The 56,728-nt window shown below is 71.2% G+C and carries 46 protein-coding genes and 1 pseudogene; 22 read left to right on the forward strand and 25 right to left on the reverse strand.

What is annotated here, in order from left to right; translation table 11 throughout:
- The 3 genes from ACFVYF_RS06095 to ACFVYF_RS06105 all read left to right on the forward strand — a co-directional run.
- Nucleotides 1-121 (forward strand): DUF397 domain-containing protein (locus ACFVYF_RS06095; protein ID WP_389452109.1); only part of this gene is annotated, 121 nt, incomplete at its 5' end.
- Nucleotides 122-1,279: 1,158 nt separating this feature from the next.
- A complete protein-coding gene (locus ACFVYF_RS06100; protein WP_389452112.1) occupies nucleotides 1,280-4,531 on the forward strand; it encodes an RHS repeat-associated core domain-containing protein in 3,252 nt (1,083 codons plus the stop codon).
- A gap of 1,156 nt (nucleotides 4,532-5,687) precedes the next feature.
- Nucleotides 5,688-5,819, forward strand: coding sequence for a hypothetical protein (locus ACFVYF_RS06105; protein WP_389451446.1), 132 nt, complete (start codon nucleotides 5,688-5,690; stop codon nucleotides 5,817-5,819).
- Between the two features lie 335 nt (nucleotides 5,820-6,154).
- Here the strand turns inward: ACFVYF_RS06105 and ACFVYF_RS06110 are convergent, their stop codons facing one another.
- A complete protein-coding gene (locus ACFVYF_RS06110) occupies nucleotides 6,155-7,048 on the reverse strand; it encodes a D-alanyl-D-alanine carboxypeptidase family protein (protein ID WP_389451449.1) in 894 nt (297 codons plus the stop codon).
- Between the two features lie 355 nt (nucleotides 7,049-7,403).
- Here ACFVYF_RS06110 and ACFVYF_RS06115 point away from each other — a divergent pair, with 355 nt between their 5' ends.
- Both ACFVYF_RS06115 and ACFVYF_RS06120 read left to right on the forward strand, forming a co-directional pair.
- Nucleotides 7,404-8,051, forward strand: coding sequence for a GntR family transcriptional regulator (locus ACFVYF_RS06115; protein WP_389452115.1), 648 nt, complete (start codon nucleotides 7,404-7,406; stop codon nucleotides 8,049-8,051).
- On the forward strand, nucleotides 8,048-9,343 hold the full coding sequence (locus ACFVYF_RS06120; RefSeq protein ID WP_389451452.1) for a nitrate/nitrite transporter: 1,296 nt from the start codon (nucleotides 8,048-8,050) through the stop codon (nucleotides 9,341-9,343). The genes ACFVYF_RS06115 and ACFVYF_RS06120 overlap by 4 nt, the downstream gene beginning before the upstream one ends.
- Before the next feature lie 191 nt (nucleotides 9,344-9,534).
- On the opposite strand, the gene ACFVYF_RS06125 is transcribed toward ACFVYF_RS06120, so the two are convergent.
- On the reverse strand, nucleotides 9,535-10,359 hold the full coding sequence (locus ACFVYF_RS06125) for a maleylpyruvate isomerase family mycothiol-dependent enzyme (protein ID WP_389451454.1): 825 nt from the start codon (nucleotides 10,357-10,359) through the stop codon (nucleotides 9,535-9,537).
- Between the two features lie 144 nt (nucleotides 10,360-10,503).
- Here ACFVYF_RS06125 and ACFVYF_RS06130 point away from each other — a divergent pair, with 144 nt between their 5' ends.
- Nucleotides 10,504-11,298, forward strand: coding sequence for a carbon-nitrogen family hydrolase (locus tag ACFVYF_RS06130; protein WP_389451457.1), 795 nt, complete (start codon nucleotides 10,504-10,506; stop codon nucleotides 11,296-11,298).
- 102 nt (nucleotides 11,299-11,400) lie between these two features.
- Here ACFVYF_RS06130 and ACFVYF_RS06135 read toward each other — a convergent pair whose 3' ends face one another.
- Both ACFVYF_RS06135 and ACFVYF_RS06140 read right to left on the reverse strand, forming a co-directional pair.
- Entirely contained in the window at nucleotides 11,401-11,895 is a 495-nt protein-coding gene (locus tag ACFVYF_RS06135; protein ID WP_389451460.1) for an LURP-one-related/scramblase family protein, read from the reverse strand.
- A complete protein-coding gene (locus ACFVYF_RS06140; protein ID WP_389451463.1) occupies nucleotides 11,892-12,851 on the reverse strand; it encodes a helix-turn-helix domain-containing protein in 960 nt (319 codons plus the stop codon). The genes ACFVYF_RS06135 and ACFVYF_RS06140 overlap by 4 nt, the downstream gene beginning before the upstream one ends.
- Nucleotides 12,852-13,064: 213 nt before the next feature.
- On the opposite strand from ACFVYF_RS06140, the gene ACFVYF_RS06145 reads away from it, so the two are divergent.
- Nucleotides 13,065-13,466: a cupin domain-containing protein gene (locus ACFVYF_RS06145; protein WP_389451466.1), complete on the forward strand. Its 402-nt coding sequence runs from the start codon at nucleotides 13,065-13,067 to the stop codon at nucleotides 13,464-13,466.
- A 159-nt stretch (nucleotides 13,467-13,625) separates the two neighbouring features.
- On the opposite strand, the gene ACFVYF_RS06150 is transcribed toward ACFVYF_RS06145, so the two are convergent.
- Nucleotides 13,626-13,889 (reverse strand): hypothetical protein, encoded by a 264-nt coding sequence (locus tag ACFVYF_RS06150; RefSeq protein ID WP_389451469.1) that lies wholly within the window; start codon nucleotides 13,887-13,889, stop codon nucleotides 13,626-13,628.
- A 150-nt stretch (nucleotides 13,890-14,039) separates the two neighbouring features.
- On the opposite strand from ACFVYF_RS06150, the gene ACFVYF_RS06155 reads away from it, so the two are divergent.
- Entirely contained in the window at nucleotides 14,040-15,911 is a 1,872-nt protein-coding gene (locus tag ACFVYF_RS06155; protein WP_389451472.1) for a thioredoxin-like domain-containing protein, read from the forward strand.
- 241 nt (nucleotides 15,912-16,152) lie between these two features.
- Here the strand turns inward: ACFVYF_RS06155 and ACFVYF_RS06160 are convergent, their stop codons facing one another.
- The 3 genes from ACFVYF_RS06160 to ACFVYF_RS06170 all read right to left on the reverse strand — a co-directional run bounded on the left by ACFVYF_RS06160 (nucleotide 16,153) and on the right by ACFVYF_RS06170 (nucleotide 19,980).
- Nucleotides 16,153-16,389, reverse strand: coding sequence for a DUF6458 family protein (locus ACFVYF_RS06160; protein ID WP_383286060.1), 237 nt, complete (start codon nucleotides 16,387-16,389; stop codon nucleotides 16,153-16,155).
- 78 nt (nucleotides 16,390-16,467) lie between these two features.
- Entirely contained in the window at nucleotides 16,468-17,760 is a 1,293-nt protein-coding gene (locus ACFVYF_RS06165) for a M18 family aminopeptidase (RefSeq protein ID WP_389451475.1), read from the reverse strand.
- 393 nt (nucleotides 17,761-18,153) lie between these two features.
- Nucleotides 18,154-19,980 (reverse strand): acyl-CoA dehydrogenase, encoded by a 1,827-nt coding sequence (locus ACFVYF_RS06170; RefSeq protein ID WP_389451478.1) that lies wholly within the window; start codon nucleotides 19,978-19,980, stop codon nucleotides 18,154-18,156.
- 143 nt (nucleotides 19,981-20,123) lie between these two features.
- Here ACFVYF_RS06170 and ACFVYF_RS06175 point away from each other — a divergent pair, with 143 nt between their 5' ends.
- Both ACFVYF_RS06175 and ACFVYF_RS06180 read left to right on the forward strand, forming a co-directional pair.
- Nucleotides 20,124-20,588, forward strand: a complete 465-nt coding sequence (locus ACFVYF_RS06175) for an SseB family protein (RefSeq protein WP_389451481.1) — start codon at nucleotides 20,124-20,126, stop codon at nucleotides 20,586-20,588.
- 130 nt (nucleotides 20,589-20,718) lie between these two features.
- A complete protein-coding gene (locus ACFVYF_RS06180; RefSeq protein WP_389451484.1) occupies nucleotides 20,719-21,690 on the forward strand; it encodes a pirin family protein in 972 nt (323 codons plus the stop codon).
- 91 nt (nucleotides 21,691-21,781) lie between these two features.
- Here ACFVYF_RS06180 and ACFVYF_RS06185 read toward each other — a convergent pair whose 3' ends face one another.
- A complete protein-coding gene (locus ACFVYF_RS06185; RefSeq protein WP_389451487.1) occupies nucleotides 21,782-23,518 on the reverse strand; it encodes a multicopper oxidase family protein in 1,737 nt (578 codons plus the stop codon).
- A gap of 491 nt (nucleotides 23,519-24,009) precedes the next feature.
- Here ACFVYF_RS06185 and ACFVYF_RS06190 point away from each other — a divergent pair, with 491 nt between their 5' ends.
- A complete protein-coding gene (locus ACFVYF_RS06190) occupies nucleotides 24,010-25,104 on the forward strand; it encodes an AI-2E family transporter (protein WP_389451490.1) in 1,095 nt (364 codons plus the stop codon).
- Here the strand turns inward: ACFVYF_RS06190 and ACFVYF_RS06195 are convergent.
- Nucleotides 25,026-27,236, reverse strand: coding sequence for a SpoIIE family protein phosphatase (locus tag ACFVYF_RS06195; protein WP_389451493.1), 2,211 nt, complete (start codon nucleotides 27,234-27,236; stop codon nucleotides 25,026-25,028). The two genes, ACFVYF_RS06190 and ACFVYF_RS06195, sit on opposite strands and share 79 nt — an antisense overlap.
- Before the next feature lie 152 nt (nucleotides 27,237-27,388).
- Between ACFVYF_RS06195 and aspS the strand changes: the two genes are divergently transcribed.
- Nucleotides 27,389-29,152, forward strand: coding sequence for an aspartate--tRNA ligase (aspS, locus tag ACFVYF_RS06200; protein ID WP_389451496.1), 1,764 nt, complete (start codon nucleotides 27,389-27,391; stop codon nucleotides 29,150-29,152).
- Nucleotides 29,153-29,411: 259 nt separating this feature from the next.
- Here aspS and ACFVYF_RS06205 read toward each other — a convergent pair whose 3' ends face one another.
- A complete protein-coding gene (locus tag ACFVYF_RS06205; protein WP_389451499.1) occupies nucleotides 29,412-29,888 on the reverse strand; it encodes a hypothetical protein in 477 nt (158 codons plus the stop codon).
- Between the two features lie 166 nt (nucleotides 29,889-30,054).
- Between ACFVYF_RS06205 and ACFVYF_RS06210 the strand changes: the two genes are divergently transcribed.
- The gene (locus tag ACFVYF_RS06210) at nucleotides 30,055-30,420 is read left to right on the forward strand and encodes a hypothetical protein (RefSeq protein ID WP_389451502.1); all 366 of its coding nucleotides are present in this window, start codon (nucleotides 30,055-30,057) and stop codon (nucleotides 30,418-30,420) included.
- A gap of 47 nt (nucleotides 30,421-30,467) precedes the next feature.
- Here the strand turns inward: ACFVYF_RS06210 and metG (ACFVYF_RS06215) are convergent, their stop codons facing one another.
- Nucleotides 30,468-32,192 carry a methionine--tRNA ligase gene (metG, locus tag ACFVYF_RS06215; protein ID WP_389451505.1) on the reverse strand — a complete coding sequence of 575 codons (1,725 nt, stop codon included), beginning with the start codon at nucleotides 32,190-32,192 and terminating at the stop codon, nucleotides 30,468-30,470.
- 116 nt (nucleotides 32,193-32,308) lie between these two features.
- On the opposite strand from metG (ACFVYF_RS06215), the gene ACFVYF_RS06220 reads away from it, so the two are divergent.
- Complete coding sequence (locus ACFVYF_RS06220; RefSeq protein ID WP_389451508.1) at nucleotides 32,309-32,728, forward strand: PIN domain nuclease; 420 nt, start codon at nucleotides 32,309-32,311, stop codon at nucleotides 32,726-32,728.
- Between the two features lie 68 nt (nucleotides 32,729-32,796).
- On the opposite strand, the gene metG (ACFVYF_RS06225) is transcribed toward ACFVYF_RS06220, so the two are convergent.
- The 3 genes from metG (ACFVYF_RS06225) to ACFVYF_RS06235 form a co-directional block, all read right to left on the reverse strand.
- On the reverse strand, nucleotides 32,797-34,404 hold the full coding sequence (metG, locus tag ACFVYF_RS06225) for a methionine--tRNA ligase (RefSeq protein ID WP_389451511.1): 1,608 nt from the start codon (nucleotides 34,402-34,404) through the stop codon (nucleotides 32,797-32,799).
- A 116-nt stretch (nucleotides 34,405-34,520) separates the two neighbouring features.
- Nucleotides 34,521-36,377 (reverse strand): VWA domain-containing protein, encoded by a 1,857-nt coding sequence (locus tag ACFVYF_RS06230; protein ID WP_389451514.1) that lies wholly within the window; start codon nucleotides 36,375-36,377, stop codon nucleotides 34,521-34,523.
- Between the two features lie 166 nt (nucleotides 36,378-36,543).
- Nucleotides 36,544-37,488, reverse strand: a complete 945-nt coding sequence (locus tag ACFVYF_RS06235) for a LysR family transcriptional regulator (RefSeq protein WP_389451517.1) — start codon at nucleotides 37,486-37,488, stop codon at nucleotides 36,544-36,546.
- Nucleotides 37,489-37,674: 186 nt separating this feature from the next.
- Between ACFVYF_RS06235 and snpA the strand changes: the two genes are divergently transcribed.
- Nucleotides 37,675-38,340 (forward strand): snapalysin, encoded by a 666-nt coding sequence (gene snpA, locus ACFVYF_RS06240; protein WP_389451520.1) that lies wholly within the window; start codon nucleotides 37,675-37,677, stop codon nucleotides 38,338-38,340.
- Nucleotides 38,341-38,479: 139 nt separating this feature from the next.
- Here snpA and ACFVYF_RS06245 read toward each other — a convergent pair whose 3' ends face one another.
- From ACFVYF_RS06245 to ACFVYF_RS06260, 4 genes are all read right to left on the reverse strand, one after another.
- The gene (locus ACFVYF_RS06245; RefSeq protein WP_389451523.1) at nucleotides 38,480-40,411 is read right to left on the reverse strand and encodes an FUSC family protein; all 1,932 of its coding nucleotides are present in this window, start codon (nucleotides 40,409-40,411) and stop codon (nucleotides 38,480-38,482) included.
- Between the two features lie 38 nt (nucleotides 40,412-40,449).
- Nucleotides 40,450-41,457: an endonuclease/exonuclease/phosphatase family protein gene (locus ACFVYF_RS06250; protein ID WP_389451526.1), complete on the reverse strand. Its 1,008-nt coding sequence runs from the start codon at nucleotides 41,455-41,457 to the stop codon at nucleotides 40,450-40,452.
- A 101-nt stretch (nucleotides 41,458-41,558) separates the two neighbouring features.
- The gene (locus tag ACFVYF_RS06255; RefSeq protein ID WP_389451529.1) at nucleotides 41,559-41,993 is read right to left on the reverse strand and encodes a hypothetical protein; all 435 of its coding nucleotides are present in this window, start codon (nucleotides 41,991-41,993) and stop codon (nucleotides 41,559-41,561) included.
- 215 nt (nucleotides 41,994-42,208) lie between these two features.
- A complete protein-coding gene (locus tag ACFVYF_RS06260; protein ID WP_389451532.1) occupies nucleotides 42,209-42,988 on the reverse strand; it encodes an alpha/beta fold hydrolase in 780 nt (259 codons plus the stop codon).
- Between the two features lie 91 nt (nucleotides 42,989-43,079).
- On the opposite strand from ACFVYF_RS06260, the gene ACFVYF_RS06265 reads away from it, so the two are divergent.
- A complete protein-coding gene (locus ACFVYF_RS06265) occupies nucleotides 43,080-44,453 on the forward strand; it encodes a PLP-dependent aminotransferase family protein (protein WP_389451535.1) in 1,374 nt (457 codons plus the stop codon).
- Here the strand turns inward: ACFVYF_RS06265 and ACFVYF_RS06270 are convergent.
- Nucleotides 44,368-45,267, reverse strand: a complete 900-nt coding sequence (locus ACFVYF_RS06270; protein WP_389451538.1) for a hypothetical protein — start codon at nucleotides 45,265-45,267, stop codon at nucleotides 44,368-44,370. The two genes, ACFVYF_RS06265 and ACFVYF_RS06270, sit on opposite strands and share 86 nt — an antisense overlap.
- Nucleotides 45,268-45,475: 208 nt before the next feature.
- Between ACFVYF_RS06270 and ACFVYF_RS06275 the strand changes: the two genes are divergently transcribed.
- Nucleotides 45,476-46,054 carry an SH3 domain-containing protein gene (locus ACFVYF_RS06275; RefSeq protein WP_389451541.1) on the forward strand — a complete coding sequence of 193 codons (579 nt, stop codon included), beginning with the start codon at nucleotides 45,476-45,478 and terminating at the stop codon, nucleotides 46,052-46,054.
- 117 nt (nucleotides 46,055-46,171) lie between these two features.
- Here the strand turns inward: ACFVYF_RS06275 and ACFVYF_RS06280 are convergent, their stop codons facing one another.
- Entirely contained in the window at nucleotides 46,172-46,633 is a 462-nt protein-coding gene (locus ACFVYF_RS06280) for a hypothetical protein (protein ID WP_389451544.1), read from the reverse strand.
- 105 nt (nucleotides 46,634-46,738) lie between these two features.
- Here ACFVYF_RS06280 and ACFVYF_RS06285 point away from each other — a divergent pair, with 105 nt between their 5' ends.
- On the forward strand, nucleotides 46,739-47,374 hold the full coding sequence (locus ACFVYF_RS06285; RefSeq protein WP_389451547.1) for an NAD(P)-dependent oxidoreductase: 636 nt from the start codon (nucleotides 46,739-46,741) through the stop codon (nucleotides 47,372-47,374).
- Nucleotides 47,375-47,526: 152 nt separating this feature from the next.
- On the forward strand, nucleotides 47,527-48,696 hold the full coding sequence (locus ACFVYF_RS06290) for a PP2C family protein-serine/threonine phosphatase (protein WP_389452118.1): 1,170 nt from the start codon (nucleotides 47,527-47,529) through the stop codon (nucleotides 48,694-48,696).
- Here ACFVYF_RS06290 and ACFVYF_RS06295 read toward each other — a convergent pair.
- Nucleotides 48,668-50,170 carry a hypothetical protein gene (locus tag ACFVYF_RS06295; RefSeq protein ID WP_389451550.1) on the reverse strand — a complete coding sequence of 501 codons (1,503 nt, stop codon included), beginning with the start codon at nucleotides 50,168-50,170 and terminating at the stop codon, nucleotides 48,668-48,670. The genes ACFVYF_RS06290 and ACFVYF_RS06295 overlap by 29 nt on opposite strands.
- A 113-nt stretch (nucleotides 50,171-50,283) precedes the next feature.
- Between ACFVYF_RS06295 and ACFVYF_RS06300 the strand changes: the two genes are divergently transcribed.
- Nucleotides 50,284-51,576 (forward strand): molybdopterin-dependent oxidoreductase, encoded by a 1,293-nt coding sequence (locus tag ACFVYF_RS06300; protein ID WP_389451553.1) that lies wholly within the window; start codon nucleotides 50,284-50,286, stop codon nucleotides 51,574-51,576.
- Nucleotides 51,577-51,895: 319 nt separating this feature from the next.
- Here ACFVYF_RS06300 and ACFVYF_RS06305 read toward each other — a convergent pair whose 3' ends face one another.
- Genes ACFVYF_RS06305 through ACFVYF_RS06315 form a run of 3 tightly spaced genes read right to left on the reverse strand, consistent with a single transcriptional unit; the run spans nucleotide 51,896 to nucleotide 54,041 of the window.
- Nucleotides 51,896-52,672: a class I SAM-dependent methyltransferase gene (locus ACFVYF_RS06305; RefSeq protein WP_389451556.1), complete on the reverse strand. Its 777-nt coding sequence runs from the start codon at nucleotides 52,670-52,672 to the stop codon at nucleotides 51,896-51,898.
- Nucleotides 52,669-53,301, reverse strand: coding sequence for a DUF2064 domain-containing protein (locus tag ACFVYF_RS06310; protein WP_389451559.1), 633 nt, complete (start codon nucleotides 53,299-53,301; stop codon nucleotides 52,669-52,671). Before ACFVYF_RS06310 ends, ACFVYF_RS06305 begins: the two co-directional genes overlap by 4 nt.
- Nucleotides 53,298-54,041, reverse strand: a complete 744-nt coding sequence (locus ACFVYF_RS06315) for a glycosyltransferase family 2 protein (RefSeq protein WP_389451562.1) — start codon at nucleotides 54,039-54,041, stop codon at nucleotides 53,298-53,300. Before ACFVYF_RS06315 ends, ACFVYF_RS06310 begins: the two co-directional genes overlap by 4 nt.
- A 309-nt stretch (nucleotides 54,042-54,350) precedes the next feature.
- Between ACFVYF_RS06315 and ACFVYF_RS06320 the strand changes: the two are divergent.
- Nucleotides 54,351-55,076, forward strand: a pseudogene (locus ACFVYF_RS06320) (response regulator transcription factor); the annotation flags it as partial.
- A gap of 426 nt (nucleotides 55,077-55,502) precedes the next feature.
- Nucleotides 55,503-56,648 (forward strand): sensor histidine kinase, encoded by a 1,146-nt coding sequence (locus tag ACFVYF_RS06325; RefSeq protein WP_389451565.1) that lies wholly within the window; start codon nucleotides 55,503-55,505, stop codon nucleotides 56,646-56,648.
- Nucleotides 56,649-56,728: the final 80 nt, after the last annotated feature.

Raw genomic sequence — 56,728 nt, forward strand, 5'->3', positions numbered from 1 at the left:
TGTCGCCGTCCGGGACTCCAAGAACGTGGACGGGCCGATACTCCGGCTCGCCCCCTCGGCCTGGGCGGCGTTCGCGCTGCACGCGGGGCAGGGAGCAGGCCCCGCGCCGCACCGCCCGTAGCCGGCTCGTCACCCTGCGAGCCTGTGCGGGGGATCAGTACGGCGATCAGCAGTCCTCGTAACTGCTCAGGACGGGGTGCCTACGGTGTCGGCGGTCGGCCTCCGCCTCAACTCGGCCACGGCTTTGTCGGCAGGCCAGGCGGGCGCTTCTGTCCTGCCGGTGGCGGGACCGACGCCAGCCTCGCGCTTTCGCGTGAGGTCTGTCCAGGTCTTGATCAATAGATGAAGAGTGCCGCTGCCCTGAAACGATGGGACTTGCCGAGGGCCCTGTCAGCTGCAAGGAAAGAAGCACTCTCCAGGTGACGAAGCGTAATGGGTCGTATCCGCGTGTTCGTGTCGAGGCTCGGACCGGGCCCGCCTGTGGCTGGAGGTCAAGCACGTCGGCCACACCCGGCGGATGGACGTCATCAGGGCGCCGAAGGTCGACGACTTGACGGGCAGCGCCTGCGCCGTACGAAGGGCGTCTACGAAGGGCCCGGCCGCCAGGTTGGAGCATGCGGGAACGAGGACGGTTCCCACAACCCAGGGCAATCATCTCGGGGTTCGGCCCTGGCCGTGTGCCGTCTCTTGCTGCCAGTTGCCACCGTGCGGCCAAGCGTTCCTTCGTCAGGGCTGAATGACTTCGGCGGCTGCGTAGTTGTCGGCGTCGCAGATCTGGCACAGCTCCAATGTGATCGAACAACCCGCCCGGATCCTTCACCACCGCCAGTCCACCCGCGCGCCCGGGACGGACGCAACGGCGGGCTGACGCTCGGCGTGAGCGCGCTTTGCGCTCCCATGGCCGGGCGGTTAGAGCGCCTGACCGAGTGACGGGCGACAGGTTTCGGACGCTTTCACCACTCGCGGAGAGGTGCGTACCTGACCAACGAGCTTTTATGAGTGCAAGTTTATGGGCTTTCGCGGATCTTGTACGGGGGAAGAGGTGGGGCTGATTCCGCGCCGCATGGAGCAGGAGAGTGTGGGTACGGCACGAACCTTCATACGGTTCCTGTGACAGGTTGTGCGCCTCTGGTGACTATCGGGGTTGCCGGGGTTCAACTTTCCGTGGGGGGAAGTCGTGCACTTACGTGCCGTCGGCGCGCTGGTTCGGCGTGCCAGTAGGGGAACAACTCGTGTATCCGTGGCGGCTGTTGTGGTGTCCGGTGCGCTCGCGCTGTCGATGCTGCCGGCCGCCGGCGCGTCGGCGGACGACCCGAAGCCGGTCTCCGTCTGGGGCAAGGACGCACCACGTTTCACCATGCCGACGGTGAAGGTCGGCTCCAACAAGCCGGTACCGAACGAGGCGTCGCGGACGCCATCGGACAAGGTGCTCATGCCGTGGCGTCAGGAGCAAAAGCTCCGGGTCGACGGCACGTCCTCGGCCAAGGCCAGTTCAGCTCCCGCGGGGGAGGACGCGTCGGTCGTCAGTCTGATACCGGAAGGCCAGGGTGATGTCCCCTGGCACCGCATCAGCGACTTCGCGATCACCGATGCGCTGACCGCCCGGATCGACTACTCGACCGGCAACCTCATGCTGGCGGCGACCGACTTCGACATCGCGGGTGTCGGTCAGAGGCTGACGCTGGCACGTACGTACAACTCGCTGGACGCCCCGTACGGGAAGGTGTCCCAGCGGTGGTGGCAGCAGTACGAGCGCTACCTGTCCATCTCCAGCACGGAGGTGGTGTTCTACGACGCCAGCGGTGCGACGCTGCGGTTCAAGAAGAACAGCGACGGCACGTACGCCACCCCGAAGGGGTACTCGCAGGAGCTGAAGAAGAACAGCGACGACACCTACACCCTCTCCAACTGGAAGTCCCACTCCAAGGACAGTTATGACGCAGGCGGGACGCTGACCAAGGTCACTGACCGCAACAAGGGCTCGATCACGGTCACCCAGCACACCGGCGGCGGCTTCAAGCTGACCGAGGCGCGCTCGGGCCGCTGGATCGATCTCACCCAGGTCGACCCCAACCTGTGGCAGGCGAAGGACAATACCGGCCGCACTGCCACCTACGCCGTGGACGACACCGGCAACCTGGCGACCACCACGGACACCGACGGCAAAACCGTCGTCTTCGGCTACGACGACTGGGGCCGCATCGACAAGATCACCACGGCTGAGGGCCGGGTGACGGCCTTCACCTACGATGACGCCAACCGTGTCACCTCCATGCTGCGTGCGACGGACTTCAACGGTTCGGGTCACACCGGCCCGACCTGGACGTACGCGTACAGTGCAGAGTCGGCGACCGCCGCCGGCACCACCACGGTGACCGACCCCGAGTCGCACGCGACGAAGTACGACCATGACGGTGACGGCCAGGTCACCGAGGTGATTGACGCGCTCACCCACAAGCGGTCCACGAAGTTCGACGCGAACCACAACATCGACTCCGCCACGGATGCGATGGGTTCGGGTACCGCGTCGGGCAACGTCACCGAGTACGGCTTCAACACGCGCAACAACCTGGAGACCGTCACCCTGCCCACCGGCGGAGCGACGGTCAACCACTGGCAGACCATCGCCGGCGCCGGTGACGTGCCGTCCGACTCCACCAACCCTGACGGTGAGAAGACGGAGTTCAAGTACGACACGGCCGGCAACACGATGTCGGTGGCGCAGTCCGGGACCGGTGGCGGCAGCGTCTCCTACACCTACAACCCCTCTTCCCCCACCTGCGGCGGCTTCGAGGGCCAGCGCTGCACCGAGAAGACGAAGATGACCTCGTCCAAGACGGTGGTGACCGACTTCCACTACGACGCCAAGGGCAACCTCGACACCGTCACCCCGCCCTCGCCCCTAGCCAAGACCACCTACACCTACGACGCGCTGGGCCGAACGAAGACGGTGACCGACGCCCGCAGTGTCACGGTCACGTACACCTACGACAACCGGGACCGCATCAAGGTCGTCGACAGCACCAACAAGGCCAGAGTCGAGTACTGGTACGACGGCGACGGCAACCTCACCCAGCGCACCGACGGCGCGGGCACGGTGAAATACAAGTTCGACCCGCTGCAGCGTGAGACGATCCGCACCCTGCAGGACGGTTCGCAGACCCTGCTCGCGTACACGCCCGCGGGCAACGTCGACTACTACAAGGACCCCGCCGGCACGACCGACTACACGTGGAACGAGGTCAACAAGCTCAAGGAGCTGAAGGACCCCCAGGGCCGCCTCACCACGTACGGCTACAACAACAACGACTTCCGCACCACCACCACCTATCCCGGTGGCACGGTGCAGACGGTCAACCCGGACAAGTCCAGCCGCCCCGAGACCATCAAGGCCACCTCTCCCCAGGGAACCCTGGTCAATCTCTCCTACACCTACGGCTACGGAGCCAACGCCACCACCGACGGCAGCAAGATCCGCACCAGCACCGACGCCGTGTCGGGCCTGAAGCGGACATACACCTACGACGGGGCGGGCCGCTTCGCCTACGCCAAGGAGGAGAAGAACGGCAGCATCGCCGACTCCTGGCAGTACTGCTACGACCTGGCCGGCAACCTCACCAGCCAGGGCACCGACCCGGGCTGCCCGCGCGGCACCACCTACACCTACAACGACGCCCAGCAGCTGACGAACAAGTCGTCCACGACCGGGACTTGGTCCTACGACGCCGTCGGCAACGAGACCGCGGCCGCCTCCACGGACGACTACATCCGCACCGGCGAGAAGTGGTCGGACTACTCGCAGATGACGTCGATCACCGTCAACTCCAAGACGTACGCCGGCCAGTACGGCTCCACCGACCAGAGCGAGCGGATCAAGCTCGGCGACACGTACTTCCACAACGGCCCGCTCGGCCTGTCCGCCAAGACCACCGCGGGCGTGGACATGGGATTCAACCGGGAACCCGGGGGCACCTTGAACTCCATGACCACCGGGGGCAAGGCGTACTACTACCTCACCGACGCGATCGGCACCGTCATCGCCCTCACCGACGAAGACGGCAACAAGGTCGACTCCTACACCTACAGCCCCCGCGGTGTGCGCATCCTGGCCCAGTCCACCGAACCGGTCCCCCAGCCCTACCGCTTCGCCGGCAACTACCAGGACCCCAACGGCCTCTACCACCTCCAGGCCCGCTACTACGACGCCAACATCGGCCGCTTCACCCAACCCGACCCCTCCGGCCAGGAACAGAACCCGTACCTGTACGCCGAAGGCGACCCCGTCAACAACATCGACCCTTCAGGTCTCGGATGGCTCCAGGCGGTAGGAGACTTCGTGAGTGACCAGGAAAGCAAATTCGGAGCTGCTGCGGGCTGCGTGGCCGGCGTAGGCGCCGCGTATGAATCGGGCATCGTTCCGGCAGCGGCCGTCTTCGGCGGCGGAGTAGGAGCGGTTGGTGCGGTGGTTGCCAGCTGTGCAGTTGGTGGCGCAATGGGCTACGCAGGCATGGACATCCTCAGCTACGGGTGAGTACGCACTGAAGTCGGAAGCTGATTGGCCTCGGTGTCTGCTGCGGCAGCGGAATTCGATCCGCTGCCGCAGCGAAGTTTACACAGGAAAGGTACGTGCCAGGAATTTTCATGTGAAAGCCTGCCGACTACTGAGAGCGGAGTCTGAAAATGAACGATAAGCGCAAGCTGCAGATATTCTCCGTCGTGTGCATTCTAATATCGATCGCGGCTCTGATTGCTGGAGTGCAGGCAGGTGACGGGATGTACCTGTTTTTGGGGGGTTTGGGGCTGCTGGGAGTAGCTCTGCTTGCCTTCGCAGTGACGCGGAGGGCAAAGCGCAGTTCTTGATCAGAGCCCCCTGACCTGGTCGCCCTGCACGAGGCCTACACCCGCACTTACCGGGCGCTCGCCCGCGCTCGGCCGGGGCAAAGCGCGCTGTTGCGCCGGGACCTGGTCCTGTTGCAGGCGCGGCTGCTCAACCATCCGTACTGGGCTGGTCGGCCAGGCAGCCCGACTTCGCGTGAATGGGCAGCAACGTTGCTCGGGACCTGGTACACGGCTGCCCCGCATCGTTCGGTCCGTGACTTTTTTGGGCCCGATCAGCAACTACAGCAGGCAGCAGAGGTGCTACGGGCCTTCTGTCATGTCGCACGGCTGACTTTGGACGATCCTCGTGGTGCGCTCGACGGCCATGAATTAAGGAGCCGCTTGAGCCCTGGGTGTCGGTCGTGCAGGGCAGCCAGGGTGCCGTACGACCCGGCGCAACGCCTCCCCAAAGATGAGTAGCCATTTCGATTCGGTTTCATTGAGTTCGGGGACGACTGCCCCGCCCGGCCCTGACCGCAGGACCGCCCGCCGGGCACCGAAGGCACACTGCCGCTGGGTCGGTGCCCGGCGCTATGGTCTCCGAGACATGCCGAACAGGCAGACCAGGGTGGGAATCTCATAACCATCGCACCAGGGCGACGGGGCCGGGGCCAGCGCTCGACGCGTCGGGGAGTTAGCCCGTGCCGCCGAGCGCATTAAGCAGCACCGCCACACCAAGATCATGCTGCCGCGTCGGACAGGCAATCCTTCGCCGGACGACCGCCTGCCGCGAGAGTCAGTCTCTCCTCGAAACCTGCCGTACGAGCTAGACCAGAGACTCTGATTTCGCCTGCAACGAAGGAGACATCATGCAATCCACCGCGGCTTCGAACGTGCTTGCCTACAAGGGACTTGACGGCGTCCCCCTATGGCTGTTGTGCGGAATCGCCATCCTGGCGTTCATCGTCTTCGGCATTGCCCAGGCTCGCAAGAAGAAGTAGCACCTGAGATCTCACTGGGCTGGCGCATCTTGCCCAGGACAACACAAGGGCGCTGTGGGGCGACGTGGCCAGAGTAGTTGCCGGCGGACCGGCAGCGGCCGCATGCGGGACGGCCGTTGCCGCATCGACCCCGGCCACACTCGGAGGATCTCTCGGGGCGGCGACCGGCTGCGGGCGTGGAGGTGAGGTGCCTTTGACGGTCCCGTCGGAAGGCTCCGAGTACTGGATTCGCAAGCGTAAGGTCATGTCCCGCCGCTTCGCCAAGAGGCTCAGCAGGGCAAGACAAAGGGGGCCCGCCGCTGCGAAGCGGCGGGCCCCCTTTTCTGTGGCCGGGGTTACCTGGCGAAGCCGTAGTTCATCAGCTTCTTCGCGTCCGACGTGCGGTTGGCGACGGAGGAGGAGGCGAGGACCGTGCCGATGACCGTCTTGCCGTTGCGGGTGGCGGCGAAGACGAGGCAGTACTTGGCCTCCGGGCCGGAGCCGGTCTTCACGCCGATCGCGCCGCTGTAGCTGCCCAGCAGGGTGTTGGTGTTGTCCCAGTTCATGTAGCGGTAGCCACCGCTCTTGGTGGTGACCTTCTGCTTGGTCGACTTGGTCTTCACGACCGTGCGGAAGGTGGAGCTCTTCATCGCACTGCTGGCGAGCTTCGTCAGGTCGCGCGGCGTCGAGTAGTTGGAGCCGTTGCCGATGCCGTCGAACGAGTCGAAGTGCGTCTTCGTCAGGCCGAGGCTCTGCGCGGTGGAGTTCATCTTGCCGATGAACGACTTCACGCGGGCGGCACGCGTCGAGCCGCTGCCGAACTTGTCGGCGAGCGCGTACGCGGCGTCGCAGCCGGACGGCAGCATCAGCCCGTAGAGGAGCTGGCGCACGGTGACCTTGTCGCCGACGATCAGCCGCGCCGAGGAGGCGTTGTTGGCGACGATGTAGTCGCTGTACGCCTTCTGGATGGTGACCTTGGAGTCCAGGTTGAGGTTCGACTGCGAGAGCACGACCTTGGCGGTCATGATCTTGGTGGTCGAGCCGGTGGAGCGCTGGGTGTCCGCGGCCTTGGTGAACAGGCTCGCGCCCGTGCCGTTGTTCATCACGAAGCCGCCCTTGGCGACGATCGTGGGCTTCGTGACGGCCTGGGCGGGAGCCGCACCGAGCGCTCCGGTCGCGATCATGGCGCCGGTGGTCATCGCCACGGCAGCAGCTCTGCGGACGCGCAGTCCCGTTATGCCGGTTATCAAGTTGAGTACCCCGAATACGTTAAATGCCCCTGGGATGCGGTCACATGGGAGCGCCGCTTCTCGTGTGACACGTAAGTAGCACGAAAAGTTGTGCGGCTTCTCGGCGGGGTGCCCTTCTTTACGTGTTCGTGGGCGACCACGAACACGCGCCCGTGGGTGACGACGGCCACGAACACGCGGGCGCGTATGGTCCCGCGTCCGCGGGCCTCCGCCGGTACGCGTTCCCGCGCGTCCGCATCCTGGACGGCTCGCGACCATGCGTACGTGTTGTATCTATGCTGTGCGCATGTCCGTCGCCCCCGTGTCCGCCGCCTCCGCCCAGCCCGTCGCGTCCACCGTGACGGCCGCGTCCGGGATGCCCGCCGTGAAACCGCCGCCCGCCGCCGACCGGGTGTACGCGCACGTCAAGCAGGGTGTCCTGGAGCGCCGTTACGGAGGCGGGACGCTGCTGACCGAGGGCGAGCTGGCGGACGCCGTGGGGGTCTCCCGGACGCCCGTGCGCGAGGCGCTGCTCCGCCTGGAGGTGGAGGGGCTGCTCAAGCTCTACCCGAAGAAGGGCGCGCTCGTCCTGTCCGTCTCCGCACAGGAGATCGCGGACGTCGTCGAGACCCGCCTGCTCGTCGAGGAGCACGCTGCCCGCAAGGCCGTACCGGCCGCCCCGCGGCTCATCGCCCGGCTGGAGGAACTGCTCGCCGAGCAGAAGGCCCAGGCCGCCGCGGGTGACCTGGCCGGCGCCGCCGTCACCGACCGCTGCTTCCACGCCGAGATCGTCCGAAGCGGCGGCAACGAGATCCTCTCCCGGCTCTACGACCAGCTGCGCGACCGGCAGTTGAGGATGGGCGTCGCGGTGATGCACTCGCACCCCGACCGCATCGCCAAGACGCTCAGCGAGCACGAGGAGATCCTGGAGGCGCTGCGCTCCGGGGACGCCGAGGCCGCGGTCGCGGTCGTCCACCGGCACGTCGGCTGGTTCTCCCACCTGGCCCGGGGCGAGGTCCGATGAGCGCCGCGGCACTGCCCGGGGACCCACCCGGCGGCCGGCGCGCCATCGCCGTATGGGGCATCGGCGTCGCCGTCTACTTCGTCGCCGTCATCTTCCGTACGTCACTGGGCGTCGCGGGCCTGGACGCGGCCGACCGCTTCCATGTCAACGCCTCCGCCCTCTCCACCTTCTCCATCCTCCAGCTCCTCGTGTACGCGGGCATGCAGATACCCGTCGGCCTGCTGGTCGACCGGCTCGGCACCAAGAAGGTGCTGACCATCGGCGTCCTGCTGTTCACGGCGGGCCAACTGGGCTTCGCCTTCTCCCCGTCGTACGGCATGGCCCTGGCCTCGCGCGCGCTGCTCGGCTGCGGCGACGCGATGACCTTCATCAGCGTGCTGCGGCTCGGCACCCGCTGGTTCCCGGCCCGGCGCGGACCGATGGTCGCGCAAATGGCGGGGCTGGTGGGGATGGCCGGCAACCTCGTCTCGACGCTGGTGATCGCCCGGCTGCTGCACGGAGTCGGCTGGACCGCCGCGTTCGCGGGCAGCGCGTTCGCCGGCGTCGTCGTCCTCGTACTCCTGCTCCTCTTCCTCCAGGATCACCCCGAGGGGCACGAGCCGGAACCCTTCCCGCACCTGGGCGCCGCCTACGTACGACGCCAGATCGCCGCGTCCTGGCAGGAGCCGGGCACCCGGCTGGGCCTGTGGGTGCACTTCACGACGCAGTTCCCCGCGATGGTCTTCCTGCTGCTGTGGGGCATGCCGTTCCTGGTCCAGGCGCAGGGGCTGTCGCGGGCGACGGCCGGCGAGCTGCTGACCCTGGTCGTCCTGTCCAACATGGTCATCGGGCTGGTGTACGGGCAGATCGTCGCCCGGCATCACGCGGCGCGGCTGCCCCTGGCGCTCGGCACGGTGTCCGCGACCGCGGCGGTCTGGGCCCTGACGCTGGTGTATCCCGGCCAGCACGCGCCCATGTGGCTGCTGATCGTGCTCTGCACGGTCCTCGGCGCCTGCGGGCCCGCGTCCATGATCGGCTTCGACTTCGCCCGCCCCGCCAACCCGCCCGAGCGGCAGGGCACCGCGTCCGGCATCACCAACATGGGCGGCTTCGTCGCCTCCATGACGACGCTGCTGGCCGTCGGCGTACTCCTGGACGCGACCGGGGACGACTACCGGATCGCGTTCTCCGCGGTGTTCGTCCTGCAGGCGATCGGGCTCAGCCAGATCCTCCGGCTGCGCGGGCAGGCCGCACGGCGGGAGCGGGAGCGGCTGGTGGCCAGCCGGGTGGAGACGGTGCACGTACCGGCGTGAGCGCCCGCGCGCCGGGGTGTCGCGTACCTGCGTGAGGCCCCCGCGTGCCGCGGGTGTTGCGTACGGGCGTGAGCCCCCGCGTGCCGGGAGTTGCGTACCGGCGTGGGCTGCCGCGCGCCGGGGGTTGCGTCCGGGCATGGGCTGCCGCGCCGGAGTGGCGGGTCCCGCCATGAGCCCCGCGCCGGGATCCCTCAGGGGGTGACCGCGAAGTTCCGCAGGATGGCGGTCGTCAGCTCCGGGTCGCCCTCCGCCTTGATGCGGTCCGACACGGCGTCCGAGGTCACCCGGCCACAGGCCAGCCGGACATAGGTCTCCCAGTCCAGCACCAGGGTCGCGGCGGGCCCCAGCGACGGCGCGCCGTCGATCGTCCCGCGGCCGTCCGCGTCGACGCGGACCGTGCGCAGGAACTCGACGGGTCCGTGGACATCGAAGACAACCGCCGAACTGGCCGGAGCGCCCGCGTCCTTGGCGACGACCTTCGGGAGCGCGGCGAGCAGCTCGTCACGGGCGACATACGCACCCGGCGAGTCGAGATTGCCCGGCCGGCCGAGCGCCGCGCGGAGGTCCTGCTCGTGCACCCACACGTCGAACGCGCGGTTGCGCATGGCCTCTTCGAGGGTCGGCTCCGTGCCGAGCGGGCCGCGCACCTTCTTGTCCGGGCTGCGCGACTCGTTCCGCAGCTGGCGGTTGCGGCGGATGATCGTGTACTCGAGCTCGGAGGTCATCTCCGGCGCCGTGTGGTGACGTCGTACGTCGACCTGCATCTCCATGTACCGCTGGTGCTCGTTGGTCACGTGGAACAGGTCCCGCGGCAGTGTGTGGATCGGCCGCGGGTCGCCGAGCATCTCGCAGTCCAGCCCGATGACATGGGACACGATGTCCCGCACCGACCAGCCCGGGCATGGCGTCCGCCTGTTCCACTCGCCCTCCACAAGCGGGGTCACCAGCTCGGATATCGCGTCGATCGAGTGGGTCCAGGCGTCGGCGTAGGACTGAAGGCTCGGATGCAGACTCACGGAACGGGACCCCTCGGGCGGTCGGTACGCGGGCAGTGGGTGTCTTGGAACGCTAAGTTACGCTGCTGTGTGGCACCCCGGCAGTGCTTTCGTGTGACGATCGTAGGCCCGTAAAGACGGCTCGAATGCCAGGACGGTGGTAGTGTGCGCGCCTCCCTCATCCAGATCGGTGTAGACGAGGGCGAATCGGTTGATTCCCGTCGCAGGCGCGTCGCGTCCCTTGTACGAGATCAAGCCGGTGTCGACCTCGTGGTGCTGCCCGAGTTGTGGTCGACGGGGGCTTTCGCCTACGAGGCGTTCGGCACCGAGGCGGAGCCCCTCGAAGGCCCGACCTCCGAGGCGATGGCTAAGGCCGCGAACGGGGCGGGCGTGTGGCTGCACGCCGGATCGATCCCCGAGCGGGCCGCCGACGGCACGCTGTACAACACCTCCCTCGTCTTCTCACCCGACGGTGAGCTCGCCGCCACGTACCGGAAGATCCATCGGTTCGGCTTCGACAAGGGCGAGGCCGTCCTGATGGGCGCCGGGACCGAACTGGTCACCGTACGCCTGCCGGAGACCACGATCGGCCTCGCGACCTGCTACGACCTCCGCTTCCCCGAGCTCTTCCGCGGGCTGGTCGACGCGGGCGCACAGACGCTGGTGATCCCCGCCGGCTGGCCCGAACGACGCCGCGCCCACTGGACGCTGCTCGCCCAGGCGCGGGCCGTCGAGAACCAGTCGTACGTACTCGCCTGTGGAACGGGCGGGACGCATGCCGGAGTTCCCCAGGCCGGTCACTCGATCGTGGTCGACCCGTGGGGAGAGGTGCTCGCGGAGGCGGGGGCCGGCGAGGAGATCCTCACCGTCGAGTTCGACCCGGCGAAGGTTGGTGCCACCAGGGAGCAGTTCCCGGCGCTGAAGGACCGCGTGCTGGGGGTCGAGGCGCCTCGGCGCTGACGGGCGGGGAGCGTGCGGGGGCATGCGGCTGCCCGGCGTCCGCGGATCCGGAGCTCGGTGACCCGAGGGCCAAAGCCGGGCCCCGGGACGCGCGGCCGTGGATCAGTCCTCGCCCCGTTCCTTGTCCGCCAGGTGGATGACGCAGACCGCCACCGCGATCAGCAGCGCCGCGTCCGCGTCGTCACGGACGATGTCGACGCCGTACGTCTCGCGGACGTGCAGCCAGCGGCGGGAGATCTGGGCCAGCAGCTCGTTGTCGTAGTCGATGGCGAACTCGCGGTCCAGGATCTTGCCGCTGACATCGAGTTCGGTGCCGTCCACCAGGGACACCCGGTAGTGGTTGCGCAGCAGCGAGAGCCGCTTGCGCTTGATGGTGGCCAGCGGATCGCCGTCCCGCTCGATGACCATCGTGTCCCGCAGGGCGAACATCTTCTGGTGGATGTCGATGAGGACCCGGCCCTGGGTGTCCTGCAGCTCGAAGGTGTCCCGCAGCCGCATGGCCTTGCCGTCGACCAGGAAGACCTTGTTGCCGTGCTGGTCCTCGATCCAGTAGTCGTCACCGAAGCCGAGGAGCCGATCGCGTACGAGGTATCTCATGCCATCACCGCTTCCCCGGCGGCCGGTCCGAAACGCCGACGGTAGGCCGACGGGCTGAGCCCCGTCTCCCGCCGCACCCGTTCCCGCAGGTTGGCGGCGGTGCCCAGACCACTGCGCCGCGCGACCACGTCGAGCCGTTCCTCGCCCCGCTCGATCAGCCGGCAGGCCAGCGCCACCCGCTCGCCGGTCAGCCAAGCCAGCGGGGTCGTGCCGAGCTGCGCGCGAAAACGCCGGTGCAGGGTGGCCGGACTCACCGCGGCGCGCACCGCCAGGTCCCCGACCGTCAGCGGATCGCCGATCCGCTCCCGGGCCCACGCCAGCAGGGGCGCCAGCGACTCGTCCGGTACGTCGGGCAGCGGCCGTTCCACGAACTGGCGCTGCCCGCCGTCGCGATGGGCGGCGAAGACCAGCCGCCGGGACACCGCGTTGGCGATCTCCGCGCCGTGGTCCCGCCGGATCAGATGCAGCCCGAGATCGAGCGCGGCGGCGCTGCCGGCCGCGGTCAGTACGTCACCCTCGTCCACGAAGAGCACGTCCGGCTCCAGGAGCACCTTCGGATGCAGTGCCCGGAAGGAGTCCGCCCAGCGCCAGTGCGTGGTGGCCCGGCGGCCGTCCAGCAGCCCGGCCTCCGCCAGCGCGAACGTGCCCGTGCAGAAACTCACCACACGGGCACCGCGCGCGTGGGTACGGCGGATGGCCTCGCGTACGGCGGCGCCCCGCGGCACCACGTTGTCGGGGCGGCCCGGCACGATCAGGGTGTCCGCGCCGTCCACCGCGTCGAGGCCGGGCACCCCGGTCAGCGTGAAGAACCCGTGGTTCATCCGGACCCCGGGCGTGGGCGTGCACAGCGCCAGCTCGTACAGCGGCCGCGGCAGGCCCAGTTCGGGCCTCGGCAGCCCGAACAGCTCGGTCGCGACGCCGACTTCGAAGGGGTTCGTACTCTCGTCGACGATCACGGCGACGCGGTGCGGGGGCGCGGCCTGCGCCTTCCAGGCTCGGGGAACCCTCTGCCATGCCTGCGGTGCCTCTTCTGCCCGCGGTGCCTCTATTGACATCACTGCCTCTATTGCCTGTGCTGCGCCTGCTGCTTCTGCTGCTTGCGAGGATTCTTGCGGCGTGTGCGATTTCTAGCACTCGCGAGGCCCTGGGACCACGCCCAGGATGAGCCCATGAGCAGCGAACTCAGTCAACCCATCTCCCTGGCCGCGGCCCTGGCCTCCTTCGACGACCTCTGGAGCCCGCGGATCGTCACCGCCGTCAACGACTACGACGTACGCGTCGCCAAGGTCGAGGGCGAACACGTCTGGCACGTGCACGACCACACCGACGAGTTCTTCCTCGTCCTCGACGGCGAGCTGACCATCGCGCTGCGGGAACCGGACGGAGAGCGGACCGTCGTCCTGCCCCGGGGGTCCGTCTTCACCGTCCCGCGCGGCACGGAACACAAGCCGATCGCCCCGTCGGGCGCCTCGCTGCTCCTGTTCGAGCCCACCGGCACGCTCAGCGTCGGGGACCACCATGACGAGGTCCCCGCGCACGTGGACGTGACGACGGGGCACGCGCTCGGGTGACGTCCGTGAGCTGAGCCCCGCGGGGCCGGCGTGCTCCGGGTCGCCCGGGCGCGGAAGGGTCCCCGCGGCGGGCGCGGAAGAGTCCCCGCGGCAGGACAGCCGCGGGGACTCGACGCCAACCGCACGACCGGTTACCGCCCGTCGGTTACCAGTTGCCGATTACCGGTAGCCGTCCGACCACGTCTCGTCGTCGTCCTCGGCGAGGTTCTCGTCACCGCGGGCGCGCTCGCGCGGACCGGAACCGGGCATCCCGGCGTCCGAACCGCGCCGCTCCCGGCGGTCCCTGTCCTCCATGCCCTCGGGGTCCCGCGGGTTGTCGCGGTCCCGCATACGACCGCGGTTCTGCATGCCCTCGGGGTCCCGCATGTCCTCACGGTCCCGCATCCCGGGCTCAGGCGTGGATTCATCGGGCTTTCGTGCCATGGAACTGCTCCCTTGCAGTCGCCCCCCTGTCTGCGACGAGCATCTCTCCGTCACGCCTCGTGCGCATCTCGTGAGATTCGGATACGGAGCGTAACTGGAGTTATCCACAGGTGAACCGAGGGCCGCGGCCGTGAGTGGCACCCTTGATCCATGAACCACTCCGCATCGCGTCGCGCCCGCGTCCGCGCCCCCGAGCTGACCGGCAGGGGCGGCTGGCTGAACACGGGAGGCACCGACCTCACCCTCGCCGACCTGCGAGGACGCGTGGTCGTGTTGGATTTTTGGACGTTCTGCTGCATCAACTGTCTGCATGTCCTGGACGAGTTGCGGGAGTTGGAGGAGAAGCACCGGGACACGGTGGTGATCATCGGTGTGCACTCGCCGAAGTTCGTGCACGAGGCCGAGCACCAGGCGGTGGTGGACGCCGTCGAGCGGTACGGCGTCGAGCACCCCGTCCTCGACGACCCCGACCTCGCCACCTGGAAGCAGTACGCCGTGCGGGCGTGGCCCACGCTCGTCGTGATCGACCCCGAGGGGTACGTCGTCGCGCAGCACGCGGGCGAGGGGCACGCCCACGCCATCGAGCGGCTCGTCCAGGAGCTGGAGACCGAGCACGCCGCCAAGGGCACGCTGCGCCGCGGCGACGGGCCGTACGTGGCGCCCGAGCCGGTGGCCACCGACCTCCGCTTCCCGGGCAAGGCGCTGCTGTTGCCCTCGGGGACCTTCCTGGTCAGTGACACGACGCGGCATCAACTGGTGGAGCTGGCGCCCGACGGTGAGTCCGTCGTCCGACGTGTCGGCTCCGGGGTGCGCGGATTCGCCGACGGTCCGGCAGACGCGGCCGGCTTCAATGAACCGCAGGGTCTGGCGCTGGTGGACGACGGCGCCGCGGTGGTCGTCGCCGACACCGTCAATCACGCGCTCCGCCGCCTCGATCTCGGCACCGGCGAGGTCACCACCCTCGCGGGCACCGGCCGCCAGTGGTGGCAGGGTTCGCCGACGTCCGGCCCCGCGCGCGAGGTGGACCTCTCCTCCCCGTGGGACGTGGCGGTCTTCGGCGGCCGGATCTGGATCGCCATGGCGGGCGTGCACCAGCTGTGGGCGTACGACCCGGGGGACGGGACCGTCTCCGTCGCGGCCGGCACGACGAACGAGGGTCTGGTGGACGGGCCGGTGGCGGACGCCTGGTTCGCGCAGCCGTCCGGGCTCGCGGTTTCCCCGGAGCGGGACCGCCTGTGGCTGGCCGACTCCGAGACCTCGGCGCTGCGCTGGGTGGACCTCGACGGCGTCGTCCACACGGCGGTCGGCACCGGCCTGTTCGACTTCGGCCACCGGGACGGGCCCGCCGAACAGGCCCTGTTCCAGCACCCGTTGGGGGTCACGGCGCTGCCCGACGGATCGGTCGCCGTCAGCGACACGTACAACCACACCCTGCGCCGCTTCGATCCGGCGACGGGCGAGGTGACCACGCTGGCGACGGACCTGCGGGAGCCGAGCGACGCGGTGGTCGTGGGTTCGGACGTGGTCGTCGTCGAGTCGGCCCGGCACCGGCTGACGCGTCTGCGGCTGCCCGAGGAGGCGGTGCGGGTCGAGTCGGTGGCCCACCGCACACAGCGCGCGGCGACCGAAGTGGCCCCCGGCAGGCTGCGGTTGGACGTCATCTTCCAGGCTCCGGCGGGTCAGAAGCTGGACACCCGGTACGGGCCGTCCACGCGCCTGCTGGTGTCCTCGACCCCACCGGAGCTGCTGCTGGAGGGCGACGGAGCGGGGACGGACCTGTCCCGTGCCGTCCGGCTGAACCCCTCGGTCACGGAGGGCGTCCTGCACGTCTCCGCCATGGCCGCGTCCTGCGACGACGACCCGGCCAACGAGTACCCGGCATGCCATGTCCACCAGCAGGACTGGGGCGTGCCGCTCCGGCTCACCGAAGGCGCAGCGGACCGACTGGCGCTGGTCCTGGCAGGGATGGACGAGAGTGAGGACGGGGGTGGGGGCGGGGACGGGGGCGAGGGCGAGGGGTAGGACTGACGGCGCCGTCGGCAGCGCCGGTCGCGGCGGAGTGAACCGGTCCCGCCGGTCGCGGCGGAGTGAACCGGTCCCGCCGGTTGCGGTGGAGTGAACCGGTCCCGCCGGTCGTGGCGGAGTGAACCGGTCCCGCCGGTCGTGGCGGAGTGAACCGGTCCCGCCGGTCGCGGCAGAGCGAAGGGGAGGACGGTCGATCTCCGTCCTCCCCTTCCGCCGTGCCGTTCCACCGTGCGTGCGCTCAGCCGCCGTAACCGTCGCTGTAGCCGCGGCGCTCTTCCTCCACCACCGGTGAGGCCGGCCGTACGACCGTGCGCCGCCGCTTGGCGATACTGCTGAAGGTCGCCACGCCGATCAGTCCGGCGATCATGAAGATGATGCCGACCAGGTCCAGGTTGACCCCTTTCATGTCCCAGTCGGTCGCGAACGTGAGGATCGCCCCTACGGCGATCAGAATGATGCAGCCGCCCAGGCCCATGGGTGTCGCCTCCTGTTGCCGACTTGGCGTCTTGCCAGGCTCAACCCGGGTACCCGACCGTGCGCCGGACATGCCCAACTACTCCTCCAGGAACGCGACCAGGGAGTTGGCCAGCAGGAACGGGTCGTCGGCGCCGCACAGTTCACGCGCGCTGTGCATGGAGAGGATGGCCACGCCGATGTCGACCGTCTTGATGCCGTGCCGGGCCGCGGTGATCGGGCCGATGGTGGTGCCGCAGGGCATCGAGTTGTTGGAGACGAAGGACTGGAAGGGGACGCCGGCCTTCTCGCAGGCGGCGGCGAAGATCGCGCGGCCCGAACCGTCCGTGGCGTAGCGGTTGTTGACGTTCACCTTGAGGATGGGACCGCCGTTGGCGCGGGGGTGGTGCGTCGGGTCGTGCCGCTCGGCGTAGTTGGGGTGGACCGCGTGGCCCGTGTCGGAGGACAGACAGACGGTGCCGGCGAAGGCGCGGGCCCGGTCCTCGTACGTACCGCCGCGGGCGAAGACGGAGCGCTCCAGCACGCTGCCGAGCAGCGGTCCGTCCGCGCCGGTGTCCGACTGGGAGCCGTTCTCCTCGTGGTCGAAGGCGGCGAGGACGGGGATGTGGGAGAGCCGGTCGGTGGCCGCCGCCGCGGCGAGGGCGGCGGTTCCGGCGTGCACGGACAGCAGGTTGTCCATGCGCGGGCCGGCGAGCAGTTCCTGGTCGCGGCCGAGGTAGGAGGGCGGCTCGATGGAGTGGGTCATCAGGTCCCAGCCGGTGATCTCGCCGGCGGACAGGCCCGTCTCGTTCTCGACGAAGGCGATCAGGTCGCCCTCGCGGGGGTCTCCCAGTCCCCAGATGGGCTGCAGATGGCGTTGCTTGTCCAGTTTCAGGCCGTCGGTGGAGACGGAACGGTCCAGGTGGACGGCGAGTTGGGGGACGCGGAGGAGTGCGCGGTCGATGTTGACCAGGCGCGTCGAGCCGTCCCGCAGCGAGACCCGTCCGGCCAGGCCGAGGTCCCGGTCCAGCCAGGAGTTGAGCAGCGGGCCGCCGTAGATCTCGACCGCGACCTGCCGCCAGCCCTGCGTGCCGCTGTCGGGCAGCGGCTTGACCCGCAGGTTGGGGGAGTCGGTGTGGGCGCCGACGATCCGGAAGGCTGTGTGAGGGGCGGCGCCCTCTGGGACGTACCAGGCGACGATGGCGCCGCCGCGCAGTACGTACTTTCCGCCGGTCGTCCCGTCCCAGGCGTCGGTCTCGGCGACCTGACGGAATCCGGCCTTCTCCAGCCGCTCCGCGGCGTTCGCCACGGCGTGGTACGGCGTCGGGGTCACCGCCAGGAAGGTCATGAGGTCGTCGGTGTGGCCGCGATCGAAGCGGGAGGGTGTGCTCATGGGGTTCACCTTAACGACGCCCGAGGGCCCGCTCCCGGGGTTGGGAGCGGGCCCTGGTAAGAGGTGTGTGGAGGCCTGCCCGGCGGAACCGCGGGGTCCGTCCGGGAGGTGTCCGGAGGCCCCAATTGCCCGCTGTGACAGGGCGGGCGCCGACCCCGACCACCGCGAAGCGGCCGACCACCACGCGAAAATCCGAGCCCGGCCGCGCCCGGCCGACCATCACGCCGGATACCCGAGCCCGGCCGAGCCCGGCCGACCATCACGCCGAAAACCCGAGCCCACCCGAGCCCGGCCGACCACCTGCGCTCAACATCCGGAAGCGGTCCGGCAACCGGAAGCGGTCCGGCACCAGAAGCGGTCCGGCACCAGAAGCGGGCCAGGACCCGTCCGGCCTCAGAACGCGGACTCGTCCAGCTCCATCAGGTCCAGCTCCACGCCCTCGGCGAGCTTCCGCGCACCCGTGACGCCCGGCAGGACGTTCGCGGCGAAGAACTTCGCGGCCGCGATCTTGCCGGTGTAGAAGGGCCGGTCCTTGGCGGAGGCGGTCTCCAGCTTCTCGGCGGCCACGGCGGCGCCGCGCAGCAGCAGATAGCCGACGACGACGTCACCGGAGGCCATCAGCAGCCGGGTCGTGTTCAGACCGACCTTGTAGATGTTCTTGACGTCCTGCTCGGTCGCCGCGAGGTCCGTGAGCATCAGGCCGACGATGGCCTCCAGCTCGACGGCCGCCTTGGCGAGGTGCTCGCGGGCGGCGGACAGCTCCTCGCCGCCGGTGCCGAGCGCCAGGAACTTCTTGATGTCCTCGGCGAGGGAGTTCAGCGCCGCGCCCTGGTTGCGGACGATCTTCCGGAAGAAGAAGTCCTGGCCCTGGATCGCGGTCGTGCCCTCGTACAGGGTGTCGATCTTGGCGTCGCGGATGTACTGCTCGATCGGGTACTCCTGGAGGAACCCGGAGCCGCCGAAGGTCTGCAGGGACTGCGCGAGCTGCTCGTAACCGTTCTCGGAGCCGTAGCCCTTGACGATCGGCAGGAGCAGGTCGTTCAGGGCCTCGAGGGCGGCGGCGTCCTCGCCGGCGGCCTCCTTGACCTGGATCTCGTCCTGGATCGCGGCGGTGTGCAGCACCAGCGCGCGCATGCCCTCCGCGTACGCCTTCTGCGTCATCAGCGAGCGGCGCACGTCGGGGTGGTGGGTGATGGTGACCTTGGGCGCGGTCTTGTCCATGAAGTTCGCGAGGTCCGGGCCCTGGACGCGCTCCTTGGCGTACTCGAGGGCGTTCAGATAGCCGGTCGACAGCGTCGAGATGGCCTTCGTGCCGACCATCATGCGGGCGAACTCGATGATGCGGAACATCTGGCGGATGCCGTCGTGCTTGTCGCCGATCAGCCAGCCCTTGGCGGGGTGGCGGTCGCCGAAGGTCATCTCGCAGGTGTTGGACGCCTTGAGGCCCATCTTGTGCTCGACGTTCGTGGCGTAGACGCCGTTGCGCGCGCCCAGCTCGCCGGTCTCGAAGTCGAACTCGTACTTCGGCACCAGGAAGAGGGAGAGGCCCTTGGTGCCGGGTCCCGCGCCTTCGGGGCGGGCGAGTACGTAGTGGAGGATGTTCTCCGACATGTCGTGCTCACCGGACGTGATGAAGCGCTTCACGCCCTCGATGTGCCAGGAGCCGTCCTCCTGCTGGACCGCCTTGGTGCGGCCGGCGCCGACGTCCGAGCCGGCGTCCGGCTCGGTGAGGACCATGGTGGAGCCCCACTGCTTGTCGACGGCGATCTTCGCGATGTGCTTCTGGACCTCGGTTCCCTCCTCGAAGAGGATGCCCGCGAACGCGGGGCCGGAGGAGTACATCCACACGGCCGGGTTGGCGCCGAGCACCAGCTCCGCGTAGGCCCAGATCAGGGAGCGGGGCGCGGTGGTGCCGCCGATCTCCTCGGGGAGGCCGAGCCGCCAGTACTCGGAGTCCATGAAGGCCTGGTAGCTCTTCTTGAAGGACGCGGGCACCGGAGCGGTGTTCGTCTCGGGGTCGAAGACCGGCGGGTTGCGGTCGGCGTCCGCGAAGGACTCCGCCAGCTCGTTCTCCGAGAGGCGGGTCAGCTCCTCGAGGATGCTCTTCGCGGTGTCGGTGTCCATCTCCGCGAACGGGCCGGTGCCGTACAGCTTGTCGCGCCCGAGGACCTCGAAGAGGTTGAACTCGATGTCGCGGAGATTCGACTTGTAGTGCCCCATGGCGACGGCTCCGTAAGGGATCGGGGAGGCCGTGGATCCAGCAGCCTCGTTACACATACCAGCAAGTAGCTACGATGATGCTACCCGTCGGTAATAAGAATCAACCCCTGATGGCCCATATGTGGCCCACTACTCTTTGACGCATGTACGGCTACGACCAGAACGCGAGCGCTCAGCAGCAGTACGCCCAGCCGCAGCAGCAGATGTCCGGCGGGTACGGGCAGCAGCCGCCGCTGTACCCCGAGCCGTCCCCGCCGTCCCTCGCGGACGGGGTGCGCGCGTTCACCACGGGATCGATGTCCGCGGAGGACTTCCAGCAGGTCTTCGCGACGTCGAAGGTCTACTGCCCGCGCGGCGACAACCCCGGTTTCCTGGCGCTGCACAACACCCAGCAGCCCGTGATCCCGATGTTCAGCTCGCTCAAGGAGCTCCGCCGGTACGCCGGCAAGGAGTCCAAGTACTTCGTGATCACCGGCGCCGAGGTGATCGACCTGCTGCCGACCGGCTACGGCTTCGTCCTCGACATGGAGGGCGAGCATCGCATGGTCTTCGACGCGAAGGCCGTGGAGCAGATGGTCGACTTCGCGATGCGCAGGATGTACGGCTGACGAGCCGGCCCTGCGTCTGACAGGCCCGCCCCACCCGAACGCCCGGAGGGAATGCCCTCCGGGCGTTCGTCGTTACGGGTGGCAAGAAGTTCAATAGTCAACTAAACTCGAAGCCAAGGAGGTACCCGACATGCCTGCAGTGACCGTCGAGAACCCGCTGACCCTGCCCCGTGTGGTCGCGCCCGCCGACGCCGTGGCCCGCCCCGTGCTCGCCGTGACGACCGCTCCGGGCGGCTTCGAGGGCGAGGGCTTCCCGGTCCGCCGCGCGTTCGCCGGGATCAACTACCGCCACCTCGACCCGTTCATCATGATGGACCAGATGGGCGAGGTGGAGTACGCGCCGGGTGAGCCCAAGGGCACCCCCTGGCACCCCCACCGCGGCTTCGAGACCGTCACGTACATCATCGACGGGATCTTCGACCACCAGGACTCCAACGGCGGTGGCGGCACCATCACCAACGGCGACACCCAGTGGATGACCGCCGGCGCCGGCCTGCTGCACATCGAGGCCCCGCCGGAGGCGCTCGTGGTGTCCGGCGGCCTCTTCCACGGCCTCCAGCTGTGGGTGAACCTGCCGGCCAAGGACAAGATGATGGCGCCGCGCTACCAGGACATCCGCGGTGGCCAGGTCCAGCTGCTGAGCACCCCCGACGGCGGCGCGCTGCTGCGGGTCATCGCCGGTGAGCTGGACGGCCACCAGGGCCCCGGCATCACGCACACGCCGATCACCATGATCCACGCGACCGTGGCGCCCGGCGCCGAGCTCACCCTGCCGTGGCGCGAGGACTTCAACGGTCTGGCGTACGTCCTCGCGGGCCGCGGCAGCGTCGGCGCGGACCGCCGGCCGGTGCACACCGGCCAGACCGCCGTCTTCGGTGCCGGCTCCTCGCTGACCGTCCGCGCGGACGAGCAGCAGGACGGGAACACGCCGGACCTGGAGGTCGTGATCCTCGGCGGTCAGCCGATCCGTGAGCCCATGGCCCACTACGGCCCCTTCGTGATGAACACGCGCGAGGAGCTCCAGCAGGCCTTCGAGGACTTCCAGAAGGGCCGCCTCGGCACCATTCCGGCGGTGCACGGGATGTCCGAGGGCGGCCTGTAGGCCTCCCGCGCCCGCGCAAGGAAGGGCCCCGTCCAGGTTCCGCAAGGTCCTGGACGGGGCCTTCCGCGGTGGTCCGGGCCGCCGGGGAGCGTCAGGAGACGATGCGGTACCGGGCCATCATGCAGTTGTCCTCGTGGTCGATGAGGTGGCAGTGCCAGACGTAGCCCTGCAGCCGGTCACCGCTCTGGGACGTGAACACCGCGTCGGGATCGAAGCCCAGCTCGTCGGCGGTGGGGAAGCGGACCAGGACGCGGGTGACCGTGTTCACCGGACACAGCACGGTGTCCTTGAGGCCGGCCTCCCAGGCTTCCGGGGGTTGCTGGTCGCCCTTGAGGTAGCGGTCGGCCGGCGGGGCCCAGCGGGTTCCCATGGCCGGAACCGGGTTGTCCTTGATGTAGGCGGCGGTGTCGATGGACTGCCGGCTGAGGACACGCATGTTCACCAGGTGCAGGTGAACGGGGTGGTCCTCCACGGTGGAGTTGACGATCTCCCAGACCTCCGTGCTGCCCTGCCTGGGCTTCTCGACCGGATCGTCGCCGTAGCAGAGGTTGCTGAGCGCCATGCCCTCGGCCGTCATCGTCAGACCCACCACGCGCCGGTTCGACACCGCGGTGGCCGGCGGCAGGGCGGCGGGCTGGGAAGGACCGCCGCGCAGCCCGGTGGGCGCCGGCTTGGTGAAGCCACGGCTGCTGGAGACGGTGAAGCGCATGACCCGGGGCAGGGTGTAGGCACCGCTGGTGGCGGCGATGGAGGGGTTCACCTGCTCGTCGTTGCGCAGCTCGACCGTGTCGCCGCCGGACAGGCCGGAGAAGTCGACCAGCAGATCCGCGCGCTCACCGGGACTGACCCGGATCGATGTGGTGCTGACACTGCTGTTGATCAGACCACCGTCGTTCCCGATGACCCGGAAGGGCATGTTGTTGGACAGATAGAGGTGGTACGCCCGCCAGTTGGACGCGTTCAGCAGCCGGAACCGGTACAGCCCCCGCGCCACTTCCAGCGTCGGCATCACGACGCCGTTCACCGACATCGTGTCGCCGATCATGGGCCCCTGGAGTGTGCCCTCGGGGGTGCTGCGGGCGGTACGGGGATTGAGCGATCCGTCCGCGTGGAAACGGTGGTCGGCGACGATCAGGGGGATCTCGTAGTCGCCACTCGGCAGGCCCAGCGGGTTGGCTGAGGTGCCGGTGTCGAACTCGTCCCGGATCAGGTACATCCCGGCGAGCCCCGCGGGGACGTTCAGCCGGGTGATCCCCATCGCGTGGTCGTGGTACCAAAGGGCAGTGGCCTCCTGCCCGTTGGTGAACTCGTAGGTCATCGACGTGCCGGTGCGGAAGGTGTTCTCGGTGTGCCCGTCGAACTCGGGCCGCACGACCGAGCCGTGCAGATGGACCGAGGTGCGCGGCCGGGTGCGGTCCTCCTCGCTCACTCCGTCCAGGGAGGTGTCGATGTCCTTGGCGAAGAGGTGGCCGTCGAGGTTGTTGGCGAACGTGAGCTTGAGCTTCTCTCCCGACCGGGCCTCGATCGTCGGGCCCAGATACGGCTGACCTCCGAAGGACCAGGTGGGCGCGGTGCCCAGGTCCCGGTGGAAGCGGTGGCTGGACCGGGCCATCGACAGCGTGCGGTCACCGCTCAGCGACGGGGGGATCCACAGGTCGTCCACGTACGGCGTCAGGTCCGGTGAGGGAAAGGTGAGTTGGTCCCCTGGAGAGCTCTGCGCCCCGGCCGGGGTGGTGGCTATGGCCCGGGTGACCGCCCCGACCGTCCCGACGGCACCGAGCACCATCCCTGCGCTCAGCAGTCGGCGACGTGAAATTCTGTGCGACATGGAGTCCGTTTCCGAGTTCGTTGGTGGGGGGTGGACGAACGGAGGGATGTCGCAGGGGCTCGCACTGAGCCGCACCTGAGACGAAGATCACTCCGGGCGTCCGCGGCAACAGATTTGCACACTCGTGTGCAAAAAATCTACCTCGGAATGGTCACGTGATCTCGTGACTGATGAACCGCCAGAAACGCCTAGGAATAGGGCAGTTGGGGCAACGGGCAGTCGTCCGGGCATCCGGGTCGATCCCGCCCGGAGGCCCAGAGGCCCGGAGGCCCGGAGGCCCGGAGGCTCGGAGGCCCGAAGGCCGGATGAGCCGGAACCGGGAAGCCTGACGCCGACGGTGACACCGCTGGACGACCGAAGGCTCTGGCCGCCCGCCCGCCCGCCCGCCCGCGCGGTGCGGCGACGGCGACGGCGAGCGCGCCCTGACGCCGTGTTACCCGGCTGGACCGTTCCGACGGGACGGCCCCGTGCCCGCATGGTCGGGTGGAGGCGTGCAGCTACTCCCCGAAGGTGCCCGGCGGCTGGCGGCCTGGTGTGCCGTCATCCTGCTCGTCGCGGGTGTGGGGTGGGTCGGGATCCGGCTGTGCGGGGAGCTGCGGACGGCGGTCGTGCCGGTGCTGCTCGCGCTGCTCGGCACGGCGCTGCTCGGGCCGCTCCACCGGCGCCTGGTGAAGGTGAAGGTCAATCCGTCGCTGGCCGCCGGGCTCACCTGTGTCGCGGTGGTCGTGGTCGTGGGCGGCGCCGTCTACATCGTCGTCGCCGCGCTCATCGACACCGGCGACCAGATCGTCGCCTCGCTCAAGCAGGCCGCGACCTCGCTCGCCGAACACTTCGGGGCGGCGGGCACCTCCCTGGACGACCTGGCCTCCAACGCCAAGGACCTGCTGACCAAGTTCGGCGGCACCGCCGCTTCCAACGTCATCAGCGGCGTCAGCGTGGTCGGCGAGACCCTCGCCATGGCCGTCCTCGCCCTGCTGCTCGTCTTCTTCTTCCTGCGTGACTCCGGCCGCGCCATGCGAGCCCTGCGCACGCTCTCCCCGCAGGGCACGGCCGACACCGTGGAGGCCATGGCCCGGCGGGCCTTCGAAGCCGTCGAGGGCTTCATGCGCGGGACGACCCTCATCGCGCTCATCGACGCCATCTGCATCACCGTCGGACTGCTGATCCTCGGTGTCCCGGGAGCGGTGGGGCTGGGCGCGCTGGTCTTCGTGGCGGCCTACATCCCCTATCTGGGGGCGTTCCTCTCCGGTGCGGTGGCGGTGCTGGTCGCCCTCGCGGACCGGGGATTCGTCATCGCGCTGTGGGCACTCGGGGTCGTGCTCGCCGTCCAGGTGCTGGAGGGGCACGTCCTCCAGCCGGTGATCCAGAGCCGTACGGTGCAGATGCATCCGGCGGTCGTCATGCTGGCGATCACCGCGGGCGCGTCCGTGGCCGGGATCCTCGGGATGCTGCTGGCCGTACCGCTGACGGCGGCCGCGTTCGGGATCCTCTCCGAGCTGCGTACCCGCTATGCCGCGGGCACGTCGGACGGGCCGGAGTCGTCGGGGTCGTCGGGGTCGTCGGGGTCCTTGGCGGACGATTCGTAGAGTTCGAACCAGATGCTCTTGCCCTGGCCCTGGGGATCGACGCCCCACGCGTCCGCCAGGAGTTCCATGAGGACCAGTCCCCGCCCCGAGGACGCCAGTTCGCCCGGGTGGCGCTTGTGCGGCAGGTCGTCGCTGGCGTCCGTGACCACCACCCGCAGCCGGCGATCGCCGCCCTCCCCGGTCATCTCCGCGATGAGCAGCGCGTCGGCGTCGGTGTGCACGAGGACGTTCGTCACCATCTCGGAGGTCATCAGCACCGCCGAGTCGACCTGGTCGTCGCTCGCCCAGTCGTGGAGCAGCTCGCGCAGTTGCTGACGGGCGCCGGCGACCCGCTCGGGCTCGGCCTGCGCGACGCTGACCATCGTGCGGCGCACCGGCGGCTGGACCACGGCGACCGCGTCGCCGCAACCGCATCCGTCGCCCAGCCGGCACAGCAGCAGCACCGCTATGTCGTCCTCGCGCCGGTCGGCGAGCGGCCCGGTCGTGTGGTGCGAGGACGGGCCGTGGACGGCCTGGACCAGCGAGTCGGCGAGGGCCTCCATGTCGCCGTCGTGCTCCTCCAGGATCCGGCGGATCCGCCGCCAGCCGGTGTCCAGGTCGTGGCCGCCGGTCTCGATCAGACCGTCCGTGCAGAGCAGCATGGTCTCGGCGGGCTCCAGGGCCAGCCGGGTGGTCGGATAGTCCGCGTCCGGGTCGATCCCCAGCGGGAGCCCACCCGCCGTCGGCCGCATCAGCACCGTCCCGTCGGCCATGCGGATCGCGGGGTCCGGGTGCCCGGCGCGCGCGATGTCCAGCATGCCGGTCGCCGGGTCCACCTCGACGTACAGGCAGGTGGCGAAGCGCGGGTCCGCGTCCTCGTCCTCGGGGGTGACCGAGTTGGTGATCCCGTACAGGAAGCGGGAGGCGCGCGAGAGCACCGCGTCCGGGCGGTGCCCCTCGGAGGCGTACGCGCGCAGGGCGATCCGCAGTTGGCCCATCAGCCCGGCGGCCCGTACGTCATGGCCCTGGACGTCCCCGATGACCAGGGCGAACCGTCCGGCGCCGGACTTGGTGCGGGACGTGCCCCCGGGCAGCGGGATCATGTCGTACCAGTCGCCGCCGACCTGGAGACCGCCACCGGTGGGCACATACCGGGCGGCCACCATCATGCCGGGTATCTGCGGGCCCAGGGTCGGCATCATCGAGCGCTGCAGGCCGTCGGTCAGCTCCCGCTCGGACTCGGTGACGCCCGCCCGGGACAGGGCCTGGGCCAGCATCCGCGCCACCGTCGTCAGCACCGAACGCTCGTCGGGCGTGAAGGAGACCGGATAGGTGAAGGCGGCCATCCACGCGCCCATCGTGCGTCCGGCGACGGTCAGCGGCAGGAACGCCCAGGACTGGCGCCCGAAGCGCTGGGCGAGCGGCCAGGAGGCCGGATAGCGGGCCTTGTAGTCCTCGGGGGTGGAGAGATAGACGGCACGGCCCGTGCGGACGACCTCCGCGGCCGGGTAGTCCGTGTCCAGGGACATCTGGGAGAACGGGCCCTCGTCGCCCGGCTGGTGCCCGTGGTGGCCGATGATCGTGAGCCGGTCGCCCTCCGCGCCGAAGACGGCCAGCCCGTCCGGCGAGAAACCCGGCATCGACAGGCCGGCCGCGACCCGCAGCACCTCCTCCGTGGACCGTGCCTCCGCGAGGGCACGCCCCGCGTCCAGCAGGAACGCCTCACGCGAGCGGCGCCAGTCGCCGGTGACGGGGGTGCGGGCGGCGGCGCCCGGCGGCTGCTCGCTGACCTCCTGGAGGGTGCCGAGCAGCTCGTACTCCCCCGTTTGGGAGTCGGCCGTCGGCCTGGAGCGGCTGCGCACCGTACGAATGACCCGGCCCTGTTCGTCCATGACCCGCATCCGGGCCTCGGCGAGGGTGCCCTCGGCGAGAGCGAGCTGCACGATGCCGTCTATCTCGTTCCAGTCGACCGGATGGAGACGGGAGCGGACACCCGCCTCCGTGAGGGTCGTGGGCTCGGCCGGCAGCCCGAGGAGCCGGGCCGCCTCCGCGTCCAGCGTGACGAGCCCGGCGTCGTTGTTCCAACGCCACAGCCCGGTCGCGAGGGCGGCCAGAACGTCCCCCACGGTGGGCAGGGGCTCACCAGTGCGCATTCACCCACTGTAGGAAGAGGTGATCGAAAGGTGCCACCGAGAGTATTCGGGGAGCCGATCCTGAGGTGGCCGGTACCCTTGGGGCATCCGGGCGCCGGCCCGGAAGTTTCACGTGAAACACACCCCGATCCGCGAAGACTGGATGAACGACGATGCATCGGTACAGGTCCCACACCTGCGGCGAGCTCCGCGCCTCTGACGTCGGCAGCGACGTCCGGCTGAGCGGCTGGCTGCACAATCGCCGAGACCTGGGCGGCATCCTCTTCGTCGATCTGCGCGACCACTACGGCATCACGCAGCTGGTCGCCCGTCCGGGCACGCCCGCCTACGAGGCCCTCGACAAGGTCTCCAAGGAGTCGACCGTCCGCATCGACGGCAAGGTCGTCTCGCGTGGCACGGAGAACGTGAACCCGGAGCTGCCGACCGGCGAGATCGAGGTCGAGGTCGGCGAGGTCGAGCTGCTCGGCGCCGCCCAGCCGCTGCCCTTCACGATCAACGCCGAGGACGGGGTCAACGAGGAGCGGCGCCTGGAGTACCGCTTCCTCGACCTGCGCCGCGAGCGCATGCACCGCAACATCCTGCTGCGTACGGCCGTGATCTCCGCGATCCGTCACAAGATGACGGCGCTGGGCTTCAACGAGATGGCGACCCCGATCCTCAGCGCCACCTCCCCCGAGGGCGCGCGCGACTTCGTGGTCCCCTCCCGGCTGAACCCGGGCAAGTTCTACGCGCTGCCGCAGGCGCCGCAGCAGTTCAAGCAGCTGCTGATGATCTCCGGCTTCGACCGCTACTTCCAGATCGCGCCGTGCTTCCGCGACGAGGACGCCCGCGCGGACCGTTCGCCGGGCGAGTTCTACCAGCTCGACGTGGAGATGAGCTTCGTCGAGCAGGAGGACGTCTTCCAGCCGATCGAGAAGCTCATGACGGAGCTGTTCGAGGAGTTCGGCGGTGGCCGTCACGTCACCTCGCCGTTCCCGCGCATCCCGTTCCGCGAGTCGATGCTGAAGTACGGCTCCGACAAGCCGGACCTGCGGGCCCAGCTGGAGCTCGTCGACATCACCGACATCTTCGAGGGCTCCGAGTTCAAGGCCTTCGCGGGCAAGCACGTACGGGCCCTGCCGGTGCCGGACGTGTCCGGTCAGACGCGGAAGTTCTTCGACGGCCTCGGTGACTACGCGGTCGAGCAGGGCGCGAAGGGCCTGGCGTGGGTGCGGGTCGGCGAGGAGGGTGCTCTGACGGGCCCGATCGCCAAGTTCCTCACCGAGGCGAACGTCGCCGAGCTGACCAAGCGCCTCTCCCTGGCCCCCGGCCACGCGGTGTTCTTCGGTGCCGGTGAGTTCGACGAGGTCTCGAAGATCATGGGCGCGGTGCGGGTCGAGGCCGCGAAGCGCTCGGGCAACTTCGAGGAGAACGTCTTCCGGTTCTGCTGGATCGTCGACTTCCCGATGTACGAGAAGGACGAGGACACCGGCAAGATCGACTTCTCGCACAACCCCTTCTCGATGCCGCAGGGCGGTCTTGAGGCCCTGGAGACGCAGGACCCGCTGGACATCCTCGGCTGGCAGTACGACATCGTCTGCAACGGCGTCGAGCTGTCCTCCGGCGCGATCCGGAACCACGAGCCCGAGATCATGCTCAAGGCCTTCGAGATCGCGGGCTACGACCACGAGACCGTCGAGGAGCAGTTCGCCGGCATGCTCCGCGCGTTCCGCTTCGGCGCCCCGCCGCACGGCGGGATCGCCCCGGGCGTGGACCGCATCGTGATGCTCCTCGCCGACGAGCCCAACATCCGCGAGACCATCGCCTTCCCGCTCAACGGCAACGCCCAGGACCTGATGATGGGCGCGCCGACGGAGCTGGACGAGACCCGCCTGCGCGAGCTGCACCTCTCGGTGCGCAAGCCGCAGCCCAAGTAGACCGTCGTACGGCCGCCGCGGGGCGGCCGGGCAGCAGGGTGGCTCGGAACCGAGGTCGGTTCCGAGCCATTTTGCATGCACATGGAAAACCACAGTCCGCACCGAGGTGGTTCACACGGACCGCATCTGACGCTCGGCGTCGAGCCGGACCGGACGGACGACGGCCCGGCCACCCGCCCGAGCGCGTCGGCGTCGGCCGGCTGACCCACCCGGCCGACCGAGGGCCCGGAACGCCACTGGTTCCGGGCCCCGTTGGGGCCTAGGTGTCGTAACGGCCGTTCCAGGGAGCGGCGAAGCCGAGGCGGTCCGGGTAGAGCTCGGCCCAGGCCTCGCCCTCGTCCTCACCGGTCACCAGGGCGAACAGGACGCCGTCGACGGTGCGTTGGAAGGGACGGATCGCGATGTCCGTGTACGCGCGCCGGGGCAGACTGCGCAGCAGTTTCGCCAGGTGGGCGCGGGCCCGGGCCAGGACCGAGTCCTCGCCGTGCGGGTTGCTCTGCTGCTCGGCCCAGGTGCCGGCGCACCAGATCTCCGAGTCGCGGTACCGGCCCTCGGCGTCGAAGGTGTGGAGCGCCACGTAGAGGCGCTTGTGCTCTTCCCAGCCGTCGTCGGGACGGAACCCTTCGGGGAAGGCGTACGTGATCGATGCCAGGAACTGGCCGTCCGCGTACCGGCCGATGGTCTCGGTGCGGCGCTTCGGCTCGTAGGCGATCGGGATGACGTGGGGGACTGCCATGGCGGAACCATACGGGTGGTCGGGGACATGCCACTAACGGGGTCGGCTCCTGAGCACTCCACCGCCGCCGACACCCACACACCTCGCACACCGCGGAGGCCGGGGTGAGACTGAGAAGAGGCCGGATCTCCCGGGACCGCCGCGACGAACCGGCCCTGGAGGAGCCATGACGGCGACAACCCGCACCGAAACTCCCGTCGCGATCGAAGGCAACGGCGTGGAGTTGCGCACGCAGGAAGTCGGTGGCGACATGAGCGTCGCCTTCGCGCGCTTTCCGAAGGGCACCGACATGGGGCCTGCGGTCAAGGGCCTGCCCGACGACATGTGCCAGTGCCCCCACTGGGGTTACGTGTTCAAGGGGCGGCTGAAGATGCGGACGAAGGAGGGAGAGGAGATCTACGAGGCCGGACAGGCCTTCTACTGGCCGCCCGGGCACGTGCCGGAAGCGCTGGAGGACTGCGAGTACCTGGACTTCTCACCGACGAAGGAGTTCACCGAGGTGATCGACCACATCAGGGCCCAGGCCGGCTGAAGCGTGTCCGGTACAGCCTGTTCCCGGGCCCGCGTCGACGGTTCCGGTTACTCCGGGGCGCCGCCGAAGCGCTCCTTGTACGCCTCCAGGTCCTCGTCCGTGATCTTGGCGAAGAGGACCGGGGGAACGGTGAAGGGGGTGCCGGCGGGTACCGAGGCCAGGGCGTGGGCCTCGTCGGCCGAGACCCAGGCGGCCGTGTCGTCGGGCAGCGAGAACGCCGAGCGCATGGCCGCGGCGGACGCGGGGATGAACGGCTCCGAGACCACCGCGTACAGGTGGATCAGGTTCATCGCCGTGCGCAGGGTCAGGGCCGCGCCCTCCGGGTTGGTCTTGATCTCCAGCCAGGGGGCCTTCTCCTCCAGATACGAGTTGCCCGCCGACCACAGCGCCCGCAGCGCGGCGGCCGCCTTGCGGAACTGGAGGGCTTCCATCTGGGTCTCGTACTCCGCGAGCAGGCCGGCGATCTCCTCGCCCAGCTTCGTCTCCGCGCCGCCCGGCTCGCCGCCCGCGGGCACCTCGTCACCGAAGCGCTTGCGGGAGAAGGACAGGACGCGGTTGACGAAGTTGCCGAGGGTGTCGGCGAGGTCCTTGTTCACCGTCGCCGTGAAGTGCTCCCAGGTGAAGGACGAGTCGTCCGACTCCGGGGCGTTGGCGATCAGGAAGTAGCGCCAGTAGTCGGCGGGGAGGATCTCCAGGGCGTGGTCCGTGAAGACACCGCGCTTCTGGGACGTGGAGAACTTTCCGCCGTAGTACGTCAGCCAGTTGAAGGCCTTGACGTAGTCGACCTTCTTCCACGGCTCGCGCACGCCCAGCTCGGTCGCCGGGAACATCACCGTGTGGAACGGGACGTTGTCCTTCGCCATGAACTCCGTGTAGCGGACCGGGCTCTCGCCCGAGTCGGCGTCGTACCACCACGACTTCCAGTCCCGGTTCTCCGGGTCCAGGTCCGACCACTCCTTCGTCGCCCCGATGTACTCGATCGGCGCGTCGAACCAGACGTAGAAGACCTTGCCCTCGGCGGCCAGCTCCGGCCAGGTGTCGGCCGGAACGGGGACGCCCCAGTCCAGGTCACGGGTGATGGCGCGGTCGTGCAGGCCTTCGGTCAGCCACTTGCGGGCGATGGAGGAGGCCAGCTGCGGCCAGTCCTCGGAGGCGCCGTCGATCCAGGCCTCCACCTCGTGCTGGAGCTTCGACTGGAGCAGGAAGAGGTGCTTGGTCTCCCGTACCTCCAGGTCCGTCGAACCGGAGATCGCCGAGCGCGGGCTGATCAGGTCGGTCGGGTCCAGGACGCGCGTGCAGTTCTCGCACTGGTCGCCGCGGGCCTTGTCGTAGCCGCAGTGCGGGCAGGTGCCCTCGACATAGCGGTCCGGGAGGAAGCGGTCGTCGGCCGGCGAGAACACCTGCCGGATCGCACGCTCCTCGATGAAACCGTTCTCGTGCAGCTTGCGGGCGAAGTGCTGGGTGATGTCCCGGTTCTGCGGGCTGGAGCTGCGGCCGAAGTAGTCGAAGGCCAGCGCGAAGCCGTCGTACACCGCCTTCTGCGCGTCGTGCGCCTGGGCGCAGAACACGTCGACCGGCAGGCCCCGCTCCTTCGCCGCCAGCTCGGCCGGGGTGCCGTGCTCGTCCGTCGCGCAGATGTAGAGGACGTCGTGGCCGCGCCGGCGGAGGTACCGGGAGTACACGTCCGCCGGGAGCATGGACCCCACCATGTTGCCCAGGTGCTTGATCCCGTTGATGTACGGAAGGGCGCTGGTGATGAGGTGTCGAGCCATCGCGGGCTGCTCCCAAGTCGCTACGTGCGGTGACGGATCTCGCATCCGGCTGCACCGCCGGGCCGTCGTACGAACCTTGAAATCGTAGTCGACGGCGACGACGGGAACGGCCGGCCGTGCGACCGCACCGTCAGTGGACGCTCACCAGTGATGCGTACGACGAGCGGTGGGAGCAGGTGCTCAACAACGGACTGGTCGCGCTCTGTGACCTAACCGAACTGGAGCTCCTCTGCTCCGCCCGTTCTGGAAAGGACCGGGATGCCAAACAGGAGCGTCTACGGCGGTTGTTCAGTTGGACCCTGATACCCGACGGCATCTATCAGCGCGCTCGAGAGGTGCAGCAGCTGCTCACCGACAACGGTGAGCACCGCTCGGCCGGACCGGTCGATCTGCTCGTCGCCGCCACGGCCGAGTTGTCGGACCTGACGCTGCTCCACCACGACCGGGACTTCGAGACCGTGGCCCGTCGTACGGGCCAGTCGACCGTATGGCTGGCCGAGCCCGAGACCGAGACCGAGAACGATCCAGCGTCCTGAGCACGCAGGGGCAATGACCGGGGCCCCGGGGACGGACAGTTCGTTCCCGGGGCCCCGTCGTGTCCGCACTACACGCTCGGCTTCTCCTCCAGGCGCGGGAAGAGCACCGCGCCCTTGGTGACCGCCGAACCGGGGCGGAGCGTGCCCCACTCGCCGGCTTCCTGGACCTTCTGATCCGCGAGGGCTCCCAGGGACGCCTCGGCGCCGAGGGAGTCCCAGAGCTTCTGGGAGGTGTCCGGCATGACCGGGTTGAGCAGGACTGCCATCGCGCGGAGCGACTCCGCGGCCGTGTAGAGGATCGTCGCCAGCCGGGCCCGGCCCTCCGGGGAGTCGTCCTTGGCCACCTTCCACGGCTCCTGCTCCGTGATGTAGCCGTTGACCTGCTTCACGAAGTCGAAGATCGCCAGGATGCCGCCCTGGAAGTCCAGGTCGTCACCGATACGCAGGTCCGCCGTAGCCACAGCCGTCGCGAGCCCTTCCTGAACCGCCTTCTCCGCCTCGCCCGCGGCCGTGGCCTCCGGCAGCGTGCCGCCGAAGTACTTGCCGACCATCGCGGCCACGCGCGACGCGAGATTGCCGTAGTCGTTCGCCAGCTCGCTCGTGTAACGGGCGGAGAAGTCCTCCCAGGAGAACGAGCCGTCCTGGCCGAACGCGATCGCGCGCAGGAAGTACCAGCGGTACGCGTCCACGCCGAAGTGCGAGGTCAGGTCCTGGGGCTTGATGCCCGTCAGGTTCGACTTCGACATCTTCTCGCCGCCGACCATCAGCCAGCCGTTCGCCGCGATCTTGCCGGGCAACGGCAGACCCTGCGCCATCAGCATCGCGGGCCAGATGATCGCGTGGAAGCGGAGAATGTCCTTGCCCACCAGGTGGACGTCGGCGGGGAAGGTGTTCTCGAACTTGGCCGGGTTCTCGTTGTAGCCGACCGCCGTCGCGTAGTTCAGCAGGGCGTCGACCCACACGTAGATGACGTGCTTGGTGTCCCAGGGAACCGGGACGCCCCAGTCGAAGGTGGAGCGCGAGATGGAGAGGTCCTGCAGTCCCTGACGCACGAAGTTCAGGACCTCGTTGCGCGCCGACTCGGGCTGGATGAAGCCGGGGTTCGCCTCGTAGTGGGCGAGGAGCTTGTCGCCGTACTCGCTCAGCTTGAAGAAGTAGTTCTCCTCCTTGAGGAGCTCGACCGGCCTCTTGTGGATGGCACACAGCTTCGTGCCGTCCTCCGCCTCGACGAGGTCGCCGGGGAGTTTGTACTCCTCGCAGCCCACGCAGTACGGGCCCTCGTAGCCGCCCTTGTAGATCTCGCCCTTGTCGTGGAGATCCTGGACGAACTCCTGGACCCGGTCCGTGTGACGCCTTTCCGTCGTGCGGATGAAGTCGTCGTTTCCGATCTCCAGGTGCTCCCAGAGGGGCTTCCAGGCTTCGTCGACGAGCTTGTCGGCCCACTCCTGCGGGCTGACGCCGTTCGCCTCGGCAGTGCGCATGATCTTCTGACCGTGCTCGTCCGTGCCGGTGAGGTACCACACCTTCTCACCGCGCTGACGGTGCCAGCGCGTGAGCACGTCGCCTGCGACGGTCGTGTAGGCGTGGCCCAGGTGAGGAGCGTCGTTGACGTAATAAATGGGGGTGGAGACGTAGTACGCCTTCGCACCCTGCTTCTCGGATCCAGTGGCCGCCATGGCCGAAATCCTAATGGCCCAGCGAAGATCGACTCACTCCGGTTACGGGCGGTGCGGAGTACGGAGACGGGGCCCGGCGTTGAGCCGGGCCCCGTCACTCGTCCTCGCGGAGGGCCCTACGGGCGCCAGGCCGCGAGTACGCCGTCGAAGACCTCCGCGTCCGTCAGCTCGCGCGGAGTCGGGCCCGCGTGGAAGAAGGCGGCGTTGTCCGCCTGCAGCTTGCGGAGGTAGTCGAAGCCCTTGGCGTCGGTCTCGCCGAAGGCGACGAAGGAGAAGAAGAGGGGGAGCTTCGCCGCGTTCGCGAGGGCCTCGTTGGCGGGGGCCTTGGTGTCCGGGGGACCGTCCGTCTGGAAGATCACCAGGGCCGGGTCCGTCGAGCCCGACTTCTCGTAGTGCGTGACGATCTCCTCGATCGCCGCGTGGTAGCTGGTACGGCCCATGCGGCCGAGGCCCGCGTGCAGCTCGTCGACCTTGCCCTCGTACTCGGTGAGGGTCAGCTCGCCGGTGCCGTCGAGTTCCGTCGAGAAGAAGACGACGTGGACCGTGGCCTCTTCGTCGAGGTGGGCGGCGAGGGCGAGGGCCTGTTCGCCCAGGGCCTGGGCGGAGCCGTCCTTGTAGTACGGGCGCATGGAGCCGGAGCGGTCCAGGACGAGGTACGTCTTGGCTCGGGTGCCGGTCAGGTCCCGCTTTTCCAGCGCGGTACCGGCTTCCTGGTATGCCGTGGCCAGGGCCGGGGCCTTGGTCTTCACGTGGGTGAGGGGGACGGCGGGCTTTTTCGTCGCCGTGGCCTCGGGCTCGGTCCCGGTGCCCGTGCCCGGCTGGGTCCCGGGCTCCTCTGCGGCTGCCGGCTGCGGCTTCTTTGCGGCCTCCGGTTCCGGTTCGGTCTTCGGCTGCGCCGCTGCCTTGGGCTTCGCCTTCGGCCTTGCCTTGGCCTTCGGCTCCGGCTTCGGCTCCGGGGCTGCCTCTGCCGATGGCTCGGCTGCCGGTTCCTGGTGCGCCTCGGCTTCGCCTTCGACCTTGTCCTTCCCGCCCGCACCACCCGTGCGGCTTTCGTCGTCGACAGCGGGTGGCCCCTGCGGGGGCTCGTCGCCGTCGGCGGGTGCGGGGTCGCTCGCCTTGGCGGGAGCGGACGCGGCTGCGGCTGCCGGTGCGGCTGCGCTCGCCTTGGTGGTGGCTGCGGGTGCGGGTGCGCTTGCCTCGGTGGTGGCTGCGGTTGAGCTTGCCTCGGCGCTCGTCTCGGTGGTGGCCGCGGCTGCGGGCGTGCTCGCCTCGTCGGTTGCCGTAACGGCGGGCGCGCTCGTCTCGGTCGCCGTGGGCGCCGGTTCGCTCGCCTCGGCGGCTGCCGGTGCGGCGGGGCTCGCCTCGGCGGCTGCGGGCTTGCCCGTCTTGGCTGCCGCGGTCCTGGTTGCCCTGGCCTTCGCCGGGGCGGGCTTGTCGGCCTTGGCCTTCGCGGGGGCGGAACCGGTTGCCGCGGCTTCCGCGGGGACCGGCTCGCTCGCCTTGGCCGCCGCGCGGGTGGCCCTCGGCTTGCTCGTCTTCGCTGCCGGAGTGGGTGCCTCGGTGGCTTCCGCTTCCGCTTCCGCTTCTGGTGCCGGCTCCGGTGCGATCTCGGCCACCGGTTCGGGCGTCGGCTCGACCTCCGGCTCCGTCGCCGGGGTGGATTCCGCTGCCGGCTCCGTGGCCGGAGTGGACTCCGCGACCGGCTCCGCGGCCGGAGTGGTGCGGGGCTTCGGGACCGTTACGTTGTCGAAGGCCGCCGAGACCAGCTCGTCCACCACGGAGGGGGCCGGCTCGGTGGACGGGGCCGGTACCTCCGGGGAGGGGGCCGTCGCCGAGGGGGTCTCCGACGGGTTCGGCTCGGTCGCCGGTGCCGGAATGGTCGGGTTTGATGCCTCCCGCGAAGTCTCCGCGTCGGCGTCACGACCCTTGCGTGAGCGGCCGAACGCATTCCGCAGGAGAGTGAGAATGCCCATGTGCGCAACCCTTCGCGTGAGTTGGTGCCGTCAATCCCTGGCCAGGACGGACACGTAAGGTTAGCGGCCGTTCTTGGCGATCTTGGCCAGGGCTGGTGACCGGGACGCGGAGGGCTCTGACATCGGACGACGCGGAGGTTCGGCTCCGCCGGACCGGCTCCGGGCCTCAGTGGGCCGGAGCGAAGGCCCGGGGGCGATGGTGGGCGCGTTCCAGCCACTCCCCGTACGCCGGCGCCTGCCGGGCCGTCTCCCAGTACGCCTCCTCCAGGCCCGGGTAGACGGCGTCGAGTTCCGCCTCCGTACGGGCCGCGAGCAGCAGCCGTACGCCGAGGGGGTCGCCCGCGAGGCGCCGTACCGCCGTCTCGGGGCGGGACGGCGAGGTCGGCTGGCAGACCGTGACGACCTCGCCGGTCGCGACCAGGGCCGCGGCGGTGTGGTAATCGCCGTGCAGGACACGGGGGTTGAGGCCGGCCGCGCGCAGGATCCGGTGCACGGCGTCCCATTCGCCGTCCACCGTGGGGTCGATCATCCAGCGGTCCCCGGCCAGGTCGGCGAGGTGGACCACCGGCCGCGCGGCCGCCGGGTGGTCGGCGGGCAGCGAGACGAACTGGGGCTCGCGTTCCATCAGGACGCGCAGCCGCAGTCCCTCGGGCATGCGCAGCGGGCAGCCCTCCACCTCGTGCACGAAGGCGATGTCGAGCTGACCGTCGGCGACCATGCGGAGCAGGGCGTTGGCGGAGACGTCCATGTGCAGGATCGGCTCCTGCCGGCGCCCGCGCAGCCGGCGCAGCCAGCCGGACAGGGCACGGCTGGCGGTGGAGCCGACCCGCAGCTGGGGGCCGCCCGTGGCGGCGGACCGGGCCTCGGCCACCAGGGAGCGCATCTCGGCCACGAGCGGGCGGGCGCGCAGCAGGACGAGGCGGCCGAGCGGGGTGGGGCGGCAGCCGGTGTGGGCGCGGGTGAACAGCGCCCCGCCCAGCTCCTGTTCGATCCGGCGCAGCTGGGTGCTCAACGAGGGCTGGGCGACGCCCAGTTGACGCGCGGCGCGGTGCAGACTGCCGGTGTCGGCTATGGCGCACAGTGCGCGGAGGTGCCTCACCTCGAACTCCATGCCCCGGGAGCCTAAGCCGGAACCAGGCGCCGCACCAGATGTACAAACCGCAAGTAAAACCGGCGAGTTGGACGGCCGGCGGACCCCGATAGCCCGGTCCTATCGCCCATTGCCATCATCACAGCCCGCTCACAGGCACCGACACTCACCGTTGACGACTTCAACCCCCCACACGAGGAGTCATCGATGAGACTCACCCTGCCCCTGTCCCGGACCCTGCTCGCGACCGCGGTCGGCCTCGGTGTCACCGCCGCCGGTCTCGGCGCGGTCCCCGCCGCGGCGGCCCCCGCGCCCCTGCCGTCCTCCGGCTACACCGGCTCGGCCGCGGAGGCCAAGGCCAACCAGGCGTTCTTCGAGGCGGTCATCAAGTCGGTGGCCCAGAAGCGGGCCGCCAACCCGCTCGCCGCCTCCGTCACCGTGGTCTACAACGCGTCCAGCGCCCCCACCTTCAGCGCCCAGATAGCCCGCAGCGCCTCGATCTGGAACAGCTCGGTGTCGAACGTGAAGCTCCAGTCGGGCTCGAACGCCGACTTCAGGTACTACGAGGGCAACGACTCGCGCGGCTCGTACGCCTCCACCAACGGCCACGGCAGCGGCTACATCTTCCTGGACTACGCGCAGAACCGGCAGTACGACTCGACGCGGGTGACGGCCCACGAGACGGGTCACGTGCTCGGGCTCCCGGACCACTATTCGGGTCCGTGCAGCGAGCTGATGTCCGGCGGCGGCCCCGGCACGTCCTGCACCAACCCCAACCCGAACGCGGCGGAGCGCTCCCGGGTCAACCAGCTGTGGGCCAACGGCTTCGCGCAGGCCCTCGACAAGGCGCTGAGCAAGGCCGACGCCCGCTAGCACCCGTACGCCAGACCAGCCCCGAACCCCGGGCCGGTCTCCAGCCGGCCATCCCCACCCCCACATGTGCGGGCCGCCCCTCCTCGGGCGGCCCGCCGTGTCATGGGGGAGACCGGAAGCCCGGCGCCCGGGGCGGAGTTCAGTGCGGCGACGCGATCGCCCGGGCCGCGGCGACCTCCTGGCGGACCGGTTCGAGGACGCTGCCGGAGGGACCGGTAAGATCCGTCCGGACTTCGACGAGTACGTCAGTCTCGCGCAGCCCCGCGGACAACTCGCGCAGTTGCAGGGTGACTTGGGTGACCTCGCCGGAGGACGGCGGCGGGGCACCCTGCTTGACGCGTACCCGGGCCGCCGTCGTCGCGTCCACGATCCGCTCGACGGCGACGACCAGCGGCCACCACGCGGCGGCCCGCCGTCCGGTGGGCGGCGGTTCGGTCAGGGCGCGCTGGAACTCCGTACGGATGGCGGACAGATCGCGGTAGAGGCGGCGCCGCATCCGGGCGCGTTCAGCGGGGTCGGGCTCGCCGCCGAACGCGCACTCCACATATCCGGCCGTGTCGGCGACCGCGTCCGCGAGCCGGTCGCCGACCCGGGTGTGCCAGCTCTCCGGCCACAGCAGATATCCGGCGACGAGCGCGATCGCGCACCCGATGAGGGAGTCGACCAGTCGCGGCACCAGCAGGCCGGTGCCCTGGTGGTTGAGGACGTCCGACAGGAGCAGGATCACCGGGGTGATGGCGGCGGTCTGATAGCCGTACCCGCGCGGGGTGAAGGCGGGGATGAGCGGCGCGAGCAGCAGGATCACCGGCACGTCCCACCAGCCGCGCGGCACCACGGCGAGCACCCCGACCGCGACGACGAGCCCGGCGACCGTGCCCAGGGCGCGCAGCAGCGCCCGCGAGAAGACGGATCCGAAGTCGGGCTTCAGCACGAAGGTGATGGTGAGCGCGACCCAGTAGGAGCGGGGCACGGCGATGAGCGAGACGAGGGCCTGGGCGATGCCGATGCACAGCGCGAGGCGAAGCCCGTAGCGCCAGGAGGCCGGGGACAGGACGACGCCGCGGGCCGCGCGGACGGCCCGGACGCGCAGGGGGGCGGGGCCGCCGGTCCGGTCGTCGCCCGGCTGCCGCGGGTTCCGGTCGGTGACGACGGCGGCGGCGTGCCGCAGGGCGTGGTCGACGGCGCGCGACGTCTCGTTGGCGGGCACCGGCAGGTGGAGCCCTATGGGGCCGCTGTATCCGGTCTCGACGGCGTCCGCGAGATGGCGTACGGCGGCCGGGATCTCGTCCGCGAGCTGCTGTCCGGCCTGGTGGACGGCGGGTGCCGCCTCCACGACGGGCGTGACGGCGTTCAACTGGGCGAGCAGCCGGACGAGGTCGGGGCTGCGGCCGTGATGCCGGGCCCGCCGGGCGAGGACCAGGTCGTAGGACTGGTTGAGGGAGAGCGTGACGGCGAGGCGGGCGTCGTCGTACGCCGGTGTGCCGCAGGCGGCCAGCAGCCGCGCCACCGTCCGGTAGGTCCCCGCGACGGCGGTCCGCTCCGGCACCCCCGACCGCAGCGGCCAGGCCAGCAGGGCGAGAGCGAGGACCAGCAGTCCGCCGCCGGACATCAGCAGCGGCGCCAGCCACCACGAGCCGGGCATCGGGAGGCCGGCGCCCACCACCGCGTTCAGGAGCAGCAGCAGCCCCGACACGGAGGCGACCGCGCCGATCGACGAGATCATCCCGGAGACGAGCGCGACGCCGGTGACCGCGGCGACGGTGACCCAGCCCTGGCCGAACACCAGCGAGCCGATCGTGACGCCGATGGCGCCGAAGAGCTGCGGGATGGCGATGTTGAGGATCCGCATGCGGTACGCGTCCGCGGTGTCGCCGATGACACCGGACAGGGCGCCCATGGAGGCGAGCGCGCCGTACGCGGGCCGGCCGGCGGCGAGTCCGATCGCCAGCGGCAGTGCCATGGCGAGGGCGGCACGGGCGACGGCCGGCCAGTTGACCGGGGCCTGCTGGGGTCGGAGGTTCCTGACCAGCCAGTCGGGCGGGGTGAGGCCGATGGGCAACTGGCGGGGCATGGGGTCATTATGACCGCTGCGCCGCGCTGCCCCCGGGCTCATTTCCGCTGGTGGAGCGTGAGATCGACGACGAGGGCGCGGTGATCGGTGCCGGCCACGGGAAGGAAGGCGGCCCGGCGTGCGGAGAAGTCGGCGGAGACGAGCACGTGGTCGATCTGGGCGCCGATCCGCGGTGCGGTCCGCGCGGGCCAGCTCGGGGTGCGGGGGGACCCGGCGAGACGGGCGCCGTCGCGCAGGCCCGTGTCGAGGATCCGGCGGAAGGCGGCGTGGTCCTGGGAGGCGTTGAAGTCGCCGGCGACGACGGTCGGTTGCCCCTCGCCGGCGGCGGCGTAGTCCCGCAGGGTGCCCAGCTCCTTGCGCCAGAGGCCGACCTGGTCCGGCAGCGGGGGCATGGGATGCGCGAGCTGGAGGCGTACGCCGTGGCCGTTCACGTCGGCGACGGCGCCCGGCATCCCCATGGTCCCGGGCACTCCGGCGGCCTTCCGGAGCGGAAACCGGCTGAGGATGACGGACCCTTCGGAGCCGCCGCCCTCGACCGCGGCGCGGTAGGGGAAGTCGCCCTTCCCGAACTCCTCCCGAAGCCGGTCCTGGCAGCCGTTCTCGCACTCCTCCACGAACACGATGTCGGGCCGTTCCCGCCGGATCGCCGGGACGAGCGCGTCCGTTCCCCGGCCGAACTGCACGTTGGAGGTCAGCACCCGCAGCCCGGCGACCGCGGCCCCGGACGGCTCGCTGGTCCTGCCGTACGGCTCGATGTACCAGGCGACGACTCCGAGCACCGCCACGCCCCACACGAGTCCGAGCCGCCACCGGGCGAGCGCGGCGAGCAGCAGGGCGAAACCGGCCGGGGCGAGCAGCCAGGGCAGGAACGCCAGCAACTGCGGCACCGGCGTGATCCCGTCGGTGTCGGCGGCCCGGCAGCCGGCGACGACGCTCACGCCGGCCAGCACGAGCCCGCTCAGCCAGGCTCCGAGGACCCGCCCGCGCCGCCGTGGTCCATCGGCCCGCTCCGCCGGACCCGTCCGCTCTGCCGCCGCAGTGTCCACGTCCGGCCTCCCGCTCCCGTGTGTGGCGTGCCCGAATCCTCCCTGAAGGACGGGAGGCGCGGGGCGATGGTTGCCGCACGGGACGGGGACCTGCGTGGTGGTTACGGGGTGGTCGTCGTCCGCGCCGAGGTGGCCAGGGACCACATCACGAAGACGCCGATGGCGATGGAGATGACCGACCAGACGGGGGCGTACGGCAGGAACATGAAGTACTCGATCATGTACAGGGCCGCCAGGCCGATGCCCACACCGCGTGCCCAGTCCGCGCCCTTGAGGATGCCCCAGCCGGTGATCGCGACCAGGACGCCGATGACGAGGTGGATCCAGCCCCAGGTGGTGAGGCTGAACTCGTACACGTAGGTGCCGACGCGCTGGTACACGTCGTCGGCGGCGATGCCCGCGATGCCGTTGAGGACGCCGACGACGCCGCTGACCATCATCAAGATCCCGGCGAAGACCGTGCCTCCCGTCGCCCAGGTCGAGTGCCTCGGGTGGGTGGCCCGGGGCGGGGGTGCGGACGCGGTGTGCTGGGTCATGAGGGTCTCCTCGGGGAGGGTGTGACTCTCTCGCAGCGTGGTCCCGGGGGCACGGGCAGGCATCCCGGATGGGCCGAACGGGTGAATCGGCGGGCATCGGGGATTGCGGCGGGCGGCGGGTGGCTCGGACCCGTCGGGCGGCATGGCCGCCCGGCCGCTCAGGCGTCCACGCGCGCCATGCTCGGACCCGTCGGGCTGCATGGCCGCCCGGTCGCTCAGGCGTCCACGCGCGCCAGGAACGCCGACAGCGCCCGGTTGAACTCGGCCGGGCGTTCCAGGTTCGGCAGGTGGGCCGACGACTCGATCACCTGGAGCGTGGAGTCGGGGAGCGCCGCGTGCATCGCCTCCGCGTCCCGCTCCTGGGTGAACGTGTCGTCGGCGCCGACCACGACGAGGGCCGGGACCGCGACCCGGGTCAGCAGCTCGCGGTAGTCGGGGCGTTCCGCCCGGCCCCGCAGGGCCGCCGCCGCACCCTCGGGAGGGGCCGCGGTCATCATGCGGTGGACGTGCGCCGCGACCTCCGCGTCCGCGTACGGCGCGACCATCCGGTGCAGCACCTCGTCGGCGTACCCCCGCATGCCCTCCCGCAGCAGGCGGTCCGCCGTGTCGTTCCGCGTCTTCCTGCCCTCGGGTGTCTCGGCGGCCGGGAAGGTGTCGGCGAGGACCAGGCCCCGGATGCGGTCCGGGAACTGCCGGTAGCACTCCATGACGATCTGGCCGCCCATGGACAGCCCGCCGAGGACGAACTCGCCCACCCCCAGCTCGTCCAGCAGGCCCGCGATGTCCTCGGCGAAGGTGCCGAGCGGGGTGGTGCCGGGGACCACCGGGGACGCGCCGTAACCGCGCAGGTCGGGGGCGATCACCCGGCGCGCGGGTGAGAAGGCGGCGATCTGCGGTACCCACATCGTGCGGTCGAAGGGGTGGCCGTGGATCAGGACAAGGGGCACGCGCGATGCTTCGGTGCCTTTGTCCTCGTATGCGAGGAAGGGTGCCATGTGATCGACCTTAGGGTCCCTCAACTCCTCGGTGCAATAAGATCTTTGCTCTCGGTGCAATGACGATGCAATGACGGAAAGGGGCGGACGCGTGGGGGACTACCGGCGGATCGCCGACCGCATCGCGGACGACATCGCCACCGGGCGGCTGAAGCCCGGTGAACGGCTGCCGCCGCAGCGGGCGTTCGCGCGGCGCCGCGGGATCGCCGGCTCGACCGCCGGGCGGGTGTACGGCGAACTGGTGCGGCGCGGACTGGTGGTGGGCGAGGTCGGCCGCGGCACGTTCGTCCGGGCCGCGCCGGTGCCCTCGGGCCGCGCCCTGGCCGAACCGGCGACCACCGCCCCGGTCAACCTGGAGCTCAACTACCCCACCGCGCCGGGCCAGTCGGAGCTCCTCTCCCCCGGCCTCGCGCCGCTGCTGCGCCCCGACGTCCTCACGGATGCGCTGCGCACCGCCCCCGCCGCCGGCACCGCCCCCGCCCGCGAGGCCGTCGCCGCCCTCCTCGCCACCCCGGGCTTTCGCCCCGCGCCCTCCCGGCTCCTGTTCGCCGGCAACGCCCGGCAGGCGATCGCGGGCGCTCTCGCCTCCCTCGTCCGGCCGGGCGGTCGCGTCGGCGTCGAGGCCCTGACGTATCCCCTGGTCAAGGAGATCGCGGGCCGCCTCGGCGCGGTGCTGGTGCCGCTGGCCACGGACGCGGACGGGCTGCGCCCCGACGCCCTCGCCGCCGCGCACCGCACCGCCCCGCTCTCCGCCGTGTACGTCCAGCCGACACTGCACAACCCGACCTCGCTGACCATGGGGAACGGCAGGAGGCGCGAACTGGCCGATGTCGTAAGGGCGTTGGACCTGCCGGTCGTGGAGGACCGCATCTGGTCCTTCCTCGCCGGACCCGCCGCGCACGGGGAGCACGCGGGCCTGGATCCGCTCGCCGCGTACGCCCCCGAGCGCACCCATGTCGTCGACGGGCTCTCCAAGCGCGTCGCGCCCGGGCTGACGGCCGGCTTCCTGGTCGTGCCCGAGGGGCGGCAGGAGGCGGTGGCGCAGGCGCTGCGCTCCGGGGGCTGGACGGCGGGGCGGTTCGCGCTGGAGGCCTCGGTGCGGTGGATCACCGACGGCACGGTGGACCGGCTGGTGGCCGCCAAGCGCGCGGACGCCGCGGCGCGGCAACGGCTCGTCGCCGAACACCTCGCGGGCTTCGCCGTACGGGCCGATCCGCGGGCGTACTACGCCTGGTGGGAGCTGCCGGCGCCGTGGCGCGCGGACACGTTCACGGCGGCGGCCGCGCGGCGCGGGATCGCCGTCACGCCCGGCCCCGCGTTCCAGGTGGCCGTGGCGCGCGGGTCCGCCGCCGTGCCGGCGCCCGGAGCCGTCGACGCGGTCAGGCTCGGACTTGCGTCGGCTCCTCGGCAGGAGCTGGCGTGGGCGCTGCGGACGCTCGCCGCAGTCGCGCGATCCGCTCCGTGAGCAGCGCGCCGAGCGCCACCACCAGACCCAGTGCCAACAGCAGCCAGGACACCGAGCGCAGGGTGGTCGTGAGGGTGTCGTAGATCGCCCCGGCGGCCGCGTGGGACACGTCCGAGGGCAGCCCGGCGAGGGTCAGCCGGCGCCCCACGGCGATGGCGACCGCGAGCAGTCCGGCCCCCAGGGCGGTGCCGAGCCCGGTCGCGACGACCGCCCGGCGGCGGCACACCGCGACCAGCACACCCGCCACCGCCAGTACGACGGTGGCGACCGGAAGCCAGAAACCGGCGAATTCGAGCACGTGAAACCCCTTCCGGAACTCCCTCAGATCGGCGGCCCTGAGCACGGTGATCTCGGTGTGCTCGACCGGGATGCGGTTGGCGAACGGCACGTGGTCGTGGGTGAGTCGGCGCTTGACCTGCTCGGTGACCGGCGCCAGGTCGAGGGTCACCGCCCGCTCGCGGTCGTCGCGCAGCGCCCGCATCACGGCGTCGTACGCGGCCTGGTTGGCGGCCTGCCACGCGGTGTGGAAGGCCGGTGTCTGGGTGAAGGACCGCACGGCCTCGTGCACGAAGGAGCGCACCGGCCGCCGCAGCCGGGGCCCCACCTCGACCTCGCGCATGATGCCGTCCGTGGTCGCCGCGGCGATGGCCTCCCGGACGGCGGGATCGGTGGCGAGCGGCGCCGTCGTGGCCTCGTAACGAGCGCTGTCGCCGATCTCGTACGTCGCCCACATCGCGAGCGTGCCGACCGGCGCGAGCAGGCAGGCGAGGGCGATCAGCACGGCCGACAGGGCGCTGCGGACACGTAGGGACACCCCCTCAGGCAAGTCCTCGCGGGCGGGGCGCGCGAGCGGTTTGGCTGCATATGGGCGCATATGACAAGCCGTACGGGGGAGGGGGCGGCGGGCCGTCCGGGGGAGCGGCTCAGGCGCCCGGAAACGCTCGGGAAGCCCGTGATTCCGGGCTCCGGTGGAGGGCTCACCCGAACGGGTGTTACCTGGATCTGGGGAAAGGAGGCCGATCATGCGCACCACCCCGGCCCTGCGGACCTTTGCCGCGGCCCTGTTCACCAGCGGCGTTCTGACCGTCGCGATGACGGGCACCTCAGCGGCGGCCGCCCAGTCCCATCCGTCCGGTCGAGACGGCTCCGGCAGTCCCATCTGGGGCACCATCGTCTCGAGCGGTGAACTCAACCTCCGACAGATGCCCACCACGAACTCGGCGGTCGTCGGCTCGGTCTCACCGGGCAGCCAGGACCGCGTGGAGTGCGCGGTCAAGGGACAGAACGTCTTCGGCAACCCCTACTGGTACTGGCTCACCGGAGCCCGGGCGTGGGCGAGCGCCGCCTTCGTCGACACCGGCAGCCAGGGCGTGCCGAGTTGCTCGGACCCGTGCCCCGGCTGGAAGGACAGGTCCTCGGACAACGTGCACGACCGGGGCGCCTGGACGTGCGACGCGTGCGACGACCGGGATGCGTCGAGCAGCAGCAGTTCGAGCGGTTCCGGCTCGGGCTCCTGGAGCTTCAGCGCCGCGGGTTCCTGGAGTTGGAGCGTTTCGGGCTCCTCGTCCGGTGTCTGGGAGTGGAACCCGGGCAGCGGCTGAGTGAGACAGACGTACGAGGCCCCGGCATCCCTGCCGGGGTCTCGTTGCTCGGGTCTCCCGCCGAAGTCGCGCGATCAGCCGCGGATCAGCCGCGATCAGCCGCGGATCAGCTCCGGATCAGCTCCGGATCGGGCGGCCCTCCGCGTCCTCGTGCGTGTAGTAGCGGTAGAAGAGCACGGCGAAGACGGACGCCGCGATGCCGAGCGACATCAGCACGGAGCGCAGGACCGTCGCTCCGGTCTGGCTGTACAGGAAGCCGAACGCGATGCCGGTGAAGGCGAACCAGAGCAGCGCGTGCACCTCCCGCCGCATCCTCGGCGCCATGATGCTCAGGCCGGCCCATACCGCCCCGAACGCGATCGCGCACACGAACCCGAACAGCACGTTCCAGCCGGTGATGGCGTGCGTATCGCGCCGGATCGCCGCGGCCCAGAAGCCGTAGACGAGCCCGAGCACCACGGGTAGCGCCAGCTTCACGGCCGCGTGGGCGCGCGGGCTGAGGACGCCGGGCGTCCCGGTCGTGCGGTCGGTCTTTCCGGGCGTACGTGGTGTCCCTGACGCGGGTGCCGCTTGAGCCATGGGAACACTCCTCTCTCTCCTCGCCCCTGCCTTCCAGAGCACACCTCGCGCAGGGCGCTGGCAAGTCGGGATGCGGGGGTCTCGGCACCGTGTTTCGCTGGCCGTATGAAGCTCCTACTCTTCGGCGCCACCGGCATGGTCGGCAGCCGGATCGCGACGGAGGCGTCGGCGCGCGGACACCGGGTCACGGCCGCGAGCCGGTCGGGGCAGTCCCCGATTCCCGGAGTCACCGCCACCGCCGCGGACGCGGGGGACCCGGCAAGGGTCGCCGCGCTGGCCGTGGGAGCGGACGCCGTGGCCTCCGCGTGCGTCCCGCCGCGTGACGGCTCGGATCCGCGGGGCCCCTTCCTGGCGCTCAACCAGGCCCTGGCGCAGGGCACCCGCGAGGCCGGAGTGGCGCGGCTGCTGGCCGTCGGCGGCGCGGGGAGCCTTCAGGTCGCCCCCGGCCAGGAGCTGTCCGACCAGCCCGGCTTCCCGCAGGCCGCGCTCCCCGAGGCCCTCGCCCACCGCGACGTCCTCGCCTTCTACCGCACCCTCGACGACCTCGACTGGACCTACGTCTCCCCGGCCGCCGCGATCACCCCCGGTGAGCGCACCGGCCGCTACCGCGTCGGCGGCGACGAACTGCTCACCGACGAGCACGGCAACAGCCGTATCAGCGCCGAGGACTACGCGGTCGCCTTCGTCGACGAACTGGAGAACCACGCCCATCCGCGCGCTCGGATCTCGGTCGCGTACTGACGAGGCGCGGACAGGTGGACGGCCGGCGGCACGGAGCGAGGCGCGACCGGTGGGCCCTGCGCACGCCGCGGCACGGCGCGGGGCGGCACCGGCGGACCGTCCGCGACGAAGGGCTCGGCGAGACCCGGCAGCGGCCGGCCGTACTCGACCGCCTGCCGGGCGCCGGCCGGCAGCCGGACGCCGCCGACCGGGAGCAACTGCGCGTCGGCGGCCGCAGTGTGGCCTGGGTGCCGCCGCTGATCCTGCTCCTCGCCATCGCCGTGCTCGACTGGAACACGTCCGGCGAGTTCCGGATCATCTCCTGGATCGTGCTGGTGCCCGGTATCGCCGCGGCGATCTGCGGGGTGTGGGGCACGGCGGTCTTCGCCGTCCTCGCGGTCCTCACCTACGTCACCGTGGACACCTCCTGGCCGCACCAGTACCAGACCGGACTGCCCGACTTCATCCTCGTCGCCGCCGGCGGGGCGCTGGCCACGCTGGCCTGCGCGGTCCGGGTGCGCGGCGAACGGCACATGCTGCACATGCGGGACGTCGTCGAGACCACCCGGCGCGCGGTCCTGCGCCCGCTGCCGCCGGGCTGGGGCGGCCTCGACCACGCGGCCGCGTATCTCGCCGCGGACAGCGAGGCCCGCGTCGGCGGTGACTTCTACGACATCCAGCCGGGCCCCAGCGGCACCCGCGTCCTCCTCGGCGACGTCCAGGGCAAGGGCCTGGGCGCGGTGGACGTGGCGGCGGCGCTGCTCGGCACGTTCCGCGAGAGCGCCTACCACGAGCCCTCCCTCGCCACGGTCGCCGCCCGTCTGGAGACGCGGATGCTGCGGCACGTCGAGTACTGCGCGGCGGCCGGGCAACTCGACGGCGACCGCTTCGCCACCGGGGTCCTGGTCGGCTTCACCGAGGACGACCTGGACACGGTGGAGGTCATCAACTTCGGCCACGACCCGCCGCTGGTCATCGGTCCCGGCGGGGTGCGCTCCCTGCCGCCGGGCGACGGACTCCCCCTCGGGCTCAGCGAGTTGGTGCCGGGGCCGCCGCCCGTGCTGCGCGTGCCGCTCGGTCCCGGCGAGACACTGCTGCTCGTCACCGACGGGGTGACCGAGGCCCGCGACGCCGACGGCGAGTTCTTCCCGCTCCTCGACCGTGTCTCCGAGGCCCTGGCCGGCGACCCGGGCGCGATCGAACCCCGGCGGCTCGTCCGGCTCGTCCGCGACGGCACCCTGCGGCACAGCGGCGGCCACCTCGGCGACGACACGACGATCTTCGCCGTACGCCGGCGGCAGCCGGATCCGGGGCTCACCAGCCGGTCAGCAACAGGTGATTGAGGAGCAGCGCGAGCACGGCCTGGGCGGCGAGCCAACGCCGGGGGCCGGGCAGCGGCGCCCCGGCGGGCAGCAGCCACATCACGAACGGCAGCCAGATCCGCTCCGTCTCCGCCTTGCTCATCCCCGAGAGATCCGCGACGAGAAGGGCCGCCAGCGCGGCGAGCGTGAGCAGCGCCAGCCGGCGGCGGCCGGGAGTGGGGCCCGCCGGGTCCGGGAGGGTGGGCGCCGGCCGGCGGCGGCCGGGAGTGGGGCCCGCCGGGTCCGGGAGGGTGGGCGCCGGCCGGCGGCGGTCGGGAGTGGGACCCGCGGGGTCCGGGCGGATGGGCGGTGCCAGTCGGCCGGGAGTGGGGCCCGCCGGGTCCGGGAGGGGGACGGCGGTCCGGCCCGGGCGCGCCACCGAGGCGACCGCCCGCCGCAGCCCCGCCACCGTCGCCGGCCCCGCCACCAGCACCGTGCACGCGAGGTTCGCCCACACCCAGTAGCCGTACGGCCGGACACCGCCCGCGCCCTCGTAGTAGCGCTCGACCAACAGCCGGTACGCCTCCCACCAGTTGAAGCCGAGCAGCGCGAACGTCAGCGGGACGACGACGAGCCCGCCGGCCACGTACGGCAGGACCCGCAGCCGGGAGCGCCCGAGCAGGAGCACCGCGGCGGCGATCAGGGCGAAGAGCATCAGCCCGTACGAGAGCTGGGAGAGCAGACCGAAGAGGAGGCCGGAGGCGAGGGCGGCGGTCCTGGGGCGGTGGCCGGTGACCGCCAGGGCGAGCAGCGCCAGGGCCCAGGCCGCGACCGCGGCGAAGTAGCCGTCGGCGGAGGTGCCCGCCCACACCGCGGCCGGGGACAGCACCAGGAACGGCGCCGCCCGCCGGGCGAGGGCCTCCCCGGCCAGCGCGCGGACGGCGATCAGCACGGCCACGCCCGCCGTCGCGCCGACCGTGATGCACCAGACCCCGGCCCACGCCCCGCCGCCCAGCCCGATCCGGTCGAGCAGCACGAAGGTGAGGGTCGCCCCCGGCGGATGCCCGGCCACGTGCGCGGGCCAGTGGCCGGGGGAGTGGATCAGGATGTGCCGGGTGAAGTCCCGCAGGGCGGCGGGGATGTCGTGGAAACGGTCGATGACCCGGAGGTACTCGTACGCGGTCGTCAGCCGTCCGGCGATGCCGCGCTGCCAGCCGTCGACGAGCGCCAGCGAGAACGTCCACGCCAGGGCCGTCCCCCAGGCGGCACCCAGCAGTGCGCGCCACGGCAGCCGGGCGGCGAGCGACGGCCCGTACGCGACCACCGCGACGGCCGCCGCGAACGCGGCCGGGGTGCCCGGCCCGACGTGCGGATCCCAGGTGGCGTACAGGGGTGGCCACCCCACGTGGAGGGTGCCGTCGTCGCGTTCGATCGCGGTGCCGGCCACGACGGCGGCCGTGACGAGCAGCGCGCCGGCCAGGACGGCCCACAGGTCGTGGAGAAGATCGCGTCTCACAGGGGCACGCTAGGCCGGGAGCCGTCGGCATCGGCCGCGACCAGCCCGGACGTCAGCGTTTCGTCATGAGTCGAAAGCCCTGTGCCGGGCCCTTCCGGTCCTACGGTCGGGACATGCCCCACCCACGCTTCCCGGCCTCCCGGCTCTCGCGCGTCTCCCGACGTCTCCCCCGAGGTCTCTCCCCCGCCGCTCCCGGCTTCTGGCGCAGCCCCGTGCGCGGGCTGCGGTTCACCTCGGTGCTGGGCGTCGTCCTGCTCGTCGGCATCACGCTGCTGTTCGTGACGGGTCTGCTGTCGTACGCCGCCTACAACCCGGGTCTGTCACCGGTGAACGACAAGACACCGGACAAGGGCCTGCTCGGCTTCTACCTCTTCTCCTGGCCGACGGACCCGGTGTGGCTGTACCGCCTCACCCAGGGTGTGCACGTCACGCTCGGTCTGGCCCTGATCCCCGTACTGCTGGCGAAGCTGTGGTCGGTCGTGCCGAAGCTGTTCGCACTGCCGCCCGCGCGGTCGCTCTCGCACGCGCTGGAGCGGATCTCGCTGCTCCTCCTCGTCGGAGGCGGCCTGTTCGAGTTCACGACCGGCGTACTGAACGTCCAGCTCGACTATGTCTTCCCCGGCTCCTTCTACCCGCTGCACTTCTACGGGGCGTGGGTGTTCATCGCCGCCTTCGTGGCACACGCGGTGCTGCGGGTGCCGACGGCCGTACGCAATCTGCGGCACCTCCGGGACGAAGGGCACCCGGAAGAAGATGACTTGGCATCCCCGGACCCCGCTGCCCCCACCGTCTCGCGGCGCGGTGCGCTCGGTCTGGTCGGCGGCGGTTCGCTGCTCCTGTTCGTGACGACGGCCGGCCGGAGCTTCGACGGGGCGCTGCGGGAGACCGCCGTCCTCGCGCCGCACGGCGGACCCGAACCGGGCACGGGTCCCGGCGCGTTCCAGATCAACAAGACGGCCGCGGCGGTGGGGATCCGCGCCGCGGAGACCGGCGAGGACGCGTGGCGGCTGGTCGTCGAGGGGCGCTCGGGCACGGTCCGGCTCGCCCGCGCGGACCTGCTGCGCCTGCCGCTGCACAGCTCGGCCCTGCCCATCGCCTGCGTGGAGGGCTGGTCGACGGCGGACCAGTGGTGGCGGGGCGTACGGCTGCGGGACCTGGCGGCGCTGGCCGGCCACGAGGACGGACCGCCGGACGTGCTCGTGGAGTCGCTCCAACGGCACGGCGCGTTCCGGCGGGCGGCCCTGCGCGCCAACCAGGTGGCCGACCCGCGCTCGCTGCTCGCCCTGTACGTCAACGGCGAGCCCCTGACCCCCGACCACGGCTACCCCGCGCGCGTCATCGTCCCGGCGGCGCCCGGCGTGCTCAACACCAAGTGGGTGGCCCGGATGACGTTCGGAGACCTGTGATGCCCAGCGGCCGTCGGCTTCCTCTCGGGAGTCCCCTGCAACTCCTCCTGCTCGCCTGCACGTTCGCGCTGTCCGCCTACGCGGGCGTCCGGCTGCTCGCGGACGACTGGCTCGGCGTGACGGTGTGGTTCGTGGGCGCGGCGGTGCTGCACGACCTGGTGCTGGTCCCGCTGTACGCGCTGGCGGACCGGGCCGTCAGCGGGGCACTCGGCGCGGCCGGCCGCCGGGAATGGGCCGGCTACGTCCGGGTCCCGGCGGCGCTCTCGGGGCTGCTTCTGCTCGTGTGGTTCCCGCTGATCAGCGGCCAGGTCGCGGACCGTTACGCGTCCGCCACCGGTCTGTCGGGCGACGGGTTCGCGGCCCGCTGGCTCCTGATCACCGCCGTGCTGTTCGGGGCCTCCGCCGCCCTGCTGGTCCTGCGGTCGCTCCGGCTGCGCAGGGCCACGAAGGACCGGCCGCCGGTGGTCCACTGACCGTCCGGTGACCAGCCCGCGCGGCCCGCGTGCCGCAGCAGGGCCGGGGTGCCGAGCCGGGCCCAGGGGAACGGCGTACCGGCGGCGCCGCGGCCGTCGGCGACCTCCACGCGCACCCGCTCGTCGACGTCGACCGGAACGGTCTCCGCGATCAACAGGCCGCCGGGGGCGAGCAGTCGGGCGAGCCGACGCAGCAACGCGCGGGGCTCGCCGCCGATTCCCACGTTCCCGTCGATGAGCAGGGCGGTGTCCCACCGGCCCTCGCCGGGCAGCGGTTCGAAGACCGACCGGCGCAGCGCCTGACCGCCCAGCCGGACGGTGTGTGCGACGGCCGCCTCGCTGACGTCGACGCCCAGGACCGGGCGCCCGAGTGCGGCGAGCGCGGCGACGAGCCGCCCGGGCCCGCACCCCACGTCCAGCACCGCGCCCTCGCAGCGCCGCAGCACCTCCAGATCCACCGCGTCGGCGTCCGCGCACCAGCGCTCCACCTCCAGCGGCAGCAGCCAGCCGTCGGTACGGCGCAGGAACAGGGGACCGCGGCCGGCGGCGAGGGCATCGGCGTACGGGTCGGCCGACCAGGCGGGGACGGCGGCGCCGTGCGGAGTGGTCCGCAGCGTGCTCATCGGCCGGAGACCGCCGTCAGCCGGGACAGTTCGGCGGCGAAGCGTCCATCGGGCGCCGCCGCGGCGACCCGCACGGCGTCGTACGCCGTGTCGACGTCCCGCAGCCGGGGCAGGTCCCGGACCCGCAGCCCGGCCGCGACCAGCCGCTCCCGCTGTACGGCGCCGGTGGCCGCCGTCGACATCGGGACTCCGCGGATCAGCCCGGGGTCGGGCTCGGCCAGGCCCAGCGCCCAGAAGCCGCCGTCCGCCGCGGGGCCGAGACAGGCCTCGTGGTCCCGCCAGTCGACGGTGAGGAGCGCGGGCGTCACCTGCGGGGTGTCCATGCCGATGAGCAGGGCCGGCCCCGTACAGCCGCCGAAGGCCGCGGCCAGCCGTTCGTCGAGCCCGCCCGCGCACTGCGGTACGACGTCGAAGCCGGGCGGCAGCCAGCGGCCCGGCTTCCCGTCGAGCACCAGCACCCGTCGGCGGGCGGGCGTCGCCAGCACCGCGCGCAGGGTGTCGGCGAGCGCGGCCTCCGCGAGCGCGGCCGCCTCCTCGGGTGTGAACGGCGGGGTGAGCCGGGTCTTCACCCGGCCCGGCCGCGGCTCCTTGGCGATGACCAGGAGAGTGGTGGCGTCGGCGCTGCTCACTGGGGAGTTCCTCCTCGGGGAAGGGCGGCCGGCGCCGCCAGGACGCGGCGCATGTCGCGTACCGCCTGCCAGGTGCCGCGCCAGGTGCCCGTCACCTTGGAGGTGCCGGTGCGCGGCAGGTACGGGACGTCGTGCTCGGTGACGCGCCAGCCGGCGTCGGCGGCGCGGACGACCATCTCCAGGGGGTAGCCGCTGCGCCGGTCGGTGAGACCGAGGGCGAGCAGCGGTGTGCGGCGTGCGGCACGCAGCGGGCCGAGGTCGTGCAGCCGCAGCCCGGTACGGCGGCGGAGCATCCGGGCCAGCGCGAGGTTGCCCGCGCGGGCGTGCGCGGGCCAGGCACCGCGGCCCTGCGGGCGGCGTCGGCCGAGCACCAAATCGGCCTGCCCCGCGCGCACTTCGGCGACGAAGGGGACGAGCAGCGAGGGATCGAGCGAGGCGTCGCAGTCGCAGAAGCACACGATGTCCGCGGTGGCGGCGGACAGCCCGGCGTGGCAGGCGGCGCCGAAGCCCCGGCGCTCCTCGTGGACGACTTGCGCGCCGAGTGCCCGGGCGAGGTCCGCCGAGCCGTCCGTGGAGCCGTTGTCCACGACCAGCGCGCGCCAGCCGGACGGGATGCGGGCCAGGACCCAGGGGAGGGCTCCGGCCTCGTTCAGACAGGGGAGGACCACGTCGACGGGCGCCGTGTCCGTTGCTGGGGCCGTTTCCGGTTCCGATGCGGGAGAGATCGTCACGGGTTTCACCCTACGAACGCAAAGCGGACACAACGGACTCCGGCTCCTTACGAAACACGGACGTCAGGGCCTCGGGGCTGCTCGGGGGCGGCGTCCGCGCGAGCGCGGTGCGAGGCTGGCGGTATGGAGCAGCAGCGGGACGAGTCGCGTGGCGCGGGGTCTGAGGCGGGGGCCGGCCTGGGGTCTGGCGCGGGGTCTGGCGCGGGGGCCGGCACCGGTCCGGAGGCGGGGTCGGCCCCGGAGGGTGTCGGTGGCACCGGCACCGGCACCGGCACCGGCACCGGCACCGGCAACGGTCCTGGGGATGCCCGGGTCGGCGTGCGGGCCGATGCCCGGGTCGGCGTGCGGGCCGGGGCCGGTGGAGGTGCGCGGGTTCTGGTCGTGGACGACGACCCCACCGTCGCCGAGGTCGTCACCGGATACCTCGAACGCGCGGGGTACGTGGTGGACCGCGCCGGTGACGGGCCCGAGGCGCTCGCCCGGGCCGCCGCGCAGTGGCCCGACCTGATCGTCCTGGATCTGATGCTGCCGGGGATGGACGGCCTGGAGGTGTGCCGCCGGATACGGGGACGAGGGCCGGTCCCCGTCATCATGCTCACCGCCCGTGGCGACGAGGACGACCGGATCCTGGGCCTGGAGGTGGGCGCCGACGACTACGTCACCAAGCCGTTCAGCCCACGGGAGCTGGTGCTGCGCGTCGAGTCCGTACTCCGCAGGACGCGACCCGCTCCCGGTACCCGTCCGCTGCGCGCGGCCGGTCTCACGGTGGACCCGGGGGCTCGCCGGGCCACCAAGGACGGTGTCGAACTCGCCCTGACCATCCGGGAGTTCGACCTGCTCGCGTTCCTCCTGCGGCATCCCGGCCGCGCGTTCGGCCGCGAGGAGCTGATGCGTGAGGTCTGGGGCTGGGACTTCGGTGACCTGTCGACTGTCACGGTCCATGTCCGACGCCTGCGCGGCAAGGTCGAGGACGACCCCGCCCGGCCCCGTCTGATCCACACGGTGTGGGGCGTGGGCTACCGCTTCGAGGCCCCGGCGGCCGACTCCGGCGACACGGCGGCCGACTCCGGCTCCGGCGACGCGGCGGGTGACTCCGACTCCGGCGGCGCGATCCCCGGCTCCGACTCCGGCAGCGCGGCCCCCGGCTCTAGCTCCGGCAGCGCGGCGAGCGGCTCCGGCACCGCGACGATGCGCCCCGGCTCCGGAAGCGACGCCGATCCCGGAACCGCGGCGGCCCGCCCCGGCTTCGGCTTCGGCACCGGCTCAGGCACCGGCACCGGCACCGGCTCAGACACCGGCACCGGCACTGGCGCCGCAATGACCGGTGCCGGCACCCGCACCGATCCCGGCACCACCACCCCCAGCCCCGCCGCCACCCCCACCCCCGCTGCCGCCCCCGCTGAGTTCACCACCCGAGGCCCCGTCCCCGGACAACCCGGCGGCGTCGCCCCCACGCAGGAGCCGTGACCCATGCGCGACATGCTGCTCATCGCCCTCTTCGCCTTCCTCGGTGCCGCCGCGGCCGGACTGCTCGGGGCGGCCACGCTCTGGCTGATCCGGCGCCGTTCGCTGACCGCGTCGCTCGCCGTGGTCGCCGCCGTGGCCGTGACCGCGATGCTCGCGGGGACGCTGGTCGTGGCGTGGGCGATGTTCCTCTCCCCGCACGACCTGAGCGTCGTCACGACCGTCGTGGCGATGGCGGCCGTGGTCTCCCTGGCCACCGCGCTGCTGCTCGGTCGCTGGGTCGTCGCCCGCAGCCGCGCGCTCACCCTCGCGGCCCGCTCCTTCGGCGACGCCGGCGCCTTCGCGGCCCCCGACGGCCCCGCGACCGCCGAACTCGCCGCACTGAGCCGGGAGTTGCAGGCCACGAGCGCGAAGCTCGCCCAGTCCCGTGACCGCGAGCGCGCCCTGGAGACCTCCCGGCGCGAACTCGTCGCCTGGATCTCGCACGATCTGCGCACCCCGCTCGCCGGGCTGCGGGCGATGTCGGAGGCGCTGGAGGACGGTGTCGCCGCCGACCCCGACCGCTATCTGCGCCAGATCCGCACCGAGGTGGAACGCCTCAACGACATGGTCGGCGACCTCTTCGAACTCTCCCGCATCCACGCCGGAACGCTCGCCCTGACCCCCTCCCGGATCTCCCTCTACGACCTCGTCGGCGACGCCCTCGCGGGTGCGGACCCGCTGGCGCGCGAGCACGGCGTACGCCTGGTGGGGGACCGGATCGAGCCGGTGCCGGTCGAGGTGGACGGCAAGGAGATGAGCCGGGTGCTGGGCAACTTGCTGGTCAACGCGATCCGCCGGACCCCGGCCGACGGCACGGTCGCGGTGGCCGCGGAACGCTCGCCGGAGGGGGTCGTCCTGTCCGTCACCGACGGCTGCGGAGGCATCCCCGAGGAGGACCTGCCCCGCGTCTTCGACACCGGCTGGCGCGGCACCCACGCCCGGACGCCGCCCGCCGGGGCGGGCCTCGGCCTCGCCATCGTGCGCGGCATCGTGGAGGCCCACCAGGGGCGCGCCGCCGTACGCAATGTGACGGGCGGCTGCCGTTTCGAAGTGACGCTGCCGACCGTGCCGCTGACGCTCCCGGCGGGCGAGGTGGGGGCGGAGACCTAGGCCCTGTCCGGGCACCGTGGGGAACAACCGCACGATTCCGCCGGGCAGGCGCCAGGGGTGCGGGCACGGCGGGTGGGGGC

Source organism: Streptomyces sp. NPDC058274, from assembly GCF_042881375.1.
GTDB lineage: Bacteria > Actinomycetota > Actinomycetes > Streptomycetales > Streptomycetaceae > Streptomyces.

What these genes read in the sequence shown, in the direction of transcription:
- ACFVYF_RS06175 (WP_389451481.1), top strand. Translation starts at nt 20,124, where the DNA reads ATGTACGGCTACGACCAGAACGCGAGCGCTCAGCAGCAGTACGCCCAG.
- ACFVYF_RS06170 (WP_389451478.1), bottom strand. Translation starts at nt 19,980, where the DNA reads ATGGGGCACTACAAGTCGAATCTCCGCGACATCGAGTTCAACCTCTTC.
- ACFVYF_RS06180 (WP_389451484.1), top strand. Translation starts at nt 20,719, where the DNA reads ATGCCTGCAGTGACCGTCGAGAACCCGCTGACCCTGCCCCGTGTGGTC.
- ACFVYF_RS06325 (WP_389451565.1), top strand. Translation starts at nt 55,503, where the DNA reads ATGCGCGACATGCTGCTCATCGCCCTCTTCGCCTTCCTCGGTGCCGCC.
- ACFVYF_RS06235 (WP_389451517.1), bottom strand. Translation starts at nt 37,488, where the DNA reads ATGGAGTTCGAGGTGAGGCACCTCCGCGCACTGTGCGCCATAGCCGAC.
- ACFVYF_RS06160 (WP_383286060.1), bottom strand. Translation starts at nt 16,389, where the DNA reads ATGGGCCTGGGCGGCTGCATCATTCTGATCGCCGTAGGGGCGATCCTC.
- ACFVYF_RS06305 (WP_389451556.1), bottom strand. Translation starts at nt 52,672, where the DNA reads ATGAGCACGCTGCGGACCACTCCGCACGGCGCCGCCGTCCCCGCCTGG.
- ACFVYF_RS06280 (WP_389451544.1), bottom strand. Translation starts at nt 46,633, where the DNA reads ATGGCTCAAGCGGCACCCGCGTCAGGGACACCACGTACGCCCGGAAAG.
- ACFVYF_RS06185 (WP_389451487.1), bottom strand. Translation starts at nt 23,518, where the DNA reads ATGTCGCACAGAATTTCACGTCGCCGACTGCTGAGCGCAGGGATGGTG.
- ACFVYF_RS06285 (WP_389451547.1), top strand. Translation starts at nt 46,739, where the DNA reads ATGAAGCTCCTACTCTTCGGCGCCACCGGCATGGTCGGCAGCCGGATC.
- ACFVYF_RS06155 (WP_389451472.1), top strand. Translation starts at nt 14,040, where the DNA reads ATGAACCACTCCGCATCGCGTCGCGCCCGCGTCCGCGCCCCCGAGCTG.
- ACFVYF_RS06195 (WP_389451493.1), bottom strand. Translation starts at nt 27,236, where the DNA reads ATGCGCACTGGTGAGCCCCTGCCCACCGTGGGGGACGTTCTGGCCGCC.
- ACFVYF_RS06300 (WP_389451553.1), top strand. Translation starts at nt 50,284, where the DNA reads ATGCCCCACCCACGCTTCCCGGCCTCCCGGCTCTCGCGCGTCTCCCGA.
- ACFVYF_RS06135 (WP_389451460.1), bottom strand. Translation starts at nt 11,895, where the DNA reads ATGAGATACCTCGTACGCGATCGGCTCCTCGGCTTCGGTGACGACTAC.
- ACFVYF_RS06260 (WP_389451532.1), bottom strand. Translation starts at nt 42,988, where the DNA reads ATGGCACCCTTCCTCGCATACGAGGACAAAGGCACCGAAGCATCGCGC.
- ACFVYF_RS06165 (WP_389451475.1), bottom strand. Translation starts at nt 17,760, where the DNA reads ATGAGCACACCCTCCCGCTTCGATCGCGGCCACACCGACGACCTCATG.
- snpA (WP_389451520.1), top strand. Translation starts at nt 37,675, where the DNA reads ATGAGACTCACCCTGCCCCTGTCCCGGACCCTGCTCGCGACCGCGGTC.
- ACFVYF_RS06115 (WP_389452115.1), top strand. Translation starts at nt 7,404, where the DNA reads ATGCCCGCCGTGAAACCGCCGCCCGCCGCCGACCGGGTGTACGCGCAC.
- ACFVYF_RS06120 (WP_389451452.1), top strand. Translation starts at nt 8,048, where the DNA reads ATGAGCGCCGCGGCACTGCCCGGGGACCCACCCGGCGGCCGGCGCGCC.
- ACFVYF_RS06150 (WP_389451469.1), bottom strand. Translation starts at nt 13,889, where the DNA reads ATGGCACGAAAGCCCGATGAATCCACGCCTGAGCCCGGGATGCGGGAC.
- ACFVYF_RS06210 (WP_389451502.1), top strand. Translation starts at nt 30,055, where the DNA reads ATGACGGCGACAACCCGCACCGAAACTCCCGTCGCGATCGAAGGCAAC.
- ACFVYF_RS06255 (WP_389451529.1), bottom strand. Translation starts at nt 41,993, where the DNA reads ATGACCCAGCACACCGCGTCCGCACCCCCGCCCCGGGCCACCCACCCG.
- ACFVYF_RS06245 (WP_389451523.1), bottom strand. Translation starts at nt 40,411, where the DNA reads ATGCCCCGCCAGTTGCCCATCGGCCTCACCCCGCCCGACTGGCTGGTC.
- metG (WP_389451505.1), bottom strand. Translation starts at nt 32,192, where the DNA reads ATGGCTCGACACCTCATCACCAGCGCCCTTCCGTACATCAACGGGATC.
- ACFVYF_RS06145 (WP_389451466.1), top strand. Translation starts at nt 13,065, where the DNA reads ATGAGCAGCGAACTCAGTCAACCCATCTCCCTGGCCGCGGCCCTGGCC.
- metG (WP_389451511.1), bottom strand. Translation starts at nt 34,404, where the DNA reads ATGGCGGCCACTGGATCCGAGAAGCAGGGTGCGAAGGCGTACTACGTC.
- ACFVYF_RS06105 (WP_389451446.1), top strand. Translation starts at nt 5,688, where the DNA reads ATGCAATCCACCGCGGCTTCGAACGTGCTTGCCTACAAGGGACTTGAC.
- ACFVYF_RS06230 (WP_389451514.1), bottom strand. Translation starts at nt 36,377, where the DNA reads ATGGGCATTCTCACTCTCCTGCGGAATGCGTTCGGCCGCTCACGCAAG.
- aspS (WP_389451496.1), top strand. Translation starts at nt 27,389, where the DNA reads ATGCATCGGTACAGGTCCCACACCTGCGGCGAGCTCCGCGCCTCTGAC.
- ACFVYF_RS06100 (WP_389452112.1), top strand. Translation starts at nt 1,280, where the DNA reads ATGCTGCCGGCCGCCGGCGCGTCGGCGGACGACCCGAAGCCGGTCTCC.
- ACFVYF_RS06275 (WP_389451541.1), top strand. Translation starts at nt 45,476, where the DNA reads ATGCGCACCACCCCGGCCCTGCGGACCTTTGCCGCGGCCCTGTTCACC.
- ACFVYF_RS06205 (WP_389451499.1), bottom strand. Translation starts at nt 29,888, where the DNA reads ATGGCAGTCCCCCACGTCATCCCGATCGCCTACGAGCCGAAGCGCCGC.